Origin of the sequence: Sinorhizobium sp. BJ1 (genome assembly GCF_002531555.1) — a bacterium.
Lineage (GTDB): Bacteria > Pseudomonadota > Alphaproteobacteria > Rhizobiales > Rhizobiaceae > Sinorhizobium > Sinorhizobium fredii_B.
Map to the genome: position 1 here is coordinate 112,386 of NZ_NWTH01000016.1, position 41,981 is coordinate 154,366.

The 41,981-nt window shown below is 62.1% G+C and carries 37 protein-coding genes (1 of these 37 only partly in view); 20 read left to right on the plus strand and 17 right to left on the minus strand.

The genetic code is table 11. The annotated features are described in order from the left end of the window. Positions 1-869, plus strand: partial view of an AEC family transporter gene (locus CO676_RS20105; RefSeq protein WP_097522362.1) — the 3' portion only. The gene continues 94 nt to the left of window position 1, outside the view; only the last 869 of its 963 coding nucleotides appear in the window; its start codon lies off the left edge, out of view; its stop codon occupies positions 867-869. On the opposite strand, the gene CO676_RS20110 is transcribed toward CO676_RS20105, so the two are convergent. Continuing rightward, the gene (locus CO676_RS20110) at positions 837-2,048 is read right to left on the minus strand and encodes a UbiH/UbiF family hydroxylase (RefSeq protein ID WP_097522363.1); all 1,212 of its coding nucleotides are present in this window, start codon (positions 2,046-2,048) and stop codon (positions 837-839) included. The genes CO676_RS20105 and CO676_RS20110 overlap by 33 nt on opposite strands. Positions 2,049-2,323: 275 nt before the next feature. Between CO676_RS20110 and pcsA the strand changes: the two genes are divergently transcribed. From pcsA to CO676_RS20150, 8 genes are all read left to right on the plus strand, one after another. Beyond that, positions 2,324-3,049 (plus strand): phosphatidylcholine synthase, encoded by a 726-nt coding sequence (gene pcsA, locus CO676_RS20115; protein WP_014764354.1) that lies wholly within the window; start codon positions 2,324-2,326, stop codon positions 3,047-3,049. 9 nt (positions 3,050-3,058) lie between these two features. Continuing rightward, positions 3,059-4,036 carry a quinone oxidoreductase gene (locus CO676_RS20120; RefSeq protein WP_014764355.1) on the plus strand — a complete coding sequence of 326 codons (978 nt, stop codon included), beginning with the start codon at positions 3,059-3,061 and terminating at the stop codon, positions 4,034-4,036. 50 nt (positions 4,037-4,086) lie between these two features. Next, positions 4,087-5,661 carry an ABC transporter ATP-binding protein gene (locus CO676_RS20125; protein WP_097522364.1) on the plus strand — a complete coding sequence of 525 codons (1,575 nt, stop codon included), beginning with the start codon at positions 4,087-4,089 and terminating at the stop codon, positions 5,659-5,661. Then, positions 5,651-6,745: an ABC transporter permease gene (locus CO676_RS20130; protein WP_097522365.1), complete on the plus strand. Its 1,095-nt coding sequence runs from the start codon at positions 5,651-5,653 to the stop codon at positions 6,743-6,745. Before CO676_RS20125 ends, CO676_RS20130 begins: the two co-directional genes overlap by 11 nt. Beyond that, positions 6,745-7,665, plus strand: a complete 921-nt coding sequence (locus CO676_RS20135; RefSeq protein ID WP_014764358.1) for an ABC transporter permease — start codon at positions 6,745-6,747, stop codon at positions 7,663-7,665. Before CO676_RS20130 ends, CO676_RS20135 begins: the two co-directional genes overlap by 1 nt. Positions 7,666-7,706: 41 nt before the next feature. Beyond that, positions 7,707-8,777, plus strand: a complete 1,071-nt coding sequence (locus tag CO676_RS20140) for a BMP family ABC transporter substrate-binding protein (protein ID WP_097522386.1) — start codon at positions 7,707-7,709, stop codon at positions 8,775-8,777. Between the two features lie 267 nt (positions 8,778-9,044). Further along, entirely contained in the window at positions 9,045-9,785 is a 741-nt protein-coding gene (locus CO676_RS20145) for a FadR/GntR family transcriptional regulator (RefSeq protein WP_179875568.1), read from the plus strand. 145 nt (positions 9,786-9,930) lie between these two features. Continuing rightward, the gene (locus CO676_RS20150) at positions 9,931-11,226 is read left to right on the plus strand and encodes a hemolysin family protein (protein ID WP_014764361.1); all 1,296 of its coding nucleotides are present in this window, start codon (positions 9,931-9,933) and stop codon (positions 11,224-11,226) included. A gap of 69 nt (positions 11,227-11,295) precedes the next feature. Here the strand turns inward: CO676_RS20150 and glp are convergent, their stop codons facing one another. Genes glp through CO676_RS20175 form a run of 5 tightly spaced genes read right to left on the minus strand, consistent with a single transcriptional unit; the run spans position 11,296 to position 16,758 of the window. After that, entirely contained in the window at positions 11,296-12,516 is a 1,221-nt protein-coding gene (glp, locus tag CO676_RS20155; RefSeq protein ID WP_097522366.1) for a gephyrin-like molybdotransferase Glp, read from the minus strand. Beyond that, positions 12,516-13,010, minus strand: coding sequence for a cyclic pyranopterin monophosphate synthase MoaC (gene moaC / locus CO676_RS20160; RefSeq protein WP_097522367.1), 495 nt, complete (start codon positions 13,008-13,010; stop codon positions 12,516-12,518). Before moaC ends, glp begins: the two co-directional genes overlap by 1 nt. Continuing rightward, on the minus strand, positions 13,010-13,825 hold the full coding sequence (gene trpC, locus CO676_RS20165; RefSeq protein ID WP_097522368.1) for an indole-3-glycerol phosphate synthase TrpC: 816 nt from the start codon (positions 13,823-13,825) through the stop codon (positions 13,010-13,012). Before trpC ends, moaC begins: the two co-directional genes overlap by 1 nt. A 9-nt stretch (positions 13,826-13,834) precedes the next feature. After that, entirely contained in the window at positions 13,835-14,848 is a 1,014-nt protein-coding gene (gene trpD / locus CO676_RS20170) for an anthranilate phosphoribosyltransferase (protein WP_097522369.1), read from the minus strand. A gap of 17 nt (positions 14,849-14,865) precedes the next feature. Then, positions 14,866-16,758, minus strand: coding sequence for a peptidylprolyl isomerase (locus CO676_RS20175; RefSeq protein WP_097522370.1), 1,893 nt, complete (start codon positions 16,756-16,758; stop codon positions 14,866-14,868). A 365-nt stretch (positions 16,759-17,123) separates the two neighbouring features. Between CO676_RS20175 and CO676_RS20185 the strand changes: the two genes are divergently transcribed. The 5 genes from CO676_RS20185 to CO676_RS20205 all read left to right on the plus strand — a co-directional run bounded on the left by CO676_RS20185 (position 17,124) and on the right by CO676_RS20205 (position 23,513). Beyond that, on the plus strand, positions 17,124-18,770 hold the full coding sequence (locus tag CO676_RS20185; protein WP_097522371.1) for a Na/Pi cotransporter family protein: 1,647 nt from the start codon (positions 17,124-17,126) through the stop codon (positions 18,768-18,770). A 194-nt stretch (positions 18,771-18,964) separates the two neighbouring features. Then, entirely contained in the window at positions 18,965-20,335 is a 1,371-nt protein-coding gene (gene glmU / locus CO676_RS20190; RefSeq protein ID WP_097522372.1) for a bifunctional UDP-N-acetylglucosamine diphosphorylase/glucosamine-1-phosphate N-acetyltransferase GlmU, read from the plus strand. Positions 20,336-20,480: 145 nt separating this feature from the next. Then, positions 20,481-22,307: a glutamine--fructose-6-phosphate transaminase (isomerizing) gene (glmS, locus tag CO676_RS20195; protein WP_097522373.1), complete on the plus strand. Its 1,827-nt coding sequence runs from the start codon at positions 20,481-20,483 to the stop codon at positions 22,305-22,307. Next, on the plus strand, positions 22,304-22,801 hold the full coding sequence (locus CO676_RS20200; RefSeq protein ID WP_097522374.1) for an N-acetyltransferase: 498 nt from the start codon (positions 22,304-22,306) through the stop codon (positions 22,799-22,801). The genes glmS and CO676_RS20200 overlap by 4 nt, the downstream gene beginning before the upstream one ends. A 19-nt stretch (positions 22,802-22,820) precedes the next feature. Beyond that, positions 22,821-23,513, plus strand: coding sequence for a DUF502 domain-containing protein (locus CO676_RS20205; RefSeq protein ID WP_041414376.1), 693 nt, complete (start codon positions 22,821-22,823; stop codon positions 23,511-23,513). A 24-nt stretch (positions 23,514-23,537) separates the two neighbouring features. Here CO676_RS20205 and recG read toward each other — a convergent pair whose 3' ends face one another. After that, positions 23,538-25,643 carry an ATP-dependent DNA helicase RecG gene (recG, locus tag CO676_RS20210; protein WP_097522387.1) on the minus strand — a complete coding sequence of 702 codons (2,106 nt, stop codon included), beginning with the start codon at positions 25,641-25,643 and terminating at the stop codon, positions 23,538-23,540. A 117-nt stretch (positions 25,644-25,760) separates the two neighbouring features. Here recG and CO676_RS20215 point away from each other — a divergent pair, with 117 nt between their 5' ends. Both CO676_RS20215 and mfd read left to right on the plus strand, forming a co-directional pair. Further along, positions 25,761-26,066 (plus strand): succinate dehydrogenase assembly factor 2, encoded by a 306-nt coding sequence (locus tag CO676_RS20215; protein ID WP_041414377.1) that lies wholly within the window; start codon positions 25,761-25,763, stop codon positions 26,064-26,066. Next, a complete protein-coding gene (mfd, locus tag CO676_RS20220; RefSeq protein WP_245424371.1) occupies positions 26,063-29,590 on the plus strand; it encodes a transcription-repair coupling factor in 3,528 nt (1,175 codons plus the stop codon). Before CO676_RS20215 ends, mfd begins: the two co-directional genes overlap by 4 nt. A gap of 49 nt (positions 29,591-29,639) precedes the next feature. Here mfd and CO676_RS20225 read toward each other — a convergent pair whose 3' ends face one another. Both CO676_RS20225 and CO676_RS20230 read right to left on the minus strand, forming a co-directional pair. Further along, the gene (locus tag CO676_RS20225; RefSeq protein ID WP_097522375.1) at positions 29,640-30,305 is read right to left on the minus strand and encodes a DsbA family oxidoreductase; all 666 of its coding nucleotides are present in this window, start codon (positions 30,303-30,305) and stop codon (positions 29,640-29,642) included. A gap of 80 nt (positions 30,306-30,385) precedes the next feature. Continuing rightward, complete coding sequence (locus tag CO676_RS20230; RefSeq protein ID WP_080605626.1) at positions 30,386-32,209, minus strand: extracellular solute-binding protein; 1,824 nt, start codon at positions 32,207-32,209, stop codon at positions 30,386-30,388. Between the two features lie 315 nt (positions 32,210-32,524). Here CO676_RS20230 and CO676_RS20235 point away from each other — a divergent pair, with 315 nt between their 5' ends. After that, positions 32,525-33,148: an invasion associated locus B family protein gene (locus tag CO676_RS20235; protein ID WP_014764377.1), complete on the plus strand. Its 624-nt coding sequence runs from the start codon at positions 32,525-32,527 to the stop codon at positions 33,146-33,148. Between the two features lie 161 nt (positions 33,149-33,309). Here the strand turns inward: CO676_RS20235 and hspQ are convergent, their stop codons facing one another. The 3 genes from hspQ to CO676_RS20250 all read right to left on the minus strand — a co-directional run bounded on the left by hspQ (position 33,310) and on the right by CO676_RS20250 (position 35,663). Next, entirely contained in the window at positions 33,310-33,639 is a 330-nt protein-coding gene (hspQ, locus tag CO676_RS20240) for a heat shock protein HspQ (RefSeq protein ID WP_014764378.1), read from the minus strand. 184 nt (positions 33,640-33,823) lie between these two features. Then, a complete protein-coding gene (gene glnA / locus CO676_RS20245) occupies positions 33,824-35,233 on the minus strand; it encodes a type I glutamate--ammonia ligase (protein ID WP_014764379.1) in 1,410 nt (469 codons plus the stop codon). Between the two features lie 91 nt (positions 35,234-35,324). Next, positions 35,325-35,663, minus strand: a complete 339-nt coding sequence (locus CO676_RS20250; RefSeq protein ID WP_003528058.1) for a P-II family nitrogen regulator — start codon at positions 35,661-35,663, stop codon at positions 35,325-35,327. 343 nt (positions 35,664-36,006) lie between these two features. On the opposite strand from CO676_RS20250, the gene CO676_RS20255 reads away from it, so the two are divergent. Continuing rightward, on the plus strand, positions 36,007-37,482 hold the full coding sequence (locus tag CO676_RS20255) for an NAD(P)H-hydrate dehydratase (RefSeq protein WP_097522376.1): 1,476 nt from the start codon (positions 36,007-36,009) through the stop codon (positions 37,480-37,482). Between the two features lie 18 nt (positions 37,483-37,500). Here CO676_RS20255 and gpt read toward each other — a convergent pair whose 3' ends face one another. The 3 genes from gpt to CO676_RS20270 form a co-directional block, all read right to left on the minus strand. Further along, on the minus strand, positions 37,501-37,998 hold the full coding sequence (gpt, locus tag CO676_RS20260; RefSeq protein WP_097522377.1) for a xanthine phosphoribosyltransferase: 498 nt from the start codon (positions 37,996-37,998) through the stop codon (positions 37,501-37,503). A 271-nt stretch (positions 37,999-38,269) separates the two neighbouring features. Further along, positions 38,270-38,935: a glutathione S-transferase family protein gene (locus CO676_RS20265; RefSeq protein ID WP_014764382.1), complete on the minus strand. Its 666-nt coding sequence runs from the start codon at positions 38,933-38,935 to the stop codon at positions 38,270-38,272. 302 nt (positions 38,936-39,237) lie between these two features. After that, positions 39,238-39,993: a competence/damage-inducible protein A gene (locus tag CO676_RS20270; RefSeq protein WP_014764383.1), complete on the minus strand. Its 756-nt coding sequence runs from the start codon at positions 39,991-39,993 to the stop codon at positions 39,238-39,240. Positions 39,994-40,606: 613 nt separating this feature from the next. Between CO676_RS20270 and CO676_RS20280 the strand changes: the two genes are divergently transcribed. Next, a complete protein-coding gene (locus CO676_RS20280; protein ID WP_014764384.1) occupies positions 40,607-40,849 on the plus strand; it encodes a DUF2188 domain-containing protein in 243 nt (80 codons plus the stop codon). Positions 40,850-40,943: 94 nt separating this feature from the next. Then, on the plus strand, positions 40,944-41,162 hold the full coding sequence (locus CO676_RS20285; protein WP_014764385.1) for a hypothetical protein: 219 nt from the start codon (positions 40,944-40,946) through the stop codon (positions 41,160-41,162). Between the two features lie 112 nt (positions 41,163-41,274). On the opposite strand, the gene CO676_RS35340 is transcribed toward CO676_RS20285, so the two are convergent. Further along, positions 41,275-41,451 carry a hypothetical protein gene (locus tag CO676_RS35340; RefSeq protein WP_014764386.1) on the minus strand — a complete coding sequence of 59 codons (177 nt, stop codon included), beginning with the start codon at positions 41,449-41,451 and terminating at the stop codon, positions 41,275-41,277. Beyond that, positions 41,448-41,687, minus strand: coding sequence for a hypothetical protein (locus tag CO676_RS20290; protein WP_041415385.1), 240 nt, complete (start codon positions 41,685-41,687; stop codon positions 41,448-41,450). The genes CO676_RS35340 and CO676_RS20290 overlap by 4 nt, the downstream gene beginning before the upstream one ends. Between the last annotated feature and the right edge of the window lie 294 nt (positions 41,688-41,981).

Consider the following 41,981-nt stretch of genomic DNA (forward strand, 5'->3'; position numbering starts at 1 on the left):
TGGGTTGGCTGAACACCTTCATCGTCTATCTGGCGCTGCCGGCGCTCTTCTTCAAACTGGTGTCGCGCACGCCCGTCGAAGAGCTGACTCGCGCCGACTTCATTCTCACCAGCGTCGGGACGACCTATGTCGTCTTCGTGTTGATCTTTTCGATCGGCCTGTTCCTGCGCCGGAGCACGGTCGCCGAGGCGACGATCCAGGGTTTTGCCGGGGTCTATGGCAATATCGGCTATATGGGACCCGGTCTGGCGCTGCTCGCTTTCGGAGAGGCCGCCGCCGTGCCGGTGGCGCTGATCTTCTGCTTCGAGAATGCCGCGCATTTCACCGTTGCCCCGGCGATGATGGCGCTTGCCGGCGGGCGCAAGCAGAAGCCGCTGTTCCTTGCCCTCGGTATTGTCAGCCGGATCGCCCTTCACCCGTTCATCCTGTCGACCTTCACCGGCGTGGCGGCCGCCTTCCTGGCGCTCGAGCCGCCGACGCCGCTGCAGAGACTGATCGATTACCTCGCGCAGGCCGCCGCGCCCTGTGCGCTGTTTGCCATGGGCGTAACCCTGGCGCTCCGTCCGCTGAAGCGTATTCCCGTCGAGATCGGCTACATCGTTCCGGCGAAGCTCGTGCTGCATCCGGTGCTCATGTATCTGGCGCTGAGCCTGGTCGGCACCTACGACCCCGTATGGATGCAGACGGCGGTGCTGCTTGCCGCCTTGCCGACTGCCACCAACGTCTTCGTGATCGGCCATCAATATGGCATCTGGCAGGAGCGTGCCTCCGCGACGATCCTGATCACCACGCTGATCTCGGTCGCGACGGTGACCGGCCTGCTCTATCTCATGCGATCAAGCGCGCTGCCGGCCGATCTTTTCCCGTAGGCTTTCCTTGAGCGACCGCAGCACGCTGCCTGGATGGATGCCTTCGCGCATCAGCAGGCCCCGCAGCGGACCCGCGGAGGCGATGAATTGCAGGCCCACCGCCCGCAGCGCCTGAATGGGCAGGAAATCCGAGAGCAGCGACCGGTTGAGCAGGTCGACGCTTGCGGTTCGGCTGACGATGTCCATGCGGCGGCGGCCGTCGAAACGATCCCCTGTATCTGCCGCCAGATGCCCGCCGGTCGGGCGGCCGACGAGTTCAACGAGCGTCATCACGTCACGCAGGCTGAGATTGAGCCCCTGCGCACCGATCGGCGGAAAAGCATGGGCCGCTTCGCCGACAAGCGCGGCGCGTCCTTTGCCGAAGCGGCGGGCGGTCATGCCGGATAGGGGAAAGGACTGCGGCGTCCCTTCGGCCGTGACCTTCCCGAGAATCGACTGCATTCGGTCCTCGATGGTGCGCGACAGAACCTCCGTCGGAAGTTTCAGCGTCTCCTCCGCGTCGCGCGGCCTTTGGACCCAAACGAGGCTGGAGCGGTTGCCCGGCAGGGGGACCTGCGTGAACGGACCGCTTTCCGTATGGAACTCCGTCGAAACCTCCTGGTGGGGCAGCTCGTGGCCGAAGTTCAGCACGACCGCCGTTTGCGGATAGGACCAGGAGAACGTTTCGATCCCGGCTGCCTCGCGCACGACAGACCGTCGGCCATCGGCGCCGACGATGAGATCCGCGGTGATCGTTCGCCCGTCCTCCAGACCCACCCGCACCTCGACTTCGCCGAAGTCGAAGGTCATGGCCGGGGCGGTGATCCGCTCGAGCGTCGGCAGGCTCGCTTCGTGCTTTTCGAGGATTTCGAGGAAGGGGGCATTCGGAATATTATAGCCGAAGGCGTCGAGACTCACCTCGGCAGCGCGGAAATTGACCGGTGGCGCTCGCAGAAGCCGCTTGGTGCCATCGATGATGTGAATAGCGACCAGCGGCGCCGTCAGCGGCTCGACCTCGTCCCAGAGAGCGAGCGCCTTGAGGTACTCGATCGATTGGTCCATGAGGGCCGTGGTGCGTCCGTCGGCGATGACCGGCCTCGGCCCGATGAGCGCGACGCGGTGGCCATCGCGGGCTAGCGCGATCGCCGCGAGCGAGCCGGCAAGTCCCGCGCCGATGATGGCAATGTCATGATGTTGCATGGCCGGCACCTTCCGGGGCGGTTGTCCGCCTCCAACTCACTTTCTTGGGTTTGTTGTACCCGCTTAGCCCATTGAAATAAATGGGCTGAATCGGCGCAGACGCATTTGTCGCGTGTCCACAGGACAATTACGCTTGAAGGTTGACGGAGGTGAATTTTGCTGGCGATGCCTCGCAATCGGTGCATATTAACCGCCGAAGGGCCGTCACTCGCGGGTCAGCGGCGGTCCGGCGATGGCGCGAAAGACGAAACGAAGGGATGGGGCGGCATTCGCAGATGAAATTCTTCAACTATAAGCCCGTTCCCTATGCCGAAATCCGCGCCTTTTCGGTGCATATTCTCACGGCATCCGGCTCGTTCCTGGCGTTTCTCGGCGTGGTGGCGGCGGCCGAACACCGTTTCGTCGACATGTTCTGGTGGCTGGGGCTGGCGCTGCTCGTCGACGGTATCGACGGCCCGATCGCGCGCAAGGTTCAGGTCAAGGAAGTGCTGCCGAACTGGTCGGGCGATACGCTCGACAATGTCATCGACTACGTGACCTACGTGCTCTTGCCTGCCTTCGCGCTCTACCAGAGCGGCATGATCGGCGAACCCTGGTCCTTCGTGGCGGCCGGCGCCATCGTCGTGTCGAGCGCCATCTACTATGCCGATATGGGGATGAAGACGGATGAGTATTTCTTCTCGGGTTTCCCGGTCGTCTGGAACATGGTCGTCTTCACGCTGTTTGTCATCCAGGCGAGTGAAGTGACTGCATCAATTGTTGTTTTCCTTTCTGTCGTGCTGACGTTCCTGCCGATCAACTTCCTGCATCCGGTGCGCGTGAAAAGGTTGAGGCCCCTCAATCTCGGCGTCTTTCTGGTCTGGTCGGTGCTGGGCATGTACGCCTTGCTTCTGCATTTCGAGACGCCGCCCTGGGTGTTCCTCGGCGTGGTGGCAACGGGGATCTATCTCTATGTCATCGGTTTTGTTCTGCAGCTTTTTCCCAATCTCGGGCGCACTTAGGAGTTGCTCATGCCACAGGCGATCGTCGTTCGCGAACTCGGCGGACCGGAAGTTTTGAAGATGGAGGGCGTGACGCTCGCGGCGCCCGGACCCGGCGAGGTGCAGATCCGGCAAGTCGCCATCGGCCTCAACTTCATCGACGTCTATTTCCGAACCGGTCTTTACAAATCGGCAACCGGTCTGCCCTTCGTTCCGGGCAAGGAGGGTGCCGGCATCGTGACCGCTGTCGGAGACGGCGTCAGCATGTTTTCCGTCGGTGATCGTGTCGCCTATGCTTCCGCCGACGGCGCCTATGCAAGCGAACGCAACGTCGATGCCTCGCAGCTCGTCAAGGTTCCGGATGGGATCAGCCTCGAAACGGCGGCGGCGATGATGCTGAAGGGGATGACCGCGCAATATCTGCTCAATCAGACCTTCAAGGTCGGACCCGAGACGACCTTGCTCTTTCATGCGGCCGCCGGCGGCGTCGGGCTGATTGCCGGACAATGGGCGAAGGCCCTTGGCGCGACGGTCATCGGCACGGCCGGGTCGCAGGAGAAGATCGATCTGGCGCTCGCCCACGGCTACGACCATGTCATCAACTACCGAACGGAGAATTTCGTCTCCCGCGTCAGGGAATTGACGGGCGGACGAGGCGTCGACGTCGTCTATGACTCGGTCGGTCGCGACACCTATCCGGCTTCGCTCGACTGCCTGAAGCCGCGCGGTCTTTGGGTGAGTTTCGGCAATTCTTCCGGGCCGGTGGATGCGTTCAATATCGGCATCCTGGCGCAGAAAGGGGCGCTCTACGCGACCCGCCCGACGCTTTTCACCTATGTCGCGACCCGGCCGGCGCTGGAGGCGTGTGCAAATTCCCTGTTTGATGTTGTGCAAAGCAACAAAGTGCGTATCAATATCCATCAGACCTATCCGCTCGCCGAGGCCGGCCGAGCGCATACGGATCTCGAAACAAGAAAAACGAGTGGAACGACACTGCTGATTCCCTGATCGACGCCTCAAGGCGCCAGGGGATTTGAAAGAGGGAAAAAGAGGGCAGCGTGCCTGTTAAGGGACAAATTGCGAGCGGTCCGTTGCTGGCCGTGAGCAACCTGACGAAATTGTTCGGCTCGTTCGCAGCCTGCAATGCGATCAATCTGCACATAGAACCCGGAGAAATTCACGCCCTCCTCGGCGAGAACGGGGCGGGGAAATCGACCCTGGTGAAGATGCTGTTCGGCGTGCTTGCGCCGACCGCCGGAGAGATCCTGTGGATGGGCGACACTGTCCGCATCTCCAGTCCCGGCGACGCGCGCAAGCTCGGCATCGGCATGGTCTTCCAGCATTTCTCTCTCTTCGAGGCTTTGACCGTCGCCGAAAACATCGCGCTTTCGATGGATCGCAGCATTTCGCTTGCCCGCGTTGCCGAAGAGGCTTCGCGGCTGTCGCGCCTCTACGGCTTGCCGCTCGATCCAAATGCGCATGTCGCCGATCTTTCCGTCGGAGAACGGCAGCGCATCGAGATCGTGCGCGCTCTGCTGCAGAATCCGCAGCTGATCATCCTCGACGAGCCGACCTCGGTGCTGACCCCGCAGGAGGCCGACCGATTGTTCGAAACGCTGTTGAAGCTGAAGGCGGAGGGGCGCTCCGTCCTCTATATCAGCCATCGGCTCGAGGAAGTGCAGCGCCTTTGCGACCGCGCCACGGTTCTGAGGCACGGCAAGGTCACCGGCGCCTGCGATCCGCGCGTCGAGACGCCGGCTTCGCTGGCGCGCATGATGGTCGGCAACGACGTGGCCGTGGTGACGCCCGAAGGCACGAACACCAAGGGCGACGTGCAACTCGAAGCGCGCCATCTTTTGGTTGCGGCGCGCACGCCGTTCGCGGTTTCCCTGAAGGGCGTCTGTCTCAAGGTGAGAGGCGGTGAGGTGTTGGCGATTGCCGGCGTTGCCGGCAATGGCCAAAGCGAGCTCTTCGACGCGCTTTCGGGCGAGTATCCGGTGGCCGACGATAATGCCGTGCAAATTCGCCAGAAGCCGGTCGGAAGCAAGAACATCAATGCTCGCCGCCTGATGGGCGCCGGCTTCGTGCCGGAGGAGCGGCATGGGCATGCCGCGGTCGCCGCACTCTCCCTTTCCGACAATCTGGTCCTGGCGCGCAATCAATCGGACCGGCGCGCTTTTCTCGGTGGCGGCTTCTTGAAGATCATCCGCCAGGGGGCGGTCAAAGCGGCAGCCAAACGAATTTCCGAGGCGATGGACGTGCGCAAGAGCGGCGAGGACCCGCCGGCTGGTTCCCTTTCGGGCGGCAATCTGCAGAAGTTCATCGTTGGCCGCGAACTCGACCGGCAGCCGGCCGTGCTTATCGTCAACCAGCCTACCTGGGGCGTCGACGCCGGGGCGGCGAGCCGGATCCGCCAGGCGCTCGTCGATCTCGCCAAGGCTGGCTCCGCCGTGCTGGTGATCAGCCAGGACCTCGATGAGATATTCGAGGTGGCGACCGAGATCGCCGTGATCAGCGAGGGGCGGCTTTCCGATCCCTATCCCGCCCGCGAACTCTCGCGCGAGAAGATCGGCCTGCTGATGGGGGGCATGCACGGCACCACGGAAGCTGCGGGAGCGGCACATGCGCATTGAGCTCGAAAAGCGCCCGAAGATCTCGGCGCTGTTTTCCATCCTGTCGCCGTTCATCGCCTTTGCGCTGACCATCGTCTTCGGCGGCATCATGTTCGCGCTGCTCGGCAAGAACCCGATAGCGGCCCTCTACAGTTTCTTTGTCGAGCCGCTGAGCGAGGTGTGGTCGCTGCACGAGCTGGCGATCAAGGCCGCACCGCTGATCATGATCGGCGTCGGCCTCTCCGTCTGCTTCCGCTCCAACAACTGGAATATCGGTGCGGAAGGCCAGTTCATCATGGGGGCGATCACCGGCTCGATCCTGCCAGTCATCTTCTACGACTGGCAATCGCCGCTGGTGCTGCCGCTGATGCTGGTGCTTGGGATGATCGGTGGCGCGCTTTTCGCGGCGATTCCGGCCTTTCTCAAGGCCCATATGAACACCAACGAGATCCTGACCAGCCTGATGTTGGTCTATGTTGCCCAGCTCTTTCTCGACTGGCTGGTGCGCGGCCCCTGGCGCAACCCTAAGGGTATGAACTTTCCGGAAACCCGGACGTTCGGCGCCGACGCCATCCTTCCAGAAATGCTCGCCTCGGGGCGCACGCATTGGGGATTCGCCTTCGCGATCATCGCGGCGATCCTGGTCTGGTTCATGATGCGCTACACGCTGCGCGGCTTCGAGATCACCGTCCTCGGCCAGTCCGAGCGGGCAGGGCGCTTTGCCGGCTTCTCGTCGCGCAAGATGATCTGGTTCTCGATGCTGTTCTCGGGCGCGCTTGCGGGCCTTGCCGGCATTTCGGAAGTGAGCGGTGCGATCCAGCAGCTCAGGCCTGTCATCTCGCCCGGCTACGGCTTCACGGCGATCATCGTCGCGTTCCTGGGGCGCCTCAATCCGCTCGGCATAATCGCTGCCGGTCTGGTCCTGGCGCTCACCTATCTCGGCGGCGAGGCGGCGCAGCTTTCGATCGGCGTGTCCGAAAAGATGACGCGCGTCTTCCAGGGGCTGCTGCTGTTTTTCGTGCTGTCCTGCGACACGCTCATTCATTATCGGATCCGACTGGTCAGGGAGAGATTCGCGGCGCTCAAGACGGATGAGGCGCGCTGATGGGTATCGTCGAAGCAATCCTCCTGAGTGTCATCACGGCCGCGACGCCGCTCGTCCTTGCCGCAGCCGGCGAGCTTGTCGCCGAGCGGTCGGGCGTGCTGAATCTCGGCGTCGAGGGCATGATGATCATGGGGGCGGTCTGCGCCTTCGCTGCCACGCAGCTGACCGGTTCGCCCTACCTCGGCGTGCTCGCGGGTATCGCCGCCGGCGCGTTGTTCTCGCTGCTGTTCGGTTTTCTGACGCTGACGCTCGTCGCCAACCAGGTGGCGACCGGCCTCGCGCTGACGCTGTTGGGCCTTGGCGTTTCCGGCATGCTGGGTGAGAGTTTCCTCGGAATGCAGGGCATCAAGCTGCAACCGATCGCCGTTCCGCTTCTGTCGCAAGTTCCGTTTGTCGGGCCGCTCATCTTCCGGCAGGACGCGATCTTCTATCTGTCGATCGCGATCGTCGCGGGAATCCATTGGTTTCTGTTCAGAACGCGTTCGGGGCTGAAGCTGCGCGCCGTCGGCGACAGTCACGGTTCCGCCCATGCCCTGGGCGTCGACGTCATCCGAACCCGCTACCTGGCGGTGCTTTTTGGCGGCGCCTGCGCAGGACTTGCCGGCGCGCAGCTTTCGCTGGTCTATACGCCGCAATGGGTCGAGAACATGTCGGCCGGCCGCGGCTGGATCGCGCTTGCCCTGGTGGTCTTCGCATCCTGGCGTCCCTGGCGGGTGGTTGCCGGCGGCTATCTGTTCGGGGCCGTTTCGATCAGCCAGCTTCACGCCCAGGCCTTCGGCATCGGTATACCCTCGCAGTTTCTTTCGTCGCTTCCCTATCTGGCGACAATCGTCGTACTCATTCTGATATCGCACAACCGGCGGATGACCCTGATCAACACGCCGGCATCGCTCGGCAAACCGTTTGTGCCGGACCGGTGAACAACAACCAGACGGAATACTCGAACCGACAGAGGTCAAAAATGAAAAAACTACTCCTCGCCCTCGCAACCACGACTGCGGTGCTCGGCTTTGCATCAGTCGCAAGCGCCCAGGAAAAGGCCAAGATTTGCTTCGTCTACGTGGGCTCGAAGACCGATGGCGGCTGGACGCAGGCGCATGACATCGGTCGCCAGCAGGTCGAAAAGGAACTGGGAGACAAGGTCGAGACGCAGTTCCTCGAAAACGTGCCGGAAGGGCCGGATGCGGAGCGCGCCATCGAGCGCCTGGCGCGTTCGGGCTGCGGTCTGATCTACACCACGTCCTTCGGATTCATGGACGCAACGGTCAAGATCGCCCAGAAATTCCCGGACGTGAAGTTCGAGCACGCCACCGGCTACAAGACCGCACCGAACGTCGCGACCTATAACAGCCGCTTCTATGAGGGCCGCTACATCCAGGGCCAGATCGCCGCCAAGATGTCGCAAAAGGGCGTTGCCGGCTACATCGCCTCCTTCCCGATTCCGGAAGTGGTGATGGGCATCAACGCCTTCGTCATCGGCGCCCGCTCGGTCAATCCGGACTTCAAGATCAAGGTCGTATGGGCGAACACCTGGTTCGACCCGGGCAAGGAGGCGGATGCCGCCAAGGCGCTCATCGACCAAGGCGTCGACATTCTCACCCAGCACACCGACACGACCGCTCCGATGCAGGTTGCGGCCGAACGCGGCATCAAGGCCTTCGGTCAGGCATCCGACATGATCGCCGCCGGTCCGAAGACCCAGCTGACGGCGATCGTCGACACCTGGGGCGCCTATTACGTCAAGCGCACCCAGGCCTTCCTCAACGGCAAGTGGGAGACGACGTCGAGCTGGGACGGCCTGAAGGACGGCATCCTGACGATGGCGCCCTACACGAACATGCCCGATGACGTGAAGGCGATGGCGGAAGCGACGGAAGCGAAGATCAAGTCCGGCGAACTGAAGCCGTTCACCGGTCCGCTCAACAAGCAGGACGGCACGGCATGGCTCAAGGAAGGCGAATCTTCCGATGACGCCACGCTCCTCGGCATGAACTTCTATGTCGAAGGCGTCGACGACAAACTGCCGCAATAAAGCGGGAAGGGCATCGGCCTTTGAAGTCTCTGCAAACCCCACGCAAAGGCGTGGGGTTTTGTCCTTTACGGTATCGGCAATGCGGCACGGGAACCGCGTCCGATGGGCGCCGGGAAGCCTACGTCGGACTATCGGGAATCGTATATTCGATCTACTGTTATGTGAGCTTCTGCTCTCGGAACGAGAAGCAGGGCGACGACATGAAAAACAGCGCCTGCCGCGGCAAGGAGGCACTCTTGGAGGGGGACGGGGTGAACAAGAGCCTGCTTGATACGGTCATTATCCAGGACACCGAAGCGAACGAGCCATGCGCAGGTCGTGGATCAACTCGGCAAGGCGATCGTTTCGGGAGAATTTCCGGTCGGCAGCATTCTTCCCGGCGACCCTGAACTGGCACTCCGGTTCCGTGTGTCGCGCACTGTTTTGCGCGAGGCGATGAAAACGCTTGCGGCGAAGGGCATGATTGTCCCCCGTGCCCGCATCGGAACGCGCGTGACACCCAGGAAAGAGTGGAATCTCTTCGACGCCGATATTCTGACCTGGCATTTCGCATGTGGGGTGGACGAGGATTTCCTTTATCATCTGAGCGAGGTGCGGCTCGCATTCGAGACGCACGCGGCTGCTTTGGCCGCGCGCAACGCGACCGATGCGGAAATTGCCACCATGATGCGGCTTGCGGTTGCCATGGGCGACGCAAGTCACACGGCTGAAACGCTGGCAGTGGCCGACCTGAAGTTCCATCTCTCCGTTCTCGAAGCATCCGGAAATCCGTTCCTCAGAACGGTCGGCGGTCTGATCGAGGCGGCCTTGGTCGGCGTGTTCAAATTGAGTTCGCCGACTGACGAAAAGGGCGGCATAGACGAGGTGGCTCGCAACCACATCCGCATCGTCGAGGAGATCGGCAGGAGGGATGAGGTTGGCGCGCGGCAAGCGATGGAATACGTCATCAAATACGGGCGTGATCGAATCCAGAAAGCCTTCCATCCGGAGCAGAGCGGCAAGAACTGACGGCGCGGCTGCGCTGTACAACCGCTGCTACGTCCGCGGAAGCCGCAGATCGCCAGACTGGCCTTGCCCGCACAGCCGCCGTGGCCTATCTGAGAGAACAGTCGTTTCTCATCTGCCGACTTCCCAAGAGCGGTGAACGGAGCCTATGTCCGAGCTTTTTGTCATTCTTCTTCTGCTTCTGGTCAACGCTTTCTTTGCGCTCTCGGAAATGGCGATCGTTTCGGCAAGCAAACCCTTGCTGCGTCAGATGGTCAAGCAGGGAAACCTTCGCGCCGAATATGCTCTGCGGCTTGCCGAGGAGCCTGGCAAGTTCCTGTCCACAGTCCAGGTCGGCATTACGCTCGTCGGCATCCTGGCCGGCGCCTATGGCGGCGCGACCATCGCGGCGAAGCTTGCACCGGTCCTGGACGAGATTGCCTGGATAAACCCCTATGGCAATACGGTTGCCGTGGCCCTTGTCGTCACGCTCATCACCTTCCTGTCGGTCGTGATCGGCGAGCTCATCCCGAAGCAGCTGGCGCTCAGGAACTCGGAAGGCCTGGCGATTTTTGTTGCACGGCCGATGACCTTGCTTTCGCGGATAGTCGCGCCGGTTGTCTATCTTTTCGAGACTGCCGCTCGCCTGGCGATGCGCCTGATGGGCATGCAGGCCGAGGATCCCGATCACGTCACCGAAGAGGAAGTGCATGCGATCATGGCCGAAGGCGTGGAGAGCGGCGCGATCGAGAAGAGCGAACACGAGATGCTGCGGCGCATCATCCGGCTCGGCGACAGGAACGTCAAATCGATCATGACACACCGCACGGAGGTGAGCTTTATCGACGTCAATGACAGCCTGGAGACGATCGGTCGCAAGATTCGGCAGTTCGGCCATTCCCGTTATCCGGTCATCGAGGGCCCGGCCGGCGACGTGATCGGAGCGGTGCTGGCAAAGGAAATCCTCAACGCCACGATCGCCGCGCCGTTCGATATCCGCAACTATGTCCGCGAGATTCTGACGCTGCCGGAGACAGCCTCGTGCCTCAAGGCTCTCGAAGCCTTCAAGGCGTCGAGCGTCAACATGGCGATGATCGTCGACGAGTACGGCAGCACGGAAGGCATCATAACGACCGCCGACATCCTGGAGGCGATCGTCGGTGTCATCCCGTCGAACTACGACGATATCGAGCACGCCCATATTCGTGCACGCGAGGATGGCAGCTATCTCGTCGATGGTCGGACGCCGATCGATGAAATTCATCTTCAGATCGGCATCGAAGGCATCGATATGGATGGCGATTTCGAGACGATCGCGGGTTTCCTGGTGCAGCAGTTGCGCAAGACTCCGGAGGAAGGCGATTGCGCCGAGGCGCACGGATATCGCTTCGAAGTGCTCGACATGGACGGCCGCCGCATCGACAAGATCCTTGTCAGCCGCCGCGCCGAAGAACATTCGGCCTGATGGAAGGAAAAGACCGGGCGACGCCTCAGCCCGCACGAGCGTTACGACAAATGCTCGTTGCGGCCAGTCTCAGGCCGGATCCCGAAGCTTGAGAACGGTGCAGTGGTCTCCAGGCGCCGCGGCCGGCGTTTGTGGCGGGCGAACGATCAGGCCGTCCGACTGCGCGAAGACCTTGGTCATCGACGAGTCCTGGCGCGGGAAGGGGTGCGCCAGCAGCGAGCCGTCCGGCTCGCGGGAGAGGCGCGCCCGAACATAGTCCTGGCGGCGGTCGTTGGCAGGCAACGGCGCGGCGAGCTTCGCCGAGATTAGCCGCGAACGGTGCGGAAGATGTGCAAGCTTACGCGTCAACGGCTCCAGGAAGAGCAGGGCGCAGACGAGACTCGAGACCGGATTGCCGGGCAGTCCGAGCACCGTCATGCCGGCGAGATCTCCGACCATCAGCGGCTTTCCCGGACGCATGGCAATACGCCAGAAATCGAGCGTCATACCGCAGCCGAGGAGCGTCGATTGCACGAGATCATGGTCGCCGACCGAGGCTCCCCCGAGCGTGACGAGCACGTCGGCTTGAGCGGCCTGCGCCTTTGCGACCGCAGCGGCAATCGCAGACTGGTCGTCACGAACGATGCCGAGATCCAGTATGTCCGCGCCATTTTCGCGAGCGATCGCCGCAACACCAAAACTGTTCGAGGCGATGATCTGGTCGGCCCCGGGCAAACTGCCGGGCGGCAGCAATTCGTCACCCGTGGCGAGAATTGCGATCTTTGGACGGAGGAAGACCGGCAGGCTCGCTTGGTTCATACTGGCGGCCAGCGTCAGCCGGCCGGCATCGAGGACGCTTCCGGCATGGAGTGTGATCTCACCCTCTTCGAAGTCCTGTCCCGACAATCGGATATGGCGGCCCTTCGCCGGCGCGAAAAGGGTGCGAATCCGATTGCCCTCAAGGCGCTCGATATCTTCCTGCAGAATGACGGTATCGGCGCCGTCCGCGAGCGGCGCGCCGGTGAAGATGCGTACCGCTTCGCCTGGCCCAACTCGGCCTCGAAATCCGCGTCCCGCCGCCGATTGCCCGATCACCGTCAGTTCGGCGCCGACATCGGCGATGTCCTCGTGGCGGACGGCATAGCCATCCATGGCGGAATTGTCGAAAGGTGGGTGCGTGAGCAGAGCTCCGGTGTCCTCGGCAAGCACGCGGCCGAGGCAATCATGCAGCGCAAGCCGCTCCGTGCTCAGCCGCGGCCGGGCCAGGGCAAGTACCCTTTCGAGGGCCTCTTCGACCGGGAGCAGCGACATCAGCCCTGGTCTCCATCCCGGCGATAGTCGCCGGATCGCCCGCCCGATTTGCTGACGAGGCGAATGCCGCCGATCTCCATCTCGCGGTCGGCGGCCTTTGCCATGTCGTATATCGTCAGACAGGCTATGCTCACCGCCGTCAACGCCTCCATTTCGACGCCCGTCCTCCCCTTGAGCTTCGCCATTGCCTCGACGCGCAGACCTGGCAAGGCATCGTCCGGCGCGATATCAACGGAGATCTTGGTCAGCATCAGCGGGTGGCAGAGCGGAATGAGGCTCGACGTCTGCTTGGCAGCCATGATGCCGGCGAGCCGGGCCGTGCCGATGACATCGCCTTTCTTGGCGTTGCCTTCGAGGATCAGGGCCAGCGTCTCCGGTTGCATCCGGACAAAGCCTTCGGCGACGGCGACACGCACCGTCTCCGCCTTGTCGCCAACGTCGACCATATGGGCTTCGCCGGCACTGTCGATATGGGTGAGGCGCGGGCCGCTCATCACTCGGCTGCCAGAGCGCTTCCGGAACCGGTCAACAGCGCGCGCGTTGCCGCCCCCACGTCGTCTTTTCTCATCAGGCTTTCGCCGACGAGAAATGTCATGATGCCGCTCTTTTCGAGGCGCTTGCAGTCCTCATGCGTGAAGATTCCGCTTTCGCCGACCAGCAGGCGATCGGCCGGGACCATCGGCGCGAGCTGTTCCGAAACGGCAAGATCGACCGCGAACGTCCTCAAGTTGCGGTTGTTGATGCCGATGAGGGGAGACGACAGCCGCAGCGCTCGCTCCATTTCCTCCGCGTCATGCACCTCGACGAGCACATCCATGCCGAGCGCAAACGCCGCGTCTTCGAGACGGTGTGCATCGTCGTCGGTGAGCGATGCCATGATCAGCAGAATGCAGTCTGCGCCCCAGGCGCGCGCTTCGAAGACCTGGTAGGTATCGAACATGAAGTCCTTGCGCAGCGCCGGCAGCGAACAGGCGGCCCGCGCCGCCGTCAGAAATTCGGGGGCGCCCTGAAAACTAGGCGTATCCGTCAGGACCGAAAGGCAGGCAGCCCCGCCCGCCGCATAGGCTTTCGCCAGCCCAGGCGGATCGAAATCCGGGCGAATCAATCCCTTCGATGGACTGGCCTTCTTGATTTCGGCGATCAGACCGAATTCGCCTTTCTGGCGGCGCGCCGCAAGCGCGGCGTGAAAGCCGCGCGGCGATGACTGATCGGCGATCCGCGCCCTCAGCGCGTCGAGTGGAACGCGCGATTTCGCGGCGGCGATCTCCTCACGCTTGTAGGCCTCGATCTTGCGCAGAATGTCCGTCATGTCTTCTCCTCAGGCGGCGTTGGAGACGGTGATCAGCCGCTGCAGGGCGGTCTTGGCAGCGCCGCTCGAAAGCGCTTGGCGCGCGACCTCCATGCCTTCGACGAGATCCTTGGCGCGTCCGGCTATCATCAACGAAGCGGCAGCGTTCGCAAGGGAAATGTCCCGGTAGGCATTCTCCTCGCCATCGAGCACCGCCTGCAATGCCGCCGCATTATGCGCCCCGTCGCCTCCCTTCAAGGCATCGAGCGTGGTGCCCGCCAGACCGAAGTCTGCCGGCGTCAGCTCGAAACTGCGGATCTTTCCGTCCTTCAGCTCGGCAACTTTGGTCACGCCCGTCGTGGTGATCTCGTCCAGTCCCTCGCCGTGTACGACCCAGATGCTCTCGGAGCCGAGATCGCGCAGGACTTCCGCGAGCGGATCGACCCACTGCGGCGCGTAGACGCCGACGAGCTGCCGTTTGACGCCGGCCGGATTGGAGAGGGGGCCGAGGAGATTGAAGATGGTTCTCGTGCCGAGTTCGACCCGCGTCGGACCCACATGGCGCATCGCCGAATGGTGCTGCTGGGCGAACATGAAGCCGACGCCAGCCTCGCGGATGCAGCGGGCGATTGTGTCCGGTCCGATATCGAGCTTGACGCCAAGGCAGGAGAGCGCATCGGCCGTCCCGGACTTCGAGCTCAGAGCCCGATTGCCGTGCTTGGCGACCGGCACTCCGGCGCCGGCGACGATCAGCGATGCCAGCGTCGAGATATTGTAGGTGCCGGCACCGTCGCCGCCCGTTCCGACGATGTCGATCGCGTCCTGAGGCGCTTCGACCGGCAGCATACGCGCCCGCATCGCGCTGACGGCGCCGACGATCTCGTCGACGGTCTCGCCGCGCACCCGCAGCGCCATGAGGAAACCGCCGATCTGCGACGGTGTGGCGGCTCCGGACATGATGATCTCGAAGGCCGCTCGCGCGTCTTCGCGGCTCAGTGCCTCGCGTGCGGCCACTTTTGCGACGAACGGCTTCAAATCACTCATGCGTTGTTCCTCGTCCGTCAGCGTTGCGCCAATGCCTGCTCGGCAAGCGTCTGGTTGATCGATACGCCATAGACCGACTGCAGCGTTGCGACCATCTGATCGAGTATGTCGTCGCCGCTCGCGCGGGCGATCGCTTCGATCTGGCGGCTGTCGTTGTCGAGCGCATTGGCGGGCGCACTGTCGTCGAGTCCCGTCACCTGCATGAGAATCTGACCCTCGCCGCCCATGCCCGCCGCATTGGCGACATGTCCGTTCGGGCCGCCGAAGGCTGCCGCGATGGCGGCCTGGCTCAAGGCCGCGTCCTGGGTGGAGCGGCTCAATCTGGTCTTCGTTTCGACGACAAGGCCGAGTTCGGTGGCAATGTCCGCGAGCTTCGCGCCCTTCTTGAGCCGATTCTTCAGTTCGGCCGCCTTGGCGGCCAGCGCCACCCGCTGCTGCTCGGCCGTCCAGTCGGCAGCCACTTCGTCGCGAACCTCGTCGAGCGTGCGATCGCGGGCAGGGATCACCTCCTCGAGGTCGAACCAGGCGTAGCCGTCGCGTCCGATATGGACGGCGAGGGTCTCGAGGCCGACCTCGGCCTTGAATACGTCCTGGAGAAGAGTGCGTTGCTCCGGCAGCCCGGTCACGTCGTCACCGTTCTGGTCCTTGCCAGTCGCATCGATCGCGTCGACTGTGGCGAGCTTGAGCTTCAATTGGTCGGCGACCTCCTTCACGGTCGCACCAGCAGCCCGTTCGTCCTCGATCTTGTCATGCAGGCCGACGAGCTGATCACGCGCCACAGACAGCGCGATCTCCTTGCGCAACTCCTCCTTGACTTCATCGAAACTGCGAACGGCTTCCTGGCGGATATTGGTCACGCGCAGGATGACGGGGCCGAAGGCGCCTTCGACGACGGGCGTCACGCCGCCGTCATTGGCGACGGCGAAGGCCGCTTCAGCCACTTTCTGGTCGGGCATCTGCTCCTTGGTGAAATCACCGAGGAGAACGTCCGTAGCGTTCTTGCCTTCGGCCTTGATAAGATCGTCGAAGGAGGTGCCGGCGGCAAGTTTTGCGCTTGCAGCGTCGGCCGCTTCGCGGGACGGAAAGGCGAGTTGCTCGATCGTTCTCGTTGCCGGCGTGCGGAAGCTTCCCTTCCGCTTTTCATAGTCGGCGCGCAGCTCTTCCTCGGTAACCGCGTCGGTCGCCATCAGATCCTCGGGTTCGAGTTTGATGTAGCTGAACTTCCGATATTCCGGAGCGCGATAGTTCGTCTTGTGGCTTTCGAACCAGGGAGCGAGCACATCGTCGCCCGGCGCCTTGACCGGATCGATATTTGCGTTCGAGAGCATCAGGTATTCGACGGTGCGGGTCTCATGCCGGTATTTGCCGACGGCATCGACGAGGATCGTCGGTGCCGCAAACCCGTCCGAGAGCGCATCGACGATTTGCGAGCGAACCGCCACCTGGCTGCGGTTCTTGATGTAGTCCTGCTCGGTCAACCCGGCATTGCGCAGCACGCTCGAGAAGGTCATCCGATCGAATTGGCCGTTCGCGCCGTGAAAGGCGGGGTCCTCGCCGATGAGTCTGGCGAGGCGGTCTTCTGAGAGGCCGAGATTCATGTCTTCAGCGAGCTGATCGAGGGTGGCGCCTGCGACGAGCTGTGAATAGACCTGCTGCTCAACGCCGAAGGCGCGGGCCTGCTGTCGTGTGAGTGGCGTTCCAAGCTGCCGCGAAAGCAGGCTCAGCTGACGCTCGAAGGCAAGGCGGTAGTCGCTCGTGGAGACCTTCACGTCGCCGACCGTCACCACCGCATCGGATGTCCCGGTAACCATCAAGGTCTGACCGCCCCACACCATGAATGAGAGGATGAGAATGGCCAGGAGGCCTTTGACGATCCGCGTCTGGGCGGCGTTTCTCAGGGAGTCGAGCATGGGGGGCAGAAACCTCGTTGCAGTACAGCGGCATTACGGCGAATGATGTCGTTCCTTAGAACAATCCAAATGGGAATTGAAGGCCGATCCGTCGTAAATCGCGATGCCGCGAAGCGGAGGCCCGGGAGATAGACGGCCCGGCGAATTTCGGAGCGCCGTCTGGCGCTTGCGCAAAGGCATCCATCTACGACAAATTGGGGATCGACGCGAACAAGAAAGCGGATGTCGGATTCGTTAGCCGGCAATTGAAATCAATCTGCAAAATTGTCAGCTTCAGGCTGGTCTCTCTATGGTCAACGAGGGGGATTCGTGTCTTCGATATGTCAGAAACTTGAAGCCCGGCGGCCGTTGCGGATGTCCATGCCATGCAATCCACCATCGTAATGGTCAATCTTTTCGGGGCTGTCGCACTGCTCCTGTTCGGTCTTTCGCTGGTCAAGGAGGGAGTGACGCGCGCCTTCGGATCGAGGCTGCGTGCCGGTCTGGCACGCGGAACGAGCGGCTCGCTGCGGGCATTCGCGACGGGCTTGGTTGCGACGCTCGCCCTACAGAGCTCCACGGCCACCGCCCTTATGACGTCATCCTTCGTGGAGAAGGGCCTCGTGAAGTCGCGGATGGCGCAGATCGTGCTGCTCGGTGCCAATTTAGGCACGGCCATGACGGCATGGATCGTTGCGATCGGCATCGGCTGGCTGGCGCCGTTGTTCATTCTCGCCGGCGTGATGATGCACCGAATGAGCCAGTCGAGCGCGCGCCAGGGTGGCGGATTCGCTCTGGTCGGTGTCGGCCTGATGCTTCTGTCTCTCGAGCTGCTCGGCACGGCAACGGAGCCGATGCGTGAGTCCGAGGCTCTGGGAGCCTTTCTGGGCATGCTCGACAACGCCTTGCCGGTCGCCATGCTCATTTCGGCTGGCCTGGCCTTCGCCTCGTCTTCGAGCTTGGCGATCGTCATGCTGGTGCTGTCCCTATCGTCCGCTGGCGTGCTTTCGGCCGGTTTGACCGTCGCGTTGGTGCTGGGAGCCAATCTGGGCGGCGCGATCCCACCGGTGATCGCTACACTCGCTGCGGCTCCTGGCGCTCGGCGTGTGACGCTCGGCAACCTGATTGTGCGCGGTATCGGATGTCTGATCGCGCTTCCGCTTGCCGGTATCAACGCAGAGATGCTGCAGAGCTTACCGCTGCCGCGACAGAACCTGCCGGTCGATGTTCACCTTCTTTTCAATCTGGTCGTCGCGCTGATCGCCTGGCCTTTTGCAGGATTGCTGTCGCGGATGATGAGCCGCCTGATCCCGGACGAAGAGGTAAGCGAGACGGGTCCGCGCTATCTTGATGTCGCGGCGCTCGATACGCCTGTCATGGCGCTCTCCGGCGCGACACGGGAGGTGCTTCGGGTCGGAGACCTCATCGAGGCGATGCTCATCCGGGCATCGTCCGCATTCAACAAGAATGACCTGAGTGAACTCGGCGACATCGGAAAGATGGAAAGACAGGTCGATCTGCTGCAGCAGGAAGTGAAGATTTTCCTGTCACGGCTCGGACGTCACGGGCTGAACGAAGAAGACGGACGCCGCTCGATCGTCATCATCGACTATGCGATCAATCTCGAGCACATGGGCGACATCATCGAGAAGGGCCTTTGCGAGCAGATCCGCAAGAAGGTGGCCAACGGTCTGAAATTTTCCGACGAAGGCTATCAGGAACTGAAGAACCTGTTCGATCTGACCCTCGACAATCTGCGTATTGCCCAGACGATCTTCGTCTCGCGCAATGCGGACCTTGCCCGTCACCTCATCGAGGTCAAGGTCGATGTACGTCACATGGAGAAACGCTCGTCGGAACGGCATCTCGAGCGCCTTCGCGACGGCCTGCTTGAAAGCCTGCAGACGAGTTCGCTGCATCTCGACATGCTCAGAGATCTGAAGCGCGTCAACGCGCACATCGCGTCTGTCGCCTATCCAATCGTCGAAGAGAGCGGCCTTTTGACGGAGAGCAGGCTACGGCCGCAGGCATGATGTCGACGATTACCTGACGCCACGTGGAAGGCGCGGCGGGACTTCCCCGAGATAGAGGAGCCACCATCGCTTTTTAACCGGGTTAACGGGACGTGATTGTGCGATATATGCTTTTCGCAATAATTTGCTGACAGCACGCGTCGAATCGGGCGACGGGCACGCAATTACCCGAAGAATACCAAGGAGAGCAGAGTATGGAACGGACTTGCCTGGCGATCATCCTGGCGGCGGGCGAAAGCACGCGGATGAAATCGGCCACGTCGAAGGTGCTGCATCCGGTGGCAGGCAGGCCGATGATTGCCCATGTCGTCGACGCCCTGGCAAATGCATCCATCTCCGACGTTGCCCTGGTCGTCGGCCGGGACGCGGAGGCCGTTTCGGCTGCCGCGACGACGGGCTCTGCAAAGGTTTCCTCCTTCCTGCAAAAGGAACGGTTGGGAACGGCGCATGCCGTCCTTGCGGCGCGTGAGGCGATCGAAAAGGGCTATGACGACGTTCTCGTCGTCTTCGGCGATACGCCGCTCATCACCGCCGCACCTCTGAAGGCGGCGCGCGAGCAGTTGGCCGAGGGCAATGATGTTGTTGTTATCGGCTTCGAAACCGCGGATCCGACCGGCTACGGCCGTCTGATCGTCAAGGATGGGGAGTTGCTTGCGATTCGCGAGCACAAGGACGCTTCGGAAGAGGAGCGCCGCATCACCTATTGTAACGGCGGGCTGATGGCGATCAGCGGCAGCAAGGCGCTCGATCTCCTCGGCCGCATCGGCAATGCCAACGCCAAGGGCGAATACTATCTTACCGACCTCGTCGAGATCGTCCGATCGTTCGGCGGCCGGGCGATTGCCGTCAAGGCGCCGGAGGAGGAACTGACCGGGTGCAACACGCGAGCCGAACTCGCCTATATCGAGCGTCTTTGGCAGCAACGTCGTCGCCAGGAACTGATGCTGGCCGGCGTATCGATGATCGCGCCCGAAACGGTCTTCCTTGCCTGGGACACTGAGCTCGCCCAGGATGTCCTGGTGGAGCCGAATGTGGTCTTCGGCCCCGGGGTGCGTGTCGAGAGCGGCGCCATCATCCACGCTTTCTCGCATGTCGAAGGCGCTTATGTCCGCGCGGGCGCGACGGTCGGCCCCTTCGCCCGTCTTCGTCCGGGCGCCGATCTCGGTCCGAAATCGAAGGTCGGCAATTTCTGCGAGGTGAAGAAGGCGGAGATCGGCGCCGGCGCCAAGGTGAACCACCTTACTTATATCGGCGATGCCTTCGTCGGAGCCGGCTCGAACATCGGCGCGGGCACCATCACGTGCAACTATGATGGCGTGAACAAGCACGTCACGCGGATCGGCGAAAATACCTTCATCGGCTCGAACTCGTCGCTCGTCGCTCCCGTGGCGATCGGCGACGGGGCGCTCGTCGCCTCCGGCAGCGTGATTACCGAGGACGTCCCGGCCGATGCCGTGGCTTTCGGCCGGGCACGGCAGGAGATCAAGCCTGGCCGGGCTCCCATATTGCGGGAGCGCTACGAGGCCGAAAAAGCGGCCAAAAAGAAGGTCAAAGCTGCCGAATAGTCTCGTTAATCATTGAAACTGAAAGTGAAATCGCAGCGGATTGCTTCGCGCGATAATTTCGCTACCAAGGCTTCGACATTGGCGACGGGGTCGCTGCATTTGATCTGACACGCCACAACCGGCGTGCGACGGAACGGAGAATGACATGTGCGGGATTGTGGGTATCGTCGGGCAGCAGCCGGTCTCGGAGCGGCTGGTCGATGCGTTGAAGCGCCTGGAATACCGGGGATACGATTCGGCCGGCGTCGCAACAATCGAGGGTGGAGCGCTTGACCGCCGCCGCGCCGAGGGCAAGCTCGTCAATCTCGAGACGAGGCTGAAAGAGGAGCCCCTGGCCGGCACCATCGGCATCGCCCACACGCGCTGGGCGACCCACGGAGCTCCAACCGAACGCAATGCCCATCCGCATTTCACTGATGGCGTCGCCGTCGTTCACAACGGCATCATCGAGAATTTTGCCGAGTTGAAGGACGAGCTTTCGGAGTCGGGTGCCGAATTCCAGACGGAGACCGATACCGAGGTCGTCGCCCAGCTCCTGGCGAGATTTCGCCGCGACGGCCTGGGACGGCGCGAGGCGATGCATGCGATGCTGAAGCGGGTGAGGGGCGCCTATGCACTCGCTATTCTTTTCGAAGACGATCCATCGACGATCATGGCGGCCCGCAACGGCCCGCCGCTGGCGATCGGTCATGGCAACGGCGAGATGTTCCTCGGCTCCGATGCCATCGCCCTGGCGCCCTTCACCAATGAAATCACCTATCTGATCGACGGCGACTGGGCGGTGATCGGCAAGACCGGCGTCCATATCTTCGACATGGACGGCAACGTCGTCACGCGGCCGCGCCAGGTGTCCACGGCCGCCGCCTTTATGGTCGACAAGGGCAACCATCGCCATTTCATGGAGAAGGAAATATACGAGCAGCCGGAGGTCATCTCCCACGCGCTCAGCCATTACATCAACTTCATCGATAATCGGGTGCTGCCGGTTTCCGACGATATCGACTTCGCCAAGGTGCCAAGCCTGGCGATCTCCGCTTGCGGAACGGCTTACCTGGCCGGCCTGATCGGCAAATACTGGTTCGAGCGCTATGCGCGCCTGCCGGTCGAAATCGATGTCGCTTCCGAGTTCCGCTACCGCGAGATCCCGCTGTCGCCGCAGTCGGCCGCTCTCTTCATCTCGCAGTCGGGCGAGACCGCCGATACGCTTGCCTCGCTGCGCTACTGCAAGGAGCACGGCTTGAAGATCGGCGCCGTCGTCAACACGCGCGAATCGACCATCGCGCGGGAGTCCGACGCCGTCTTCCCGATCCTCGCCGGACCCGAAATCGGTGTCGCCTCGACCAAGGCCTTCACCTGCCAGCTCGCCGTCCTGGCTGCCCTCGCGGTCAGTGCGGGCAGGGCGCGCGGCACCGTCAGCGAGCAGGAAGAACAGGCGCTGGTGAGAAGCCTTGCGGAAATGCCGCGCCTCATGGGGCAGGTGCTCAACAGCATCCATCCGAAGATCGAATTCCTGTCGCGCGAATTGTCGAAATGCCGTGACGTGCTTTATCTCGGCCGTGGCACGAGTTTCCCACTCGCCATGGAAGGCGCCCTGAAGCTCAAGGAGATTTCCTACATCCACGCGGAAGGCTATGCGGCCGGCGAACTGAAGCACGGGCCGATCGCGCTGATCGACGAGAACATGCCCGTCATCGTCATTGCGCCGCATGACCGCTTCTTCGACAAGACCGTCTCAAACATGCAGGAGGTGGCGGCGCGCGGCGGACGGATCATCCTGATCACCGACGAGAAGGGTGCTGCCGCATCGAAGCTCGACACGATGCACACGCTCGTGCTGCCGAATGTCGACGAGATCGTCGCGCCGATGATCTTCTCGCTGCCGGTCCAACTGCTCGCCTATCACACGGCGGTCTTCATGGGGACGGACGTCGATCAGCCGCGCAACCTGGCCAAATCGGTCACCGTGGAATGATCATCCGACCGGAAACCGATCGCGATCACGCGGCGATCCACGACGTGACGGCAGCGGCCTTCGCGGGACAGCCCTATGGCGATCAGACCGAGCCGCTGATCATCGACCGCCTGCGCGCCGAGGGCGCGTTGACGCTGTCCCTCGTCGCCGAGGAGCGTGGTGAGGTCATCGGCCACGTCGCATTCTCGCCCGTGACGATCACGCCCTTTGCGTCCGGCTGGTATGGGCTCGGTCCTCTGTCCGTGCGGCCGGATCGGCAAGGACGTGGTACGGGTAGCGCGCTCGTCCGACAAGGGCTGGATATGCTTCGAAATTTCGGTGCTTCCGGCTGCGTCTTGGCGGGAAATCCGGCTTTCTATGGTAGGTTTGGTTTCCGAAACGATCCCGCTCTTGTCTTTCCGGGTTGTGCGCCGCAATATTTTATGACGCTGGCCTTGTCCGAGGCGAAGGTTTCCGGCACGGTCAGCTACCATCCGGCATTCGGGCCGGTCTGAGGGTTTTGGTGGCATCAGCATGACGGAAGGTTCCAGAGGCGGCATGATCGCAGCTCGGTTACGCAACTACTTCCTCACGGGCCTGATCATCTGCGCGCCCGTGGCAATAACGGTCTGGCTGGTTCGCTCTTTCATCGAATGGGCCGACAGCTGGGTGAAGCCCTATCTGCCAAGCTTCTACAATCCGGATAACTACCTGCCGGTGGCAATTCCCGGCTTCGGCCTCCTCGTCGCCATCCTCGTGATCACCCTCGTCGGTTTCCTGACGGCGAACCTCGTTGGCCGCTCGATCATCAATTTCGGCGAGTCGCTGCTCGACCGCATGCCGCTCGTGCGGACGATCTACAAGTCGCTGAAGCAGATTTTTCAGACGGTGCTGCAGGATCAATCCTCCTCCTTCAAGAAGGCCGGGCTGATCGAATATCCCAGTCCCGGGCTTTGGTCGCTGGTCTTCATCGCGACCGACGTGAAGGGCGAGATCGCTGCCAAGTTCGACGAGCGCGGCATGGATATGGTGGCCGTGTTCCTGCCGCCGACGCCATTGCCGACCGCCGGCTTCCTGCTGTTCGTGCCGCGCGACAAGATTGTCCCGCTGCAGATGAGTGCCGAGGATGCGGCCAAGCTCCTGATTTCCGGCGGTCTCGTCACGCCAGACCATAAGCCGCTCGCCAACGCACCGCCACGGACCATCACGCAGCAGAAAAGGGCGTGACGCCCCTTCGCCCAATCCCAAATGTCAACCGGCGCGCAGGAAGCGGATCGCTTCGTCTCGCCGGTGGAGATAGAGCAGTGTCCTTAAAGCCTGTCCGCGCTCCGTCGTCAGGTCCGGGTCGCGCTCGATGAGATAGGCGGCGTCCTTCCGGGCGATCTCCAGAAGATCCCCATGCGCCTCGAGGCTGGCGATGCGAAATCCGGGCGTGCCGGATTGCCGCGTTCCGAGCAATTCGCCTTCGCCGCGCAGCTTCAGGTCCTCTTCGGCGATCACGAAGCCGTCCTCGGTATCGCGCAGGATCGAAAGGCGCGCGTGTCCCGCATCGCTCAGCGGTCCCTTGTAAAGCAGGATGCAGGTCGAAGCCTCGTCGCCGCGCCCGACGCGGCCGCGCAACTGGTGCAGCTGCGCAAGCCCGAAACGCTCCGCATGCTCGATCACCATGATCGTCGCATCGGGAACATCGACCCCGACCTCCACCACCGTCGTCGCCACCAGCACGCGAATCTCGCCATTCTTGAAGGCGAGCATGACAGCGTCCTTTTCCGGCCCTGCCATGCGGCCATGAACGAGTCCGACGTCCTTGCCGAAGCGTTGTACAAGGCTTTGGTACCGCTCGTCGGCGGACATGATATCCGTCTCCTCGGATTCCTCGACCAGCGGGCAGATCCAATAGGCCTTCTTGCCCTGGCTGAGTGCCGAATAGAGCCTGTCGACGATTTCGTCGGTGCGCTCGGTCGGGATAGTGACGGTTTGGATCGGCTTGCGCCCCGCGGGCTTCTCCGTCAGCTTCGAGACGTCCATGTCCCCAAACGCCGCCAGCACCAGCGTGCGCGGGATCGGCGTCGCCGTCATCACCAGCATGTGCGGGGAAATGCCCTTGGCCGTCAGCCGCAGCCGCTGGTGAACGCCGAAGCGATGCTGCTCATCGACAACGGCCAGCACGAGTTGCCGGTAACTGACGGCGTCCTGGAAGAGCGCGTGCGTGCCGATGACCATCTGGGTCTCGCCGGAGGCGATGCGCTCGACGATTGCGTCGCGTTCCTTGCCCTTCGTCCTGCCGGTCAAGACGTCGATCGTGAGGCCTGCCGGCGCCGCCATCTTCGCAAGCGTCGCATGGTGCTGCCGTGCGAGAATTTCCGTCGGCGCCATCAGCACGGCTTGGCCGCCGGATTCGACAGCCGCAAGCATCGCCATCAGCGCAACGGCGGTCTTGCCGGAACCGACATCGCCCTGCAACAGACGCAGCATGCGCTCGCTGCCGGACATGTCGGCAAGGATGTCCCCGACGGCGCCTGACTGGCTGGCCGTGAGAGAGAAGGGCAGGGCGGCGATGACCGGTCGACTCAACTTCCCTGTCGCGTGAACCGGGACTCCGGCAACTTTGCGTAAGCGCTGGCGCACCAGGGACAGCGATAGCTGGCCGGCCAGAAACTCGTCATAGGCGAGCCGCCGGCGCGCCGGTGCCTGCGGAGCGATATCGGTTTCGTCGCGCGGATGATGAAGGCGATGAAAACAGTCTTTCGCGCTCTCGAAGCCCTGCTGGCGCAGCAATGTCTCGTCCATCCACTCGGGCAGATCGGGAACCCGCGCCACCGCCGCTTCGATCGATTTGCGCAGCGGCCGCGGCGAGAGGCCGGCGGTCAGCCCGTAGACCGGTTCCACGAGCGGCAGGCTTTCGGCTTCGGCCGCTCGGACCATATAGTCCGGATGCACCATCGAGGCGCGTCCGTTGAACCAGTCCACCTTGCCGCTGACAATAACGGTCTCGTCGATCGGCAGGGCCTTCTCCAGCCAGTTTCCCTTGACCCGGAAGAAGGTGAGCGCCAACTCGCCGGTATCGTCGTGTAGGAAGACGCGATAGGGCACGTTCGGTCGGCCGCGCGGTGATGGCTGGTGCCGATCCACGCGGCCAGTAATGGTGACGATCGAGCCCTGCGGCGCATGGGCGATGCCGGGCTGCCGGCGCCGATCGATCAGCGAATGAGGAGCGTGAAACAGGAGATCGATCACGCGGCAGTCGTCGATCGACTCGCGTCCAAGCAGGCGGGCGTAAAGCTCGCCGGTCCTGGGGCCGATGCCAGGCAGGCTATCGAGCGGTGAAAACAGCGGATCGAGCAGGGCAGGGCGCATGGTCATGAAATTGCGACAAGAAATCCGGCATTGGCAAGGCTGACAAGCCGCTTTCCAGCGTTTATAGAGCCCGTGGACACGATCCGCCGTGGCGGCGGGTGGCAGGAAGGACGTTCCATGACCGGCATTTCGCGTACGAGCGCCGATCTTGATCCGCGTCGGCGCCGGATCCTCTTCCGCGCCTGGCATCGCGGTATTCGCGAGATGGACCTGATTCTCGGGCAATTCGCAGAGGCGGAGCTCTCCACGCTTTCCGATGCGGAATTGGATGAGCTCGAAACGATCATGGGCGAGGAAGACAACGACCTGGTTCGCTGGATCACCGGGGAACAGCCGCTGCCGGAGCGCTACGCGACGGACCTGTTTGCGCGCATAGCCGCCTACCGCCCGGATTTCCACCCCGTTCAGCGAGAGGCGGAATGAGTTCGACGATGATCCCTGGTCTTGACGCGAAGAGAATTCTTACGGCGACGCGGGAAGTGACGATCGGGCCCGTACCTTCGGGCGCCGAAGCGCTGATCCTCGCCGATCTGGCGCGGGCCGGCGCGCCGGTCGCCTATGTACTTTCCGACGGCCAGCGGATCGGCGATCTCGAGCAGGTGCTCGGCTTCGTGGCGCCCGACATTCCGGTCCTGACTTTGCCGGGTTGGGACTGTCTGCCCTACGATCGCGTTTCCCCGAGCGCCGATACGTCGGCGCGAAGACTGGCCGCGCTGAGCGCCCTGATCGCGCATCGGCACAAGCCGCACCCGGCGATCGTGCTGGTGACCGTCAATGCGGCCCTGCAGAAGATCTCGCCTCAGGACGTGATCGAAAGCCTCGCCTTCTCGGCCCGGCCCGGCAATCAAGTGCGCATGGACGATCTCGCCGCCCGGCTGGAGCGCAACGGTTTCGAGCGTGTGCCCACCGTGCGCGAGGTCGGCGAGTTTGCCGTGCGCGGCGGCATCCTAGATGTCTATGTGCCGGGAAGTGGCGAGCCGCTGCGTCTCGATTTCTTCGGCGATACGCTGGAGACGATCCGCTCCTTCGATCCGGCCAGCCAGCGCACGACCGGGCAGGTCCGCTCCCTCGATCTCAATCCGATGAGCGAAGTGTCGCTGACGCCCGAGACAATCAGCCATTTCCGCACGCAATATCTCTCCCTCTTCGGAGCCGCGACGCGTGACGACGCGCTTTATCAGGCGGTCTCCGAAGGACGGCGCTATGCCGGCATGGAGCATTGGCTGCCGCTCTTCTACGATCGGCTGGAAACGATCTTCGACTATCTCGAGAGTTTCCGGATCGTCACGGATCACCTGGCGCGCGAGGCGGCGGCGGAGCGCTCGAAGCTCATTCTCGACTACTATGAGGCGCGTCACGCTTCCGCATCACCCGGCAAGTCGCAGATATCCCAGGGCACGCCCTACAAGCCCGTGCCGCCGGAGCTGCTCTATCTCGGTGCGAAAAGCTTTGGCGCCGCGCTGACCGAGCGCAACGCCGTGCGTCTGTCGCCGTTTTCCGAACATGAGGGCGAGGCCCGTCAGGTCCTGACCATCGAAGCTCGGCAGGGCGTCCGCTGGGCGAAGACCGCCGGCGAAGCCGAGAGCGAGAACGACGGCACACGCGCCAATGTCTTCGATCAGGCCGTGAAACACATAGCCGAGAGGCGGGCGAAGGGCGCGAAGGTCGTCATTTCCGGCTGGACGGAGGGTTCGCTCGACCGCCTGCTTCAGGTGCTCGCCGAGCACGGCCTGGCCAACATCCGTCCGGTGAAGGCTCTCGCCGATCTGCGCTCGCTGAAGCCGGGCGAGGCAGCTTCCGCGGTTCTCAGCCTCGAATCAGGCTTCGAGGCCGGCGATCTGGTGGTCATCGGCGAGCAGGATATCCTCGGCGACCGTATGGTGCGCCGCTCGAAGCGCCGCAAGCGCGGCGCCGATTTCATCGCCGAGGTGACGGGCCTCGATGAGGGCAGCTACGTCGTCCATGCCGAACACGGCATCGGCCGCTTCGTCGGCCTGCGCACGATCGAGGCCGCCGGCGCGCCGCATGATTGCCTGGAGCTCGTCTACGCCGATGAGGCGAAGCTCTTTCTGCCGGTGGAAAACATTGAGCTTCTGTCGCGCTACGGGTCGGAGGGGACTGATGCGATCCTCGACAAGCTCGGCGGCGTCGCCTGGCAGGCGCGCAAGGCGAAGCTCAAGAAGCGGCTGCTCGACATGGCGGGCGGCCTCATTCGCATTGCCGCCGAGCGGCACACACGGCACGCGCCGGTCCTTGTCGCGCACGACGGCGTCTATGACGAATTCGCCGCGCGCTTCCCCTATGACGAGACCGAGGATCAGTTGAACTCGATCGAGGCGGTCCGGGACGATCTCGGCGGCGGCAGGCCGATGGATCGCCTCGTCTGCGGCGACGTTGGCTTCGGCAAGACCGAGGTGGCGCTGCGCGCGGCCTTCATCGCGGCGATGAACGGCGTGCAGGTCGCCGTGGTCGTGCCGACGACCTTGTTGTCGCGTCAGCATTTCAAGACGTTTTCGGACCGCTTCCGCGGGCTGCCGATCCGCATCCAGCAAGCCTCCCGCCTCGTCGGCTCGAAGGATCTGGCGCTGACGAAGAAGGAAGTCGCCGAAGGCAAGACGGATATCGTCGTCGGCACCCATGCGCTTCTCGGTTCCTCGATCAACTTCGCCAATCTGGGCCTGCTGATCATCGACGAGGAGCAACACTTCGGCGTCAAGCACAAGGAGCGCTTGAAGGAGCTGAAGACCGACGTTCATGTCCTGACGCTCTCGGCGACCCCCATTCCGCGCACCCTGCAGCTTGCGCTCACCGGCGTTCGCGAATTGTCGCTGATCACTACGCCGCCGGCCGACCGCATGGCGGTGCGCACCTTCATCTCGCCCTTCGACGCTCTGGTCATCCGCGAGACACTGATGCGCGAGCACTATCGCGGCGGCCAGAGCTTTTACGTCTGCCCGCGGCTCAGCGACCTGTCCGAGATCCACGATTTTCTGAAATCCGACGTGCCGGAGCTGAAGGTCGCCGTGGCGCACGGCCAGATGCCGGCAACCGAGCTCGAAGACATCATGAACGCCTTCTATGAGGGCCGTTATGACGTGCTTCTGTCGACGACGATCGTCGAGTCGGGTCTCGACGTGCCGACCGCCAACACGCTGATCGTGCACCGCGCCGATATGTTCGGTCTCGCCCAGCTCTACCAGCTTCGCGGTCGGGTCGGCCGCTCCAAGGTGCGCGCCTTCGCGCTCTTCACCCTTCCGGTCAACAAGACGCTGACGGGCCCGGCGGAGCGGCGCCTCAAGGTGCTGCAGTCGCTCGACACGCTCGGTGCCGGCTTCCAGCTCGCCAGCCACGACCTCGACATTCGCGGCGCCGGCAACCTGCTCGGCGAGGAGCAATCCGGACACATCAAGGAGGTCGGCTTCGAGCTCTACCAGCAGATGCTGGAAGAGGCGGTCGCCGAGCTCAAGGGTGAAGAGGAAATCCACGATTCCGGCTGGTCGCCGCAGATATCGGTCGGCACGCCGGTGATGATACCGGAAGTCTATGTGCCGGATCTCAACTTGAGGCTCGGGCTTTATCGTCGCCTCGGTGAGCTGACCGACCTCAAGGAAATCGACGGCTTCGGCGCCGAACTGATCGACCGTTTCGGCCCGCTGCCGATCGAAGTCCAGCATCTCTTGAAGATCGTCTACATCAAGGCGCTTTGCCGCACGGCCAATGTCGAGAAGCTGGATGCCGGGCCGAAGGGCGTCGTCGTCCAGTTCCGCAACAAGGAGTTTCCCAATCCGGCTGCCCTCGTCGGCCACATCGCCAAACAGGGGACGCTCGCCAAGATTAGGCTCGACCAGAGCATCTTCTTCCAGCGCGAACTCGTCACGCCGGACAAGCGCCTCGCCGGCGCGGCCATGGTGATGACCCAGCTTGCGACACTCGCGAAGGCAGCTTGAAACGTGGCGCCGGGATGCCGGCGCCACGACCCAAAATCGATTGAGCGGATCAGTGGGCTGGGCTGGCCGTCTTCATCTGTGCGATTTCGCGAAGTGCATTCGTCAGCACTTCGACGGATTGCGCTCCCATCACCGCATATTGCTGTTCGATGATGAAGCAGGGAACGCCGGTCACGCCGATCTCCCGGGCCATTTCGATTTCCTGCGTGACGGCGTCCTTGTCCGCATCCGAGGTGAAAAGCGCAGCGATGACGGGTCGGTCGAGGCCCGCCTGTTCGGCGATGTCGAGCAGAACGGCGTGATCGCCGACATTCTTGCCCTCCTCGAAATTCGCCTTGAAAAGCAGCCGTACGGTCTCGGCCTGGGCATCTGCGCCGCTGGTCGATGCCCAGCGGATAAGGCGATGTGCATCGAGCGTGTTCGGGCTGATTTTCACGGCATCGAAATCGAAGGCGATGCCAGCTTCCCGACCGAGGTCTTCCAGCATCTTGTGCGCCCGGTCGACGGCCTCTTGACCGCCGAGCTTTGCCGCAAGATGGCGTTTGTGGTCGACGCCTTCCGGCGGCAGATCGGGATTAAGTTGATAGGGACGCCACTGGATCGCGACATCAACTTCGCCCGCGACATTGGCGATCGCTTGGTCGAGACGGCTCTTGCCGAGATAGCACCACGGGCAGACGACGTCCGAGACGATATCGATATTGACGGTTTCCATGGCGTCGGCCTTTTTCTGTTTTTCTAAAGCAGCGACATAGGCCGACCAGCCGCTTCTTTCAATGCGTTACCAAAAGGGAACTATGGCACCTGCTGTGCGCGCTCATCCCACCAGGTCGGTAGTTGGTAGCCGTAGAGCGGCACGGCCGATGGGCGCCCGATATGCTTCCAGCGGGCAATCCATTGCGCATCCAGATGGTAGAGCGGCACGACATAGGCGTTATTGACCAGCAGCCGATCGTGGGCGCGCACGGCAGCGGTGAAATCTTCGGGGGTGCGCGCCTGCAGGATGTTGTTGATCAGCTTGTCGACGTCCTTGTCGGCAACGCCGGCGAAGTTCTCGCTGCCCTGTCTGTCCCGCGCCTGCGAGCCCCAGCGGCCGACCTGCTCCACGCCCGGCGACAGCGAGGAAGGATAGGACTTTATAATCACGTCGTAATCGAAGGATTGGCTGCGCAGCTGGTATTGAGAATCGTCGACCGTTCGGACGGTTGCGACGATGCCGAGCGGCGCGAGGAAGCGCTGATAGGCAAGCGCGATCTTCTCCTGGCCGGCGTTCTGGCTCATGATCTCGAAGGCAAGCGGCGTGCCCTTGTCATCGACCATCTTGCCGTCCTTGATCGAATAGCCGGCCTCGCGAAGTAGCGTCACCGCCTCGCGCAACACGTTGCGGTCGCGGCCGGAGCCGTCGGTGACCGGCAGCCGATAGGTTCCGTCGAGGATGGCGGGGTTGATTTTCTCTCTCACGTCTCCCAGCAGACCGAGCTCACGGTCGTCGGCGGCGGCGCCCAGGAAGGAGAGCGACGAGTTCTGCCAATAGCTCTGAGTTCGCGCATAGGCACCGTCGAACAGGTTCTTGTTGACCCATTCGAAGTCAAAGACGAGGGCGAGGCCCTGGCGAAGCTTGACGTTGTTGAACATCGGCCTGCGGGTGTTGAAGACGAAGCCGAGCATCCCGGACGGCGTTTTCGGCTTGAAGCTCTCCTTGATGACGTCGCCGGAGCGAACCGCGGGAAAATCATAGGCGCGCGCCCATTTGGTGGCGCTGCCTTCCGGATAGACATCGACCTCGCCCTTTTTGAAGGCTTCGAAAAGGGTGTTCTCCTGGAGGAAATACTCGACGGAAATCTCGTCGTAATTGTCGACGCCGACTTTCGACGGCAGGTCCTTGCCCCAATAGTCGGCATTGCGGCGATAGACGATCCGCTCGCCCGGCCTCACCTCGGCGACGCGATAGGGGCCGGAGCCGAGCGGCGGCTCGAGCGTGGTCCTGTCGAAGCCTTCGACGTTGATGGCGTGCTTCGGCAGCACCGGCGAAAGCGCCAGCAATAGCGGGAACTCGCGGTCGGCATCTTCCTTCAAAGTGAAGCGAACGCTGCGATCGCCGGTCTTCTCCATCTTGGCGACCTTCGACAAACGGTTGCTGAACGGCGCACGTCCCTTGTCGCGCAGCAATTCGAAGGTGAAGATCACGTCCTCGACGGTCACGGGCTGACCGTCGGCCCAGCGCGCCTTGGGATTGAGGTTGAACTGGATGAAGGTGCGGTCGTCGTCCCACTCGACCGATTCCGCAAGCAGTCCGTACATGGTGAAAGGCTCGTCCTGGGAGCGCTGCATCAGCGATTCGTAGACGAGGTTACCGAAACCCGGGTCCCACATTCCCCGCGCGGTCGTACGCATGCTCTTAAGGATGAAGGGGTTGAGGCTGTCGAATGTGCCAACCACTCCATAGGAGATCTTTCCGCCCTTCTTGACGTCCGGTTTGACGTAAGGGAAGTGCTTGAAATCGGCCGGCAGGGCCGGCTCGCCGTGCATGGAGATGGCGTGCACTGGGGCGGCGGCGGCTTCATTGGCCGATATGCTGGTCGCCAGAAGCATGACCAGGCCGGAAAGAACTGCGCGCAACTTCACCTCCCGTAGGATTGGACGGTCCGATTCCCGGCACGTTACCAATGCGCGGGGATATTTCCAACAAGGCAGCCGGGAAGACCCCTATACAGGGCCGCGGTGTCCTCCTCGCGTCTCGTGCGCAATATCCGCTGTCGCCGAGTACAAAAAATGCAAGGAAACACTGGATAAACGGCACGAGCCAATGTAACAGGTGTTTCCGGAATCGGGGCCATTCAAAAGCCTCAATTGGCCAACAGGACAACGGCGGCTGACGATACTCACCAGCGGAACGAACTGTTCCGTGGCCGGTTTTCAGGAGACGGAATCACAATGATCTTCAAGTCGAACTTCACCAAACGTGCGGGAATGGCAGCGCTGGCGCTCTCCGTAGCAGCAGCCGGCGCGCCGGGTATCGCCTCTGCGCAGCAGGGCAAGCCCCCGCAGGGTTGGTTCAAGGTTTGCACGAAGCAGGAGGATAACGACGTCTGCATCGTTCAGAACCTGCTCACCGCTAATAATGGTCAGCTTATCACCGCCGTCGGCCTTATCACCGTCTCCGGCAAGGTCAACCGCAAGGTTGTGCAGGTTTCCGTACCTTCCGCGCGCATGATCCCACCGGGCGTTCAGATGCAGATCGATGGCGGCAAGGGCGTCAAGCTCGACTACGCCATCTGCATGCCCGACAAGTGCGTTGCCGAGGCGCCTCTCTCCGACGCACTCATCGCCAACCTGAAGAAGGGCAATGAAGTCGTCTTCACGTCGGTCAATTTTCAGCGTGCTCCCAACCCGATCAAGATGACGCTGGAAGGCTTTACCGGCATTTTCGACGGCGAGCCGATCGAACAGTCGCAGCTTGAAGAGCGCCAGCGCCTGCTGCAGGAAGAAATGCAGAAGAAGGCGGAAGATGCGCGCAAGAAGCTGGAAGAGGCCCAGAAGGCTGCCAAGCAGCAGTAACTCTTGCGCTTCCGAGACGAAATGCGCCCGGTAGTTCGCCGGGCGTTTTTTATGGGAATCGGAGGCAGTTAAGAAAAGGTGCGAACGGTTCTCCGTCCGCACCTTGCGCATCCATGGGCCGGTCTGACTTCAGCTCGGCACGGAACCGAAGCCGCAATCGTCTAGTGGCGATAATCGGCCCTCGGCTTGTAATGCCCCACATCCGCCTTCTCGAACAAGGCGTCCACCTGCGCGTGGCGGATCGGTTGGTCGCTCTCGTCAGAGACGAGGTTCTGTTCCGAGACATAGGCGACATATTCGCTTTCGTCGTTCTCGGCGAACAGATGATAGAAGGGCTGGTCCTTGCTCGGCCGGATTTCCTGGGGAATTGAGTTCCACCATTCTTCGGTGTTCGCATATTCCGGATCGACGTCGAAGATGACGCCGCGAAACGGAAAGAACCGGTGGCGAACGATCTGCCCGATTTCGAATTTCGCGTTTCTTTGTTTCATGACGCAACACATCCTTTCAGACCAATATTTGGGTTGTCGCATGTGGAACATCAATAGGTGCCCGATCCTGCCGAAAAAGCCTTCCTGCTGTCGCATTTGAGAAAAGGCGGGCTTCGATCGAAGCCCGCCTTTCGCTCTCATCTCGAATGGACCAGCCTTGTCTGACGGACCGGTGGCCTCGCCATCAGACGGAATAGTACATGTCGTACTCGACCGGATGCGGGGTCATCTCGAAGCGCATGACTTCCTGCATCTTGAGCTCGATGAACGAGTCGATCTGGTCGTCGTCGAAGACGCCGCCGGCGGTCAGGAACTTGCGGTCCCTGTCGAGGCTTTCGAGGGCCTCGCGCAAGCTGCCGCAAACCGTCGGGATCTTCTTCAGTTCTTTCGGCGGCAGGTCGTAGAGATCCTTGTCCATCGCCTTGCCGGGATGCAGCTTGTTCTTGATGCCATCGAGGCCGGCCATCAGCATGGCGGCGAAGGCGAGATAGGGGTTGGCGGCCGGATCCGGGAAGCGGACTTCGACGCGCTTCGCCTTGGGGTTGCTGCCGAACGGAATGCGGCAGGAGGCCGAGCGGTTACGGGCCGAATAGGCAAGCAGAACCGGTGCCTCGTAGCCGGGGACGAGACGCTTGTAGGAGTTCGTCGACGGGTTGGTGAACGCGTTCAACGCCTTGGCGTGCTTGATGATGCCGCCGATGAAAAAGAGGCAGGTTTCTGAGAGGCCGGCGTATTCGTCACCGGCGAAAGTCGGCTTGCCGTCCTTCCAGATCGACAGGTGCACATGCATGCCCGAGCCGTTGTCGCCGAAAACCGGCTTCGGCATGAAGGTCGCGGTTTTGCCGTAGGCATTGGCAACCTGATGCACGACATACTTGTAGATCTGCATCTTGTCGGCGTTGCGAACGAGCGCGTCGAACTTGACGCCAAGCTCGTGCTGGGCGGCGGCCACTTCGTGGTGATGCTTCTCGACCGTGACGCCCATTTCGGCAAGCACCGTCAGCATTTCGGAACGCATGTCCTGGCAGCTGTCGACCGGCGGAACCGGGAAGTAGCCGCCCTTGATGCGCGGACGATGACCGAGGTTGCCGGTCTCGTAGTCCGTATCGTCGTTGGAGGGCAGTTCGGCGCTGTCGAGCTTGAAGCCGGTGTTGTACGGGTCGGCCTTGTATTTGACGTCGTCGAAGACGAAGAATTCAGCCTCGGGGCCGACGAAGACGGTGTCGCCAATGCCGGAGGCCTTGAGGTAGGCCTCGGCCTTCTTCGCCGTGCCGCGCGGATCGCGGTTGTAGGCCTCGCCGGAAACCGGATCGAGAATATCGCAGACGATGACCATGGTGGATTGCGCGAAGAACGGATCCATATGGGCCGTTTCCGGATCGGGCATCAGCACCATGTCGGACTCGTTGATCGCCTTCCAGCCGGCAATCGAAGAACCGTCGAACATGACGCCGTCGGCGAACATGTCCTCGTCGACCACAGCAATGTCCATCGTCACGTGCTGCAGTTTGCCCTTCGGGTCGGTAAAGCGCAGATCGACGAACTTGATGTCGTTGTCCTTGATCTGCTTCAGAATTTCACTGGCAGTCGTCATGGTTTGCAAATCCCCGTGTGAGATGACGCAGTTGGAAAATCGGGGCCGAGCGGCCCTCAGGATGGGATGGAGGTATCGGACGGACAGTCAATCAGATGGCGTCGAGGCCGGTTTCGCCGGTGCGGATTCGGATCACTTCCTCCACATTGGACACGAAAATTTTTCCATCGCCGATGCGGCCGGTCTGGGCGGCATTGCGGATGGCCTCGATTACGGCTTCCGCATTCTCGTCCGCCAACACGACTTCGACCTTCACCTTTGGCAGAAAATCGACGACGTATTCGGCGCCCCGGTAGAGCTCCGTGTGTCCCTTTTGCCGTCCGAAGCCCTTGGCTTCCGTGACGGTAATGCCTTGCAAACCGACTTCCTGAAGGGCTTCCTTCACTTCGTCGAGCTTGAAGGGCTTTATGATCGCTTCGATCTTTTTCATGAGAAAATTTCTCTCCGCTTCTCCCTGTAAAGCCGGGTCTCACCCGCTCGCCTTCCAGTATGCATGTAGTGTGCCAATTTTATAGAGGCATGATGCGAGGAGGGGGAATTTTCACCCGCTCAAGTCGAGTCCGCCCGGCACCGGCTCCCGGTTCTGCATGTTCTGCCTATTTTTTATGAAGATTCACCCACTGGAACGCATTATCCCCAAGCGATCGCCGCAGTTTCATGCGCAAAGCCCGTTATTTGAGCGCCATTCATAGGCAAATGATTAAAAAATGATCGTTATGCATTGTTCCCGCGCGCTCTTGTCTAGCGGGCCCGGGCGGGCTTAGATCAGGCCCATGCTCGACGCGCTTGAAAACATGCTGGTGACGCCGACCGAAATGGCGGAGATCGACAGGGGCGCAGCCGATTCCGGCATCGACAGCTTTTCGCTAATGCGCTCGGCGGGGATGGCGGTCTCGGCTGCCGCCCTCCGGCTGTTTCCGGCTGCCTCTCGCTTTGTCGTGCTCTGCGGCCCGGGCAACAATGGCGGCGACGGCTATGTCGCGGCAGAAGCTCTGGCCGAGAGCGGCGCGCAGGTTGTCTTGTACGCGCTGGGAGACCCCGACAAGTTGCGGGGTGACGCGGCCACGGCCCGCAGCGCCTGCCGGCTCGGGATCATGGACCTCGAGGCATATGAACCCACATCTGGCGACATTGTCGTCGATGCGCTGTTCGGGGCAGGTCTCGCGCGCGACCTGCCGGATGCGGCGCAAAAGCTCATCAAGCGGGTCGATGCGAGTGGGATCCCAGTTCTGGCGGTTGATCTGCCTTCCGGCATCGATGGGCGCACCGGCGAGGTGCGCGGCGCCAGTTTCACCGCCGCGCATACGGTCACTTTCATGGCGGCAAAGCCGGGGCATGTCCTGATGCCGGGGCGTGCGTTGCGCGGCACGCTCGAGGTTTTCGATATCGGCATTCCCGCTCGGCTTGTGGCCGCGAGGGCAGGCGAACTGCGGATCAATACGCCGGCCGTCTGGAGGCAATATGCCGACGGTCTCGAGGCTGGCACTCATAAATACAAGCGCGGCCACCTTGCCGTCCTTTCGGGAGGTCCGACGTTTACCGGCGCGGCGCGGCTTTCTGCGGCGGCCGGTCTGGTCGCAGGGGCAGGGCTGGTGACACTCGGCTCCCCACCGGAAGCGGTCGCCGTCAACGCTTCGCACCTGACGGCCGTCATGCTCAAGGAAATCGGCACTGCCGCCGATCTCGCCGGGTGGCTGCAGGACAAGCGGCTGAATACATTCGTGCTTGGTCCGGGTTTCGGCGTCGGCAAGAAGGCGAGGGACTTCGTCCTGATGCTGTGTGATCGGGCCCTGGTTCTCGATGCGGACGGGATGAGTTCCTTTCAGCAGGGCAGGGAAGAGCTGTTTGAAAAGATCGTGAAAAGCAGTGGCCAAGTCGTGATGACGCCGCACGAAGGCGAGTTTGCGCGGCTTTTCCCTGAGATCGCCGCCGATACCTCGTTCTCCAAGATCGAGAAGGCGCAGGCGGCGGCAAGGCTCAGCCATGCGGTGATCGTCTACAAGGGGCCGGATACGGTGGTGGCTGCGCCTTCCGGCCGTGCCGTTGTGAACAGGAATGCGCCGGCCTGGCTTGCCACTGCTGGATCGGGCGATGTGCTGGCCGGGATCATCGGCGCCCATCTGGCGCAAGGCTTGCCCGCCTTCGAAGCGGCCGCCGCTGCGGTCTGGCGCCACGGCGAGGCGGGCGTCCGCGCCGGCCGTACCGCGACGGCCGAAACGCTCGTCGAAAATATTCCGCCGCTCCCTTGAAGCGGCAATAGCGTTAGACTAGCCGCGCGTTCCCTTGGCGATCGGCTCCTGATAGGTGAAGCCCATGTCCCAGGGGAAATAGATCCAGGTATCCTGGCTCACTTCGGTGACGAAGGTGTCGACCATCGGGCGGCCCTTCGGCTTAGAGTATACCGCGGCGAAATGCGCCTTGGGTAGCATGGCACGGACTTCGGCGGCCGTCTTGCCCGTGTCGGTCAGGTCGTCGACGATCAGCACACCTTCGCCGCCGTCTCTGGCGATCTCTGGCGAGATGCCCTTTAGCAGCTTCATCTGCCCCTGCGTGTCGTAGTCGTGATAGGAGGCGATGCAGACGGTTTCGATCATGCGGATGTTGAGTTCCCGGCTGATGATTGCCGCCGGCACTAGGCCGCCCCGGGTGATGCACACCATTGCGCGCCATTCCTGTCCGTTGTCGGCCAGCCGCCAGGCGAGTGCACGCGCGTCGCGGTGGAATTGGTCCCAGGATACGGGGAAGGCTTTTTCGGGAAGAGACATGTGACGCGCTCCGATAACTGGTCGAATAGAAGCGCTCCGGCTGATTGGGAGTGACCCTCGGCGCTTCCGTGTTGGCGAATGCAATACTGGCAAGGAAGCCTGCAGCGCAAGGGCTTGCCTAATGCATGTTGCCCAAAAGTGTGCAGCGGTCTGGGATGACGACATGCATAGACAAGAACCTAAAGCGCGCCGCATGAATACGTTTGAGTGCGACGCGCCTTAGAGTCAGGACCCATAAACTGAGCGAAGGAGTCGCGTGACAGGTTCGAGCCTAGAGCGGCCTTTGTCCGTCGGTCGATGCGGCGGCGAAAACCGCCAACTGGGCGTCGAAAGCACGCTTGTATGCGGGCCGCGCTTCGCCACGGGCGACATAGGCGGAGAGGTTCGGATATTCCTCCAGTATCCCCGATCCTTTCAACCTGCGCAGCACCGTCACCATCAGCAGGTCACCGGCGCTGAACGCACCATCGAGCCATTCGGCATCGCCAAGGCGACTGGAAAGGCCACCCAGCCGTTTCCGGATGCTGTCCTCGAGAGAGCGCAGGCGCTGCTCGTACCAAGGCTCGTCGCGCTCGAGGATCTTGGCGAGGGCCCGGTCGAAGATCGGCGGCTCCACTGTGTTGAGCGCGGCAAACATCCATGTGATCGCGCGCGCCCGAGCATTCGCATCCTCGGGCAGCAGGCCCGCATGGCGCTCCGCGATATGGAACACGATCGCCCCCGACTCGAACAGGGCGAGATCGCCTTCTTCATAGGTCGGAATCTGCCCGAAAGGTTGAAGCGCGAGATGCGCGGGTTCCTTCATCGCTTTGAACGAAAGAAGACGAACCGCGTAAGACTGGCCCACTTCTTCGAGCGCCCAGCGAACGCGCATGTCACGCGCCAGACCCTTGCCGCCATCGGGCGACCGTTCGAAGGCGGTAATAGTAATAGTCATTGTTGTTCTCCATAGCTTGTCTGTCTTGAAGACGACTGGCTAAACGAGATTCCGACTCCCCATGCTCGAGATAGTCCTCGCGGTCAGTTCATCGTGGTTCTAATGCGGCAGGAGGACCTGCCGATGTCTGATCAAGTCTGGTTGCCCGTACTGCAGATGAGGTTGAGCCCGCTGCCGTCAAACTGCGTGCGGACCGAGTCCGAAAGCGAGTTGCATTCAAACCTGTTCACACGGCGCACTTAGGCCTTGGTTTTATGCATGTCGTCATCCCAAAACCGCTGCACACTTTTGGGCGACATGCATTAGCGGCCCTGGCGTAAGCGTGAGATCGCCTCGATCATCGCCACCACCTCGGTCTCGGCCGCGGCAAGCGCCGATTCCTCGCGCCCGCGGATCACGATATCGGTCGAGAAGCTCTTGCCATCGAATTTCGGATAGGAGCCGATGCTCGTTTCGGGATGGCGCTTTTGCACGTCGGTCAAGGGCGTGCCGATATCACCTTCGCCAAAGGGCGAGCGGACCGTTCGCGACAGGATCGGCGTCCCCGCCTGAAGGCTGGGCAATAGGCCGTCGAGCATCGCCTGGAACACTTGCGGCACGCCCGCCATGACATAGACATTGCCGATCTTGAAGCCGGGTGCGGTCGATACCGGATTGGCGATGTGATCCGCCCCGAGCGGCATGCGCGCCATCCGCTTGCGGGCCTCGGTGAACTCCATGCCGCGCCGCTCATACATTGCGCCGAGCAGTTCCATCGCCTTCGGATCGTGGACGCATTCGACCCCGAACGCCTTCGATATCGCGTCGGCGGTGATGTCGTCATGCGTCGGGCCGATGCCGCCGGAGGTGAAGACATGGTCGTAGCGTCCGCGCAGTGCATTGACGGCCTCGACGATTGCCTCTTCATCGTCGGCAACGATCCGTACCTCGCGCAGATCGATGCCGACCATGGTCAGCACGTCGGCCAGGTGGCCGATGTTCTTGTCCTTGGTCCGGCCGGAGAGAAGCTCGTCGCCGATGGCGAGCATGGCAGCGGTGACGATACTGGCACTGTTCATTTGCGCTCCGGAATGGTTCGGATCGTTCAACGCGATCTGCTTACTGTTGAACAAGACTGAAAGGTCTGTCGACCGGTCTCGTTCTGGCAATACATCCGTTTGATAGAACCTGCCGGCCGCGGCGATCAAGCGGAATTGCCAATATGTCGAAACGGCTCGTGCCAAAGGGAAGGTCGTCGTCGCAGTGAAGTGACCTCTGGAGCCAACAGGATCCAGGGATAAATGGGCATCACCACATTAAACGGGATGCCCGTATGACTTGTCGACGATCACCGGCGGCGAGGGCTCGCGCCAGTCGTCCGAGGTGGAACTCGACACTTTCAGGGCGCCCACGTCGCGCGGATAGCCGCCAAGCTGGCGGACTGATCAAATGAGCTAGTCCCCTGCGATTGCGGCCCCACTTTGGAGCCGCCTTTAGAATTGAAATTGTTCGGTAATCTTGGCTATAGGCGAACGCCGCGGAGCGCTCTTCAAAAATGGCACAACTATAGCCAATTTGTGTTAACATCGCGCCGTCCGGGTGGACATGCCACAGGCAAGGAGGAGCAGAACGGCCGTGCCGCAACGGCCAAACCGGGGGCAGGATGTCCCTGGAAATCCACGGGAGTGAAGAATGGCGCGGATCACTTATTCGATCGTTCAACACGACGGAGGCTGGGCCTATAAGGCCGCCGACGCGTATTCAGAGTCCTTTCCCAGTCGCGAGATGGCGCTGGCGGCCGCGAAAACTGCGGCGGCGGAACAGCAAGTCGGCGGCGACGATGAGGAAATCAGCTTCCAGGATGAGCAGGGAAACTGGCATTTCGAACACGCCGATGGAGGAGATCGACCTGAAGCAACCGTCGAGGATGGCTGAGAGTGTCGTAGGGGCATTTGCCTGCGGACCTATGTTTCGCCCCTAAAAGCCAGGCCGTCCACGGACGCAAGCGACAGCGCGACGGAGGATATCTATGCACTACAGCGTTCAGATCTTCACCTGGACCGCTCGGGAGGGCGTACACCAGGTCGGATCGGTCATTGAAGTCGATGCACCCAATCCGAAGGCGGCTGCAGTATCGCTGCTCGGGTTACGGCTCGAAGACGACGGCGAGTCGTCGAAACTGGCAGTCCGGGTCTGGCGCGGCGAAGACGCCCAGAAGGCCGATTGCGATTGTTTCTTTTATCACTGAGACGACCGCGCACGGCTTGTTTCCGTGAATGAAAAGGCAAGCCTCGGCATTCGCGTGTATGGCGAATGTGGGAAGCGATGTGCTGCGGATTCACGTCGAGAATGGATGTGTCTCAGCGCTGTTTTCGCGCAAGCATGCCTATCCAACCCGCCCGGTGCCCAGGCATGTCCCGGGCGCGCAGTTCCGCCTGGCGCGCTTCGATCGCGCTTGCGAAGGCATCCTTCATGGCGTCGATGACGCGCCGCTTCTCGGCGAGATCCTCGCTGTCGATCGAAACCTGCTGCGTCATGCCGGCCTCCTTTGTGCGAGGGAATTTTCGATGAACGAGCGTCCGGCGATCAGGAGCACGAGCTCGTCCCTAGTGCCGGCCTGGTACTCTTCGATCAGCATTCGGCCATATCGCTGCGCCTGTGCGCTATTGCGCGACCACCGATATTCGTCACACAACCGGTCGTAGACGCGCTGAAGCGCGTCGAGGTCTTCCGGCAACAAAGCTGTGCTGCTGGACGCTCGCAATGGACGCACGCCGATCCCCTCTGCCATCGAATGTTAGGACAGTCTTGCGGTCAATACATTGCCAGCAACACGCAAGGATTGAACCCCTGGCGAATCAGGGGTTCGTGTGATTTTCTTTGTCAAGGGGGCGTGATGGGAGAGGGATGGCTACCCTCATAGTGCGGCACGGACAACCTGCGTAGGGCGGCTCGACTTTTCGGACTTTGCGAGCGACACTCGCCTGGGCAACGGTCTCTGAACAAACACTAGAGCACGTCCGTTGAAGACGGAGTCGGGCTGAGGATTCCCTTCTTGTGAGTTCGG

Coding starts and splice junctions, on each gene's coding strand:
- CO676_RS20110 (WP_097522363.1), bottom strand. CDS start 2,048: ATGCAACATCATGACATTGCCATCATCGGCGCGGGACTTGCCGGCTCG.
- pcsA (WP_014764354.1), top strand. CDS start 2,324: ATGAAATTCTTCAACTATAAGCCCGTTCCCTATGCCGAAATCCGCGCC.
- CO676_RS20120 (WP_014764355.1), top strand. CDS start 3,059: ATGCCACAGGCGATCGTCGTTCGCGAACTCGGCGGACCGGAAGTTTTG.
- CO676_RS20130 (WP_097522365.1), top strand. CDS start 5,651: ATGCGCATTGAGCTCGAAAAGCGCCCGAAGATCTCGGCGCTGTTTTCC.
- CO676_RS20135 (WP_014764358.1), top strand. CDS start 6,745: ATGGGTATCGTCGAAGCAATCCTCCTGAGTGTCATCACGGCCGCGACG.
- CO676_RS20140 (WP_097522386.1), top strand. CDS start 7,707: ATGAAAAAACTACTCCTCGCCCTCGCAACCACGACTGCGGTGCTCGGC.
- CO676_RS20150 (WP_014764361.1), top strand. CDS start 9,931: ATGTCCGAGCTTTTTGTCATTCTTCTTCTGCTTCTGGTCAACGCTTTC.
- glp (WP_097522366.1), bottom strand. CDS start 12,516: ATGTCGCTGCTCCCGGTCGAAGAGGCCCTCGAAAGGGTACTTGCCCTG.
- moaC (WP_097522367.1), bottom strand. CDS start 13,010: ATGAGCGGCCCGCGCCTCACCCATATCGACAGTGCCGGCGAAGCCCAT.
- trpC (WP_097522368.1), bottom strand. CDS start 13,825: ATGACGGACATTCTGCGCAAGATCGAGGCCTACAAGCGTGAGGAGATC.
- trpD (WP_097522369.1), bottom strand. CDS start 14,848: ATGAGTGATTTGAAGCCGTTCGTCGCAAAAGTGGCCGCACGCGAGGCA.
- CO676_RS20175 (WP_097522370.1), bottom strand. CDS start 16,758: ATGCTCGACTCCCTGAGAAACGCCGCCCAGACGCGGATCGTCAAAGGC.
- CO676_RS20185 (WP_097522371.1), top strand. CDS start 17,124: ATGCAATCCACCATCGTAATGGTCAATCTTTTCGGGGCTGTCGCACTG.
- glmU (WP_097522372.1), top strand. CDS start 18,965: ATGGAACGGACTTGCCTGGCGATCATCCTGGCGGCGGGCGAAAGCACG.
- glmS (WP_097522373.1), top strand. CDS start 20,481: ATGTGCGGGATTGTGGGTATCGTCGGGCAGCAGCCGGTCTCGGAGCGG.
- CO676_RS20200 (WP_097522374.1), top strand. CDS start 22,304: ATGATCATCCGACCGGAAACCGATCGCGATCACGCGGCGATCCACGAC.
- CO676_RS20205 (WP_041414376.1), top strand. CDS start 22,821: ATGACGGAAGGTTCCAGAGGCGGCATGATCGCAGCTCGGTTACGCAAC.
- recG (WP_097522387.1), bottom strand. CDS start 25,643: ATGCGCCCTGCCCTGCTCGATCCGCTGTTTTCACCGCTCGATAGCCTG.
- CO676_RS20215 (WP_041414377.1), top strand. CDS start 25,761: ATGACCGGCATTTCGCGTACGAGCGCCGATCTTGATCCGCGTCGGCGC.
- mfd (WP_245424371.1), top strand. CDS start 26,063: ATGAGTTCGACGATGATCCCTGGTCTTGACGCGAAGAGAATTCTTACG.
- CO676_RS20225 (WP_097522375.1), bottom strand. CDS start 30,305: ATGGAAACCGTCAATATCGATATCGTCTCGGACGTCGTCTGCCCGTGG.
- CO676_RS20235 (WP_014764377.1), top strand. CDS start 32,525: ATGATCTTCAAGTCGAACTTCACCAAACGTGCGGGAATGGCAGCGCTG.
- hspQ (WP_014764378.1), bottom strand. CDS start 33,639: ATGAAACAAAGAAACGCGAAATTCGAAATCGGGCAGATCGTTCGCCAC.
- glnA (WP_014764379.1), bottom strand. CDS start 35,233: ATGACGACTGCCAGTGAAATTCTGAAGCAGATCAAGGACAACGACATC.
- CO676_RS20250 (WP_003528058.1), bottom strand. CDS start 35,663: ATGAAAAAGATCGAAGCGATCATAAAGCCCTTCAAGCTCGACGAAGTG.
- CO676_RS20255 (WP_097522376.1), top strand. CDS start 36,007: ATGCTCGACGCGCTTGAAAACATGCTGGTGACGCCGACCGAAATGGCG.
- gpt (WP_097522377.1), bottom strand. CDS start 37,998: ATGTCTCTTCCCGAAAAAGCCTTCCCCGTATCCTGGGACCAATTCCAC.
- CO676_RS20265 (WP_014764382.1), bottom strand. CDS start 38,935: ATGACTATTACTATTACCGCCTTCGAACGGTCGCCCGATGGCGGCAAG.
- CO676_RS20270 (WP_014764383.1), bottom strand. CDS start 39,993: ATGAACAGTGCCAGTATCGTCACCGCTGCCATGCTCGCCATCGGCGAC.
- CO676_RS20280 (WP_014764384.1), top strand. CDS start 40,607: ATGGCGCGGATCACTTATTCGATCGTTCAACACGACGGAGGCTGGGCC.
- CO676_RS20285 (WP_014764385.1), top strand. CDS start 40,944: ATGCACTACAGCGTTCAGATCTTCACCTGGACCGCTCGGGAGGGCGTA.
- CO676_RS35340 (WP_014764386.1), bottom strand. CDS start 41,451: ATGACGCAGCAGGTTTCGATCGACAGCGAGGATCTCGCCGAGAAGCGG.